Genomic DNA, 57,671 nt, shown 5'->3' with positions numbered 1-57,671 from the left:
CTCCATTTTGTTTCAGGGTTGAGCTTTTGGCAGTTAGTTGGTCTGATTCATCTAAAGTATAGCTAGCTCTATCATTCCTCAGAGCCAAGCTATAGCGGCCTGTATCTCCAGGATCTTGACTAGTAACAGCAATCTTATAAATGCCATTCTTAGGCAGTCGCGCAAAAATAAATGCATCATCGCCACCACTGCTTTTATCCAAAGCGCCTTTTTTAACGATGATATTGTTATCAGGATCGTGCAGAAACAACAAGGGTTTTAAACTCAAGTTATTGGATCTACGTGTATCATTACTGCCAATCAGTCTAATTTGAACTAATTGATTTTCTCTGCCCTCAAACTCATAAAAATGAAAATATCTACCTTCAGATTGAAAATCATTCTTACTTAAAATCCCTAATGCAACATCTACAAAGTTAATCTCTTTGTAAGTTGGTGTTGCAGGTGAAGAAATCGCTGAATTATCGAGATTTTGGTTCCCAGTTGTAGCTACATTAGAACTTGGCTTGCGAACTCTCCTGGAACCACCATTAGAACGATTGGCGTTTGAATTTGCAGTTCTAGTTCCAGATGATCTAGATGCACCACCACCATTGGAACGATTAGAATTGGAGTTATAAGTCCTACGTCTAGACGATCTAGGAGTAGAGCTATTATCTGAAACGCTGGAAGCTCGCTGAGAATTTTCTGTATTAGACGATACGCGAGGAGTTTGCTGTACTGGTGACTCAATAGATATCTTCCGTCTTGGAGATATTGATGCCTGAGAAGGAGGAATTTGCTCAATTCCTTTTTTTACTGCTTCTGGTTGTCTCTCATCTGGTGATTTAGCAATTATGAAGTCTTGAGAACTTTGAGATTTCACCAAAGCACTTATAGGCAGCACATTACTTGTGATTAACAAACTACTACTCACGCAACCAATAAAAACATGACTTAATTTGCGACGATAGTTTTTGTTGTCTAATAGCATAATTACGCTCCTAATTTTGCTGATAATTTTGTCTATTATTGAAAGACAAAATTAATACTAGTTGCTGTTTTAACCGCAGCAGTTATTTAAATTGAAAGGGGAATTTAGCGTATATACCTTAGCGGCTTGCTAAAGGCATAGCCTGTAATCAAATGAATTCGTATATCCTACATACCCAAATGTTTGCCACAATCAAATCGGAAAAATTATATTTTCAATTTAGACTACTAAAGGAAATCTCAATTTCGTAAGTATATACTGAGCTACAAACTTAGATTGCTGCTTTTCGGATTTTTGCCCAGATATTTTTGAAAACCTGACTAAATGGCTCACACAGATGTAATACACAAGCAAACCTGACGCCCATCAACTAATCAAAAGGCATCGCTCAAACACAATTTTTTGCAAGTTATCTAAATTGTTCAATACCTGATGAGGTAAGGAAATTGGGGATTTGTATGGTGTATCAGTGATATTTACTAACAAGAGAGATTATACTGCATGACTTAAGATGAATATATACCCCAACTGAAATGGATTCCCAGTATGCTCTGTTGTGTGAATCCCGATTGCGAAAAACCCTTAAATCCTGATAAAAACAACTATTGCCACAGTTGTAGAGCGGAATTGATACCCCTGCTAGGAGGTCGCTATCGTCCTACTCAGGTTTTATCAGACGAAGGTGGATTTGGTAGAACCTATCTAGCCAAAGATGTACACAAACTGAATGAATGCTGTGTTGTTAAGCAATTCGCGCCAAAACTTCAAGGAACTGGGCCGCTAACCAAGGCCGTTGAACTATTTAAACAAGAAGCAAGCCGACTGCAAGAACTGGCAGAACATCCGCAAATTCCAACTTTATTGGCTTATTTTGAGCAAAATAGCTATCTCTTTTTGGTGCAGCAGTTTATCGATGGGCAAAACTTGCTCAAAGAATCGGAAACGCGGGCAAACTATAACGAAACGGAGATTCGCCAACTTTTGCTAGATTTACTGCCTGTACTGAAGTTTATCCATGTGCGGGGAGTGATTCATCGGGATATCAAGCCACAGAATATTATTCGTCGTCAAAGTGATGGGCGATTAATCCTCATTGATTTTGGAGCTTCCAAGCTGCTGACAGCAACAGTACAGACTAAAATGGGCACTGTTATTGGCTCACATGGTTACACTGCACTTGAACAGATGCAAGATGGAAAAGCTTACCCAGGCAGTGATTTATTCAGTTTGGGGGCTACTTGTTTTCATCTCCTGACTGGGGTTCGCCCATCTCAACTGTGGATACACCAGGGTTATGGTTGGGTTGCATCTTGGCGGCAACATTTAACCAGTTCAGGTAGAGACGGAATTTCAATATCTGTAGAGTTGGGTGAAGTTTTGGATAAGCTGTTGCAACTAGACATCCAAAAGCGTTATCAATCGGCCGATGAAGTCATCAATGACTTGAGACCTCAACTACCACCATTGTCATCAGTACCCCCAACTATACTGACACCAACATTTGCAGCTACCCCAGCAAACAAGGTGCCAGTTTCACCAAAATCAAATAACAATCTGAAAAGTCAACTGCTATTAGGTTCTAGCATTTTGGTCTTAGGATTAGGGGGAGTTTGGTATTTTCAGTCTCGTCCCCAGACAGTCAGCGAGGTTCCTGAACCTATTTCTCAGCCTATTTCTCAGCCTATTCAGCCCCAAAAAAACGTCTCAGAAAATTCTTATCTACCCAAACCCTTCAAGGGGCATTCTAGTGACGTGAATTCCGTAGCTTTCAGTCCTGATGGTACAACCCTTGGCAGTGCCAGTGATGATAAGACAATCAAGCTATGGAATCTGACGGGTGGACAAGAAATCCGCACTTTAGAAGGACATTCCAATTGGATTTGGACTATAGCTTTCAGTCCTGATAGCAAAATCCTCGCTAGTGGCAGTGCGGACAAGACAATCAAACTGTGGAATCTGGAGACAGGAAAGTTAATCCGTACCTTGGAGGGAAATAGCGACGGAGTTACTTCTGTAGCTTTCAGTCCTGATGGCAAAACCCTTGCGAGTGGCTGTGCTAGTAAGGATATGAAAATCAAACTATGGAATCTGGAGACAGGAAAGTTAATCCGCACCTTAGAGGGACATACGAGTGGTGTTGCATCTGTAGTTTTCAGTCCTGATGGTAAAACCCTTGCCAGTGGTAGTTGGGATAAAACAATTAAATTGTGGAATCTGGGAACAGGAAAGTTAATCCGCACCTTAGAGGGAAATCCAGAATCGATTCTTTCAGTCGCTTTTGCTCCCGATGGCGTCATCCTTGCCAGTGGTAGTAAAGACAAGACAATTAAATTGTGGAATTTGAAAACAGGAAAGTTAATCCACACCTTAAAAGGACATAATGATAAGGTTAATTCTGTCGCCTTTTTGCCAAGCGTAGGTTCAAATGGTATCACCCTTGTAAGTGGCAGTAGTGACAAGACAATCAAACTTTGGAACCCAGTCACAGGAAAGGAAATCCGCACTTTGGAGACAGGTTCTGGATATATTTATGCCGTTGCCATTAGCCCAGATGGACAAACCATTGCCGGTGGTGGAAGTGGTGAGAACATTCTCAAAATTTGGCAGATGATTAATTAAAAATATCTGATAATGTACATTCGGAATAGATTGCGACTTTTTCGGGTTCTACTCAGAAAGAATATTTAGCTGTGCAAAAATCTCAAATTAATCCTAGCTTAAAAAGATGATATTGGCGAAGACTGTATTATGCTAATATTCTCTACGTACTCAGGATTATAACTTGAAGAAAAATATCAAAATCTATCCCTAAACCTGCAAAATTAGGTTTATATAGGTTTTCTTTTGTCAAAAAAATATCAAATATCTTTAAACAAAAGTTTATGATTAATATATTTTTTCTGCTTATATTATTTTCTTCACTTTTAGGGCGAATTAAATTTCCAGGAATAAATATTGGCATTCATTATTTATTACTTCCTGCATTTAGTTTTGGGATCATTAGTTTATCTTTCAAATCTCTACCAGAAGTTGTTAAGAAGCATAAAATAATTTTGATATCTATAAGTCTCATGTATTTGTGGATGTGGCTGTCCTCATTAATGAGCGAGTTTCCAAATATTGCTATTACTTATAGTCTAAAATACTCAACTTATTACATATTATTTTTTGCTTTTTTAGTATTAACCTTTAAAAATATAACAACACTATCTCTAACATTCTATTATCGTTGCATATTATACTTGCTACAGATAATTGCAGGTTTGGGTTTTTTAGAGGTTTTACTTCCCAACAACTGGATTTTTAAATCATTAAAGTTCCCCAGCTTTTATCCTGAGATTGGTTCAATTATGCAAAACCCTAATCAGTTTGGGGTCATAGTCGCCATTGGATTATGTTTAAGCCTGATTTTAGAAAAACAGAATAAGATTTCTAAAATTGAATTACATATAAGCGAATTAATTTTTGTAATTCCCTTAGCTTTATCTGCCAGCGGGAATGGCTGGGTAATTTTCATAATTGGTATGTTTCTTTTGTTGATATATAAAATTATTAGTTTTAGAAAAATGATTTATCTAATCAGCTTGTTGTTTTTATGCATTGTAACTGTACCTGTTTCTACACGGCGAATTGGTTTGGCAGATAGTAAAATATTTCCATTAACTAATGTATTTACAGAAAATTCAAATTTATTAAATCCACATGGGAAAAAGATTATTACTCTTGTAGGAACAGGTATTACAAGGTTTGAAATGTGGCAGGCAGCTATTAATGAAACTATTAAAAGACCATTTACTGGTATAGGCATAGGAGTTTTTCCAGACCAGATAGGAGTGAAAGTTTGGGGAAAGAAAAGTTATCACGCACATAATATATTTTTAAATGTGTCAGCAGAACAAGTAATTCCTGGATTATTGCTATTTACTAATTTTTTAGCGAAAATAGCATTGAAAGTTAAGTATGCTAATCCTTTAATTACTGTTCCAATTATTATGTTTTTAGTGTCTCAAATTCCAGATGTTTTTACTGAAGACTATACTTTTACAACTATTGAGTTTTATTTTATAGCAGCGGCTATCAATTCTCGAAAAGATGTTGTCACCCAATTAAAACCTGAAATTATTGAAAATGCCAAAAAACTATGAGTGCTAAACCTCGTCTTTACTTAATATTTCCGAATATATTTGATTTTAAGGGAGGTATTCAAGTTTACTCAAAATTTTTGCTGCAAGCTTTACAAGATATATATCCTGAAGCCGATTATGATGTGTTTCTCAAATATGATAAGTATAATTTAAAGCAGCCAGATAAATTGCAGTTTTTAAGTTCAACAATATTTCATTATTTTGGAGATTTACCAAAGTTACTACAACCAATTTTATTTGCCACAAAAATAATTATTTTAGCTATTATTCAACATCCTATTATAGTCATTTCCACTCATGTTAACTATGCTATCGTTTGTTATATTTTAAAATTTTTTACTGGAATTCCTTACTGGGTAGTTGCTCATGGATTAGAAGTTTGGGATATCGAAAACAAGGCAACAAAATTAGCTTTAGAAAAAGCAGATAAAATCATTAGTGTTAGTAATTATACTCGCCAGCGATTGCTTCAAGATACAAATATTGATTCCGAAAAAATAGTTATTTTACCTAATACATTTGATGCGAGTAATTTTTCAATCAATTCTAAACCTAGCTACTTACTGAAGCGATATAATTTAACAGATGAACAGCCTGTAATTTTAACAGTAACACGGTTGGGAAGTACGGCAAAATACAAGGGTTATGACCAAATGCTTCATGCTTTAGTTAAGGTGCGGTTGTATCTCCCTAATGTTCACTTCATTCTTGCAGGGAAAGGAGATGATATACCTCGAATTAAAACTTTAGTTACCAACTTAAATCTACAAGATTGTGTGACAATTGCCGGATTTGTTCCAGATAAAGAATTGTGCGATCATTACAATCTCTGCGATGTTTTTGCTCTGCCTAGTAAAGGAGAAGGATTTGGGATTGTTTTTCTAGAAGCTTTAGCTTGTGGTAAACCTGTATTGGCGGGTAATCAAGATGGTTCTATAGATCCCTTAGCTGACGGGAAGTTGGGATGTTTGGTCGATCCTGATAATGTTGAAGAAATTGCCGATAATCTAATTCAAATCCTGCAAGGTAATTGCTCTAATCCAGTAATTTACCAACCCAAATATTTACAAAAAAAAACTATTGAAGCTTTTGATTTTAGCCAGTTTTGTGCAAGTTTAGCAAAGTTATTTAGTGGAAATTAGTTACAATTTAAGAAAATTTGGTAAAAATCATGGACGATTCAGTATTTGTTATATTTCTTGCCTTTGGGTTTCTTTGGGTTTTGATGGGAGTTGTAGGTTGGATTGCGTTTCTAAAATCTGAGGGTGAGGAAATTAAGTTTGGTAAGTGGGGACTTATAGTTGCTATTCCAATCTTAATACCAATAATTTTTACTCTGATTATTGGCGTATTTTACCATTAATAAAATCACTAAAATCTATGTTGTTTACTTTTGAATCGCACCCCTAACTAAAATAACTGTACTTTCTACACCAGAGGCGATCGCTTCGGGAATATTACCTTGAATTGCTTGCTGTAGCAATCCCTCGCGGGAAGCTCCCAAAACTACAACGTCGTAACCTTCGGTTTGCACTAGCTTAATCACACCTTCAGCGACTGAATTAGCTTGTATGGGGAGAGCAACTACAGTACTCGACAATTTGCGGCGACGCATCAAATGGCGGATGGCTTGTTCTGAAATTGACATATCTGGCTTGAGTTCAGATGGGTTAAACACCTGTGTCAGGCGAATTTTCGGATCGTTTCCCAATGTAATTAGAGCTGGTAGCAATTTAATTGCCAGTGGGGAATTGGGGCCACCAGCCACTGGGACTAGCCAACTGTTAAATGAGTGCTGAGTGGGGAGTGCTGAGTGGGGAGTAGTGCCTAATTTGACTAATACAACTTCACAGGTAGCTTGGCGAATTATGGTGTCAACAACGCTGCCAAAAATCCGACCAGGGGTAGATGTGTTACCTTTCCATCCCATTAAAATTAGGTCGATGTGTTGTTCGTTGATTGTCTCCAAAATTGCCTGCGCCACATCGTGGGTAACTCGAATCTGCGTGTGCAAGGGAATTTTCCACTTTTTTGCTAAGACTTCTGCCTGTCTTAGCAAGCGGCGACTTTTTGCTGTTCTTACCTGTGTTTCTGATGGGGAACTGTGGCGGGGTATCAGCATCACTTGCACGCAATCTATTTCATAATGGCGATCGCGGGCAATAGCTGCTGCCATCAGTAATAAAACACCTGCTGTTTCGGGATTTGCTACGGGTACTAATAATCTACCTCTACCAATGCTGGGCGATCGCGTTTGGTAAACTATGTATGAAGGTTCTGGTCGCAGTTTCGGTGTCGCATTTTCACCATTGAGATGATCTGCTTCTGCCCGAATAATATCTGCACGGGTAATAATCCCAATCAGTTTTCGTCTATCTACCACCGGTAAGCGACTGATTTGATAGCGATCGAGTAAATATAGTACATTACTGAGGGTATGAATTGGTGATACTGTCATCGGGACAGATGTCATAATTTCTTTTAAGAAAATATCGGCTAGATTGCGATCGCGAAGTGTGTGGTTTGTACTCTCGCGGATTTTTAACAAGTCTGATTGCGTTACAATCCCCACTAACTTGCTATCTTCTACCACAGGGAAACCGCGATGATGGGAATGAGCAAAAGCTTGCATTGCTTCTTCCAAACTCATCTCTGCATCTAGAGTTTCTACCCGTTCTTGCATCACATCTTTTGCGGTTAACTTGCTTAATGCTCCTTCCATCGCAACTTCTTTGGTGAGAGTAATACCTTTTAACTCCAAAAGTTTCTCATAAAGCGAACCAGGCACTACCTTATCCGCAACCAGGTAAGCTGCAACAGAAACAATCATCAAAGGTAGCACCAGGTTGAAATCTGTAGTCATCTCAAAGACAATCACAATGGCTGTGATTGGCACTTTGGAAACAGCGCTAAAAAATCCACCCATACCCGCTAGGGCGTAAGTCGTAGGAGAACCAACTCCGGTGATATATAACTCAGATACACCGATGATGTGTCCTAAACAAGAACCCAAAATCAGACTGGGAGCGAATAATCCCCCCGGCGCTCCCGAACCAAATGCAATCAGTGTGAGGATGAACTGGGCCGCAAAGGCGATCGCTGCGACGCTAGGATGGGAACCTCCAGTAATTAATGACTCCCGCAATCCCGTATTGTCACGGAAAGATGGAGGGAGCATGGCCACGACAACACCAGAGATAAATCCAGCTAAAGCCACCCGCAACGGTAAGCTGATGTGTAATCTTCTATAAAATTTAATACTAAATATTAAGCCGCGATTAAACAATGCACCAAACAAACCAGCCAAAATCCCTAACAGGATGAAAAAGGGAATTTCTGGGATGGAGAATTGGCTGGAAGATTTTACCAATTGCAAGTTAAGGTCAAGAGAGCCACCACCCAAAAGTCGGGAGATCACGCCACCAATAAAGGAGGCGATAATGGCAGTTCCCAGAGTCAATCCTGATAAATCTTGAAGTAATTCTTCAACGATAAATAATACACCTGCGATCGGGGCATTGAAAGCAGCAGCCAAACCGGCACCCGCACCAGCGGCAATCATCTGCCGTCGATGATCTGGGGAAGTGGGAACCCAACGACTCATTCCTGCTGCCAAACCAGCCCCTACTTGGACAGTAGGGCCTTGCCGTCCCAGAGTCATGCCAGAACCGATGGCGATGATGGCACTGAATAACTTCACACCTGCTACCCGCCAAGATAAATTCACAGGCACATTAGCCAGAGAAGCTTTGACTTGCGGAATACCACTACCAGAAGCCTCTGGTGCTAATCTATCCACCAACCATCCAGCCAGAAATCCCAGGATAAGACCAATTGCAGGTAGTACCAGCCATGCCGGCAAAAGGTGGGTAGTATGCACTCGCCATGTCCCCAGCCATCCCGATCCTACTTTCAGGAAAACCGCAGAGAGGGCAGCAACCAGACCGATAATACAGGCTTCGGCGATCGCTAAACCTCTTCTAGGCTGCCACCAGGTGCGAAAACGCTGATTCATACCAATTTTGGATTTTAGATTTTGGATTTTTTATTACAAATCTTTACTAAAAAGCTGTTCGGTGGAATCTTCAGAGGATCTTTTAAAAGTCGTTGGCAAAATACAGCCGAATTCAGAATTGGCTGCGCCCCGCTGCGCTAACAGAATTCAGAAGTAAAACAGGCTTTATACCTGGCTTTGAGACGAATCGTTGTGTACTTCGCTAACTTAAAATATTTTTGTATAATTCGTTACTACACAATTCCTGTCTCCAATTACGAATTACGAATTATTTAATTGCTTCTTCCCGTGGTGGATAGCCCTTCTACTATCAGAGACGGAGTATAACAAGAACCATTCCAATCAACATCGTTGCCTAGTGTAACCAATTGCTTCAGGGCTGTGTAAACATTACCTGCAACCATCGTATCCTTAACGCGCCCAATTACTTGACCATTTTGGACGCGGTAGCCTAAATCGATGTTGATCGAAAAATCTCCAGAAATACTGCCGCCACCACCCAACATTTGATCGACAATCAAGCCATTATCTAATTGTTGAATCAAATCTGGTAGCGATGCCGAACCTGGCTGGATGAGAAAATTAAATAAACCAGGGGTGGGATAGCTACCTAAACCAGGGCGAAAACCATTTCCAGTCGTGTTAGTACCCAGTTGGGAGCCGGTGGTGCGATCGCCATAGAAATGCTGTAAAGTTCCATTTTGGATAAATACTAGAGATTGAGTAGGAGTGCCTTCATCATCAAAAGGGCAACTGTAAGGGCCAGCTTCTGGATCTTGGTAAATGGTGAGACTGGGTGCCACTACTTCCTTACCCAAACGTTCTGCCCAAGGTGAAGCTACTTCTAAAACTCGCTTGCCATTTAAAGCGGCTTGCACAGTACCCCAAAGCATATCGGCGGCTTTAGAAGTGAACAAAATCGGCACACGACCAGTAGGAGGTGAGATATTTTCTCTAGCCCAAATTAACCGTTGTAAAATTTGGTTAGCTAATCTCTCTGGGTCGAGTTCCCCACGCTTAGTTTGACCATCAGCAACACTTAAAAAATCATCACCGCGTACCAATTCTGCTGATACATAGCAGCTAAGTGTCGTATCAGTGTAGTGACAATCTAAACCCTTGGTATTGACTAGTCTGGTAGTTTCAATATCACATTCCCAGTCACCATTGCATACAACATCGGGATAGGCATCACGGATGAGTGCGATCGCTTCTTTGCCCCAGTCCACCAAAACTTCTATCGGTAAACTTTCTCCTAAATCGGGGTAGGAAGGCTGAAAGTTAGAGCCTAATTCTACAGTTTCCGGTTGATTTAGTTGACTTAGAGCCAGAGCTTTTTCCACCATTACTTCGGCTAAGACAGAACCGTAAGCCACCGTCAGTCCCGGACGCCCGTTTCGCCAAAGCCGTAATGCTGTACCTTCAGATTGGTTAGTTTCTAGCTGTTTGAGTCGGTTTGCCTCAAAAAACACTGGGCGAGAAAGCGATCGCGACTGATACACCTCAGCAGCTTCTGCTCCAGATTTTATAGCTAGTTCCAGCAACTGTTCGGCTAGTGTATCTTGTGACAAATTTTCAGAATCCATGACCCTTAGTGAATTGTGGATTTTGAACCGCATATCAACGCTGTCTCTTGAGAAGTGCGATGTCTACGACGGGCTACGCCTACGCACTTTCCAGTGATGAACGCAGATAACTATCCAAAAATCATCAGTGTTTCTTTACAGTTACGATTTGAAACCGCAGATCAACACTGATGGACGCAGTTAATTATCCCAAATCATTGTCATGTCTCAACGGATCTAGTCATTTATCATTGGTCATTAGTCATTAGTCGTTTGTAAATGCCCAATGCCCAATGCCCCATGACCCATCCCCAATTTTCAAAGATTAACCTCTTGCAACAGCCAAAAACCAGCAAAAGATTCTGCTTTAGGATCGGACTGTACACCGATAAAATGTACTCCATTCGCTTTTTGCTTGGCTTCTTCAAAACCTTTAGCTTCTGCTAAGATTTGAGGTTTTTTAATATTTGCCACAATCCAGCTTTCAGTTACACCAGTTTCTAAAACCAATCTTGCCTCTTCGCTGCTGTCAAATCTTAGAAAAGCTAACTCCAAACCAGACATCCAGCCAGCCAAGGGCAACGCTCTCGATGAGAAAATCAAAATACCAGGAATACGGGCTTCGGGTGAAACTTTCGCCAACTCTAAAGGAAAAGCTTCACCAAAGCCAATTTCCCACTCTGGCATATCAGCAAAATCCGCAGCATCTAAAGTAACAAATACCCACTGCTGTCCTTCCAAGGCATCTGGTAAACGTTGCGGCAAAGGTTTCTCCAAGCGGACTGAGGGATTAGTCCCCCCTTGATACCCTGCCTCTTGAGGATACACTTCTTCCATCCGCTGTTCTAACCATTGGTTGAGAACCAAAGTACGGCGGCTAGGCTGGGCGGGAATACCCAAATCTTGGCAAGCTTTAGTAATCATATTGTTCATTTGGCGGCGGAAAAAGCGGATTTTAATTGGTGCTTTTCCAGCTTGGTCAATAGCCTCCTGCAATGCTGTCCGCAACCAGCCCGAATTTACCTGGGTACTGGGACAATATTGAGCATAGCGAAACAAAGAGTCTACTTTTGCGCCAATATCCAAGGGGCTTTCGCAGACTAAGACTTCCCAAACTTTTTTTTGATTAGCGTCCAAAATCGGACGAGAGTAAAAATCGATTTCCCAAATACTGCCCATGTTTTGCGGTAAAAATCTGGCTGTTATGTTTTCCTGATATGTTGATCATACGAGTGTTGGGGCAGCATTAAGCATTGAGAATGGGGCATGGGGCATTGGGCATTGGGCATTGGGAATTGGGAATTGGGATGAACGGAGTTCTGAGGAGGAACAAAACCCAACATTTAATCCTTGTCCATGTTGGGTTTAACCCTGTTAGTTTTATAATCGGCGTGAACTGAAACCATTATTTTCCCGAAGGTTTATGAAAGTTTGCGATCTAGTCACGATTGATCCAAACGCCTCTGAGTCCAGCTGCCTTAGCTGCATAATAGTCTTCTACAATGCTATCGCCGATATGCCACGCCGCCTCTGGGGAACATTTATGTTTGTCTAAGGCAATGGCAAAAATTTGCGGGTCGGGTTTAGCTGCACGTACCTGCGTAGAAATGGTGACGGAGGTAAAAAACTCTCTCAATCCCAAACTTTGCAATACTGAGTAAATCCGAGAATCAAAATTGGACAGCACTCCCAAAGTAACTCCCAACCGCCGCCAGTTGATTAAAGCTGGCAAGACATCGGGATAGACAAACCACGGTTCGCCAGTGCCAAAGTGAATGTAAAGTTCGCTAAAAAAAGCCGAAAAGTCAGAAAATTCCTTAAGAACACCTGCACTTTCAAAAGTGTTCAGGGCAATTATCCGCCACCAATCAAACTCGCGCTGGGGAATATCTTGCAGTTCTGCATCTGGAAATATTGGTGGCGGCGCAGCTTTAAAGCTTTTAATGAAGGCTGTATTCAATGTTTCGGCTGAAACTGTAACGTCAAATTCCTGAGCTATCTGACTATAAACTTTGCCCACACCACCTTTGACATCGAAGAGTGTACCCACAGCATCTAAAAAAATAACTTTCGGTTGTTCCATCAAACTTTGAAAATTTTGAATGTTGAATTTTAGATTTTGGCTTGTTAAGAGCTTCTGTGGGTAGAGTCTAGCATCTGCTAAGTAGATTGGCGGAAATAAAACAAATCATCGTAAACATCTTGGTTTTTACCAATGCCCAATTCCCAATTCCCAATGCCCAACTTTGAAAGTTATCGAGAAAGTATTTCTATAATCGGACGGACTAGCCAATTAAAACCAACTTTCAGCTGATGGTCTAAAGTTGGCAATCTATATAAATAAGCAGCACGGCGAGCGACGTATGCCAAGGGACCATCTAGTTTAATTCCCAAACCAGTGAGAGTGGCGTTGTCTATTCCTAGTGCCATCATTTCTCCTAACTGTTGGTAGTGGAAGGGAAGGAGAGGGCGATTAGTCAGAGTTGCCCAGATATTCCAAGCAGTATAATCAGCTTGTTGAAAAGCTGCTTGTGCAGTAGCGGGGACTTGCTGTCCTTCAGCATCATGACAGTCTGCTAAATCTCCCAAGGCAAAGATTTCTGGATGGTCGAGGACTTGCAGATTGGATGTAGTGGTGATTTGACCACGCTGATTTTGCTTGAGAGCAAGAGATTTAACTACAGGTGCAACCCTAGTTCCTACAGTCCAAATTACCAAATCCACAGGAATCGTATCTAACTGGTTTTTGTACTCTAGGGAAATGCTATTTTGTTCGATTGATTCTACTTTGGTTTCTAAGTCAAGAAATACACCACGGGCATCTATAGCTTTCTTTGCTGCTTCCCGATTAAACTCTGGGGAAGTTCGCAAAATTTGGTCGGCAATTTCAACGATCCGAAAGCGTCCTCTTTCGCCTAGTCTGTCGGCTAATTTACAGGCTAACTCTACACCGCTGTAGCCAGCCCCAACGATCGCTACCCGAATTTTATCAGCATCCGATTCTTCTAAAAATCGCAGGCGTTCTTCTAAACGATAGGCATCAGAGATTGTGCGGAATGTGTAGGCATAGGCTGCTGCACCAGGGACTAAATCTAGCGGTGTCTCACCTCCTAGCGCCAGCACTAATCGATCGTAAGGGATTTCCGGGCCTTCTTGGATATTTACCCGTTGCTGGTCGATGTCAATTCCAGACACAACCCCTTGATAAAAACGCACCCCTGTTCCTTGTAAAAGTTCTTCAAAGGGTGGGGCAATTTCCCAGGTTTGCAGTTCGCCAGTGAGTAATTCGTAAAGTAAAGGAGAGAATAGGAAGCGATCGCTTTGATCTACCAGAACAATTTCTGGTTTTTGCGTAGATTCCCAAGGTAATTGGCTTAACCGTAGGGCTGTGTAGAGACCACCAAAGCCTCCGCCAAGGATACAAATTCTAGAAGTTTGTTCAGTCATCTATTCTATGCTATGCAACAATCAATATTAATTAGGCAACTAACTTCAGGGTAACTGAAAGTTTAGGGTTCAAAACCCTCCATTTGGATGAAGGGTTTTGGCATCAGGTCACGGGAATCACTTTACAGAATTCTTGAAACAGTAGGTTAACTACCTTGCTCATCAGTTTTCCCTGAATATGCTTACCACCTAGCAACTTCTCACCTTGCTCAGTGACGTTAGCTTTGAGTGAATCGCGGTAGTTAATTAACTCCTTAGTCAGGTCATTGCTTGGAAGCCTTCCAGTTTCTACACCAGTTAGCACGTATCACTGGAGCGACCTCAACCCATTGTGCTTACTGGGCGTGAAAACGCTAGTGAGAGACAAATGGAGAAACGTCTATGGGACGAAGAATGGAAACGAACCCAAGCCGAACGAACGGCACGAAAAAATGCTGAGAAGTCTGTCAGATTGATGAAATTCTCTTGTGCTTCTGGAAACGCTAAACCAGCTATTACCAAGGCGACTATGACAGAAATTGCTAACGAAATTAAAACCACTTTTTTATCAAGTACCAGAGGAATAACTTACACAACAGGGAATAAATCAGCTAGTTACACCGACCCTGATAATGGATTTCCCAAAGGGAATTATTTACTGGTAAATTCCAGAACTGACGCAGTAGAAATTTATCAAAAAATTTGTAACGTGATTGACGTACCCTTTCAAGCAGAAAGGGAGACAAACGCCTTGACATTCACCTACAAGACTACGTTAATTACAAGGATGCAAATTTATGAGCCACAACGGCTTCGGTGATCTGAGCGAGCATAAGTGGCAGCGATCTGAGAGCGAATTTAATGCCATCAGGCAGAGTATCAAAGAACTTCAGGGCTTTTTGAATAGAACAAACGACTTTAAGGTTCGGGAATAACTCTCTGGGGATTCTCATTAGTAATATTTGTCGTGAAAACCAGTTCATCTATTTCCTAGAACACATCAGCTTCTACTTGCAAAAAAAAATCATAGTCTGACTTGCCAATTAATTCTTCTCGGCTATGACCGACGAAATCACAGTAGCGATGTTGCCAACGCATTCATCAACGGTGATGCGGCTTTTTTGAGTAGCATAATTGATACGAAACCTTAAAGTACTTACGGTATCGTCAAATTCGTAGATTAGACTAGAACCACAGGGTAACAATCAAAGGAAGATTATGATGAGCGATCGCGACTATACATTAATCATTGACAAAAGCGGTAGTATGTCTACACCCGACCAAGTGGGTGGTAGAAGTAGATGGGAAATCGCTCAAGAGTCTACTCTGGCTTTGGCCAGAAAAGCCGAACAGTTCGACCCGGATGGCATCACCGTTTACGTGTTTTCTGGGAGATTTAAACGCTACGATGATGTCACTTCAGCCAAAGTCGCCCAGATATTTCTCGAAAATGACCCTTCTGGCACAACGAACTTAGCAGGTGTACTCCAGGATGCCCTCAATAACTACTTTCAACGCAAAGCAGCCGGTAAAACCAAGCCAAACGGAGAGACAATTTTAGTCATCACCGATGGTGAACCAGACGATCGCAAGGCTGTATTTGAAGTGATCATTCATGCTACTCGCCAGATGGAACGTGATGAAGAATTAGGAATTTCGATTATTCAAGTAGGTTCAGATGCTCAAGCAACTAAGTTCCTCAAAGCCTTGGATGACCAGTTACAAAGTGTTGGCGCTAAATTTGATATTTGCGATACCGTCACTTTAGATGACTTAGAAGAAATGAGTCTTGTAGATGTATTGACGAACGCAATAACTGACTAATACAGCAGAATTCAGGATTCAGAATGGGCTACGCCCCGCTACGCTAACAGAAGTAAAACACGCTTTATACTTGGGTAACAGACTTCGCTTGTATACCTCACCAACTTTAAATCTGCTGTATGTTTGGCGATCGCCCATAGTTCAGTAACTGTTAATTCTAGATTGGAGAATTGAATAATGCTAGAAAATCGTGACTATACCTTGATTATTGACAAAAGCGGTAGCATGGCAACCCAAGATCAAAAGGGTGGTAGAACTAGATGGCTTGCAGCCCAGGAATCTACTTTAGCTTTAGCTAGTAAGTGTGAGCAATTTGACCCAGATGGCATCACTATCTATGTATTTTCTGGTAAATTTAAACGATACGAAAACGTCACATCCAGCAAGGTATCACAAATTTTTCGAGAGAACGATCCCTCTGGTACAACTGACTTGGCAAGTGTGTTAAAACATGCAACTGATGATTACCTTCAACGCAAAGCAGCCGGTCAAACCAAGCCAAATGGTGAAACAATTTTAGTAGTTACTGATGGTGAGCCGGACGATCGCAAAGCAGTAATGAGGGTAATTATTGAAGCTTCTCGTCGCATCGATCGAGATGAAGAATTAGCTATTTCTTTTATTCAAGTTGGTACAGATCAACAAGCTACCCGCTTTCTGAAAGTCTTAGATGATGAACTCCAAAGTGCTGGTGCTAAGTTTGATATCTGTGACACCATTACTATGGAAGATATGGAAGATTTGAGTCTATCGGAAGTGCTACTCAATGCTATTAATGACTAGCTATATTATTTATTAGGAATTGCAAAAATGGATTCCATTGATAAGCTATTAGCTGAACTCCAAACTGAATGTAAAGAAGTACAACCACAACAGCAGCAACCAAAATCAGCCACAGCCAAATCGTTTATGCCATCATCGCCAAAGTCAGCATCTTTTATGGATAAGCTTTTGGCAGATGTTAAGGCTGATTTTGCCGAAGAGGATGCTGCTATTGAATTAAAAAGACAGCAAGAACTAGAACAGGAACGAATTCGACAAGAAAAAATCAAAGCCAAACAAATAGAAGGTTTAAAAGTGCAGGCGAAAGAATGGTTAGCCAAAGTAGATCCACTTTCGTCTGAAGGACTTTGGTTTGAAAGGTTTGCTGAAAGTTACCCTTCAAAATTAGAGGCAGCGATTGAATATTTAAGAAGCAATGAATGAATTCAAAACTCAATATCTGGCTCATGAATCTGCTTGCTTGAATTGAAAATTAGCAATTATTATTTAAGTTAAGTAAGCGCCAATAATTAAAAGATAGTGTAGAGTGTGTTACCGCGTTAGCGTAACGCACCGAAAACCTCAATTTTTACGTTACAGAAGCCGTAACACTACAGTTGTCATTTATTATTTATAATCAATATTAATGATGACTTGTTTGAGCTAAATGTTGCACAGCCCATTCGTGCATAGCATAGAGAATTGGTTGCAAAGTTTCTCCTAAAGGTGTCAGTGAATATTCTACCTTGGGTGGAATCTGGGGATAAACTTCTCGATGAATAATTCCATCTTCCTCCATTTCTCTGAGTTGCTGGGTTAGCATCTTTTGCGTAACTCCAGGTAAAGCTCGTTGCAACTCACCAAAGCGTTTGACACCTGTCATTAATTCTCTAATAATCAAAACTTTCCAGCGTCCGCCAATCACTTTTAGGGTAGTTTCTACTTCACAAGTCAGCCTGAAATGGTTTTCTGCTTCAGCTTTCATAGTTTTTTTTGTAGGAATAACCCGGCTCAGGTTTGCTGAATATACCGCTAGTTATCTGTTACTTGTTCATAACTAGTGTAGCAGCTGCGGGAATATGACAATACAGTAGATGCTTGCTGTCTTTTGCAGTCCACTGAACGCGGATGTTTGATTGTTACTGTTACAGAAGCAATCAAAGTGCGATCGCTTGTTTTATAATCGGAGAGGATGTCTAAGAAGCTTTAGATAATGAGTCCCAATCTCTAACAGAATACGCCGATAAACTAGTAGTATACAGCAACAAAAATCTCAGGTTAAGAAACCCCTGGCTAAGGAAAGTTTGAGCCAAGGGTAGTTCATCATTAGTTACTCAAGATATCTATAGGACTCATATCTGATTTTTGAACAAGATTTCAGATAAAACCCTTACAAAACAGGCTTTTCAGTCTCAGTATGTTTTCAGAAATCAAATCGGAGTCCTATATAATTACGTAGCTATCAACTCAGAATCGATTTCCGACGGCGCACTATCCTGGACTAGCGATCGCGTTTCGCCATTACGCTGGAGGATACCACCAACCATTGCCAACAAGGCGTTCACCTTGCGAGTTCGCCACATATCTACAAGGTTTTGCACTTTAGCCGCAGACATCCGTCGCATCATTGCTTCATAGAGATAAGCAGCATGTCCAGTTTCATCTTGGGCAATACTTAGCATTCCTAACTTCAAGTTACGAGCGGTTGGCTCGTTATCAGGTAATACTTTCGCCATTCGCGCAAAGTCTTTGCTAGCATCTAACTCCAGAATGTATGTGCTAGCCATAAACACATCCCAGTCAATTACAGATGGTTTTAGCTGTTCTTGAGTGTAACCTTCAAAGAATGCTGCGAAAAAAGGACTACGTTGTTGTGATTTTTTTGTCGATGTAGTTGGGGGTTGACGCTTGAAATCTATAACTTGTTTATTCAGCTGTTGTAAGGCGTGGGCAAAAATTTGACCATGCTTAGTTTCATCTGATGCATGTTTTGCTAGTTTTTCGGCTAGCCATGTATCGCCTTCTGCTGCGGCGCGATCGCTAAGTGCAGATAAAAATGGCACGGAGCCAGATTCCGCCAACTGAAACCCCGCAAGGATGTTGGGGCGGGTTTTAGAGTCACGAATTTGAGCAGCAGAGTAATAGGCAAAGACACTTGAACCAGCTAGATGCAGAAGGTTAGTCAAGAAGTTCATCAGAAATTCCCACTGACAATTGGAAGGTTACAATTCTTATACTAATCCGCATTTTCTATTCGTTGCTGCCAGAGGGTCTTACCATTTGGAATTTTTAATTGTCTATGGAACTATATGTCAACAGTTAACAAATATATCTTTGTATTTTGCTAATATCATCCCACAGAGGTAATGCAGGTAAGTTTGGATGGAAAAATTAACTAAACCAGTGCGATTTTGGCTTTGTACAACTATTATAATTTTGGGTTTGCTCGGCTGCGATCGCTTTATCGGTACTTCTGGAGAACCAGTTGAGCGAGTCAGTGATGGTGATACATTAGTAGTGAAAGATACTAATGGTAAAAACTTTACCGTGCGCTTTGCTTGTGTAGATGCGCCAGAGATAGCCCATACTAACAAAGAAAAGCAGAGTAAACGTACTAGCGATCGCAATCAATTTACTTGGGGTGTAAAAGCCCAAGAACGGGTGCAACAACTGGTGCAGCAAGGAGGCGATCGCGTGACTTTGAATATTACGGATAGCGATCGCTATGGGCGTAAAATTGCTGAAGTCCGTTTAAAAAATGGCACTTTTGTACAACAGGTATTGTTGCAAGAAGGTCTAGCAAAAGTGTATCGTCCCTATTTAAACAAGTGTCCTAGTAAAGATTTAGTTCAACAAGCCGAAGCCAAAGCGAAGGAACAACGGCTCGGCGTTTGGAGCGATACTAAATTTGTGAATCCTTGGGAATATCGCAGCTTATATAAAAAGTAAAAACTTTAGCTGTTTCTAATTCAATACACTAAATTTTTTGGCATTGCACATTTGCGGTATTATCTTAGCAACTTCCAAAATCCCCCCTGCCCCCTGCCCCCTGCCCCCTGCTCCCCTGCCTCCCCTACTCCTCTCCCCAAGTTTGCAGTTGCCAATAAACTAGTACCAACGTTACTGCTAGTAATACAGTCGCTCCTGCTGCTGCATAGCCAAAATCAAATTGACCAAATGCCTCTTGATAAATGTAGTAAACCAGCAGATTAGTCGAATTCAGTGGCCCACCGCCAGTCATCACATAAACTTGCTCAAAACTCCGCAATGTAAAAATTGCGGTAGTAATGATTGCAAATATCACAGTCGGGCGCAATCCGGGCAAAGTAATATACCAAAATTGTTGCCAAGCATTCGCTCCATCTAAGTCTGCTGCTTCATAACGACTGGAAGGAATTGCTTGCAACCCTGCTAAAAAAACTACCATATTAAAACCGAGTTGTTTCCAAATACTCATTAAAATAATTACTGGCATTGCCCAAAATGTGTCTCCTAGCCAGGGAATTTCTGAAATCCCAAAAAAATTTAAAAGTCCGTTAACTGGCCCTGATGTTTGAAAAAGCCAGCGAAATCCCAAACCGGCTGCCACAAGTGAGATAATTGAAGGTAGAAAATAGGCACTCCGCAGGATACCCCGCAAGGGAATGGAACGGTTTAATAGTACTGCTAATCCCAAGGAAATAACTAAACTGGGAATGATGGTGGCAACAGTAAAATAAAAGGTGTTACCCAGAACTTGCCAGAAATCGGGGTCGAGTAGCAAGCGCCAATAGTTTTTTAAGCCTATCCAATAAATACCTTTTAAGGTGAAACTACCACCAGTGAAACTGAGATAGAACAAATAAGCCATCGGCCAAATGATAAAAATACCCAGCAAAATTAATGCTGGTGCGAGAAAAATCCACGCGGCTACTGTATCATTATCCAACCACGACTTAGTATATGTTTTTGGCATTCTATAATTAACCCTCTTAGCTGTTATGACTCTCCGCCTTGATTCTACCCTGAGCTTAATTTCTCCCAACATTAGCGATGATTGCCAACAATTGGCTCCTTTAAAACTGGGAATTATGGCTTCTGGGAATGGCAGCAATTTTGATGTAGTTGCCCAAGCTATCCAAGATGGACGGCTAAATGCCCAAATTCAAGTTTTAATTTACAATAACCCCTCGGCGAAAGCAGCCGTCAGAGCAGCTAATAGAGGTGTAGAAACTGTCTTATTAAATCACCGCAACTATCAAAGTCGAGAAGAGTTTGATGAAAAAATTGTGCAGACATTGCGGCACTACGATGTAGAATGGGTGATTTTGGCAGGGTGGATGCGACTATTAACGTCAGTTTTTATTGATGCCTTTCCTGAGAAGATTATTAATATCCATCCTAGTTTGTTACCTAGTTTCAAGGGAATCCATGCTGTAGAACAAGCCTTGGCATCTGGGGTAAAAATCACTGGTTGTACAGTGCATATAGCTTGTTTAGAAATGGATAGCGGGCCAATATTAATGCAAGCCGCAGTACCAGTACTGCCGGATGATACAGCAGAAACACTCCACGCCAGGATTCAAATTCAGGAACATCGAATTTTACCATTAGCGATCGCTCTGGCAGCTTCTTCGTCAAAAGTTACACCAAGCGTAACGTAAAAATACATGTATCAATTAGGGGCGCACATCTGCGCGCTCCTGCTATTCATCAGAGTTAGCTTCAGCAGTTTGATACGCTTGTAGGAGCCTAGCATGATCGAGAGTAAATCCTACTTGCATCGCTATTTGGGCAAATAAATCAATCTCAGATTGTTGCCAATCACGGGGTTCAGAACATTGGTGTGCAATTAACAACCCAAATAGCTGCTCATCTTTAATAATTGGTGCTACTAAATTTGCTTTCACACCAAAAGATTCGAGCAGGTTAATGTGACAATCAGCCAAACTAGACTCATAAATGTTGTTGATTGCGACAACGCGACCAGACTGGTACTTTTCTACATAGCCTTGAGTGAAACAGGGGTCATGAATTTTAGACCGCAAAACTTTGGGATAACCTGGAAGCACTGATTCAGCAATGATAATTCCAAACCAATTAGCGTAAAAGCTATAAACTAACACTCGGTCAGTACTCAGTGCTTTACGAACCTCTTCCACAGTAGTTTTGATGATATCCTCTTCCTTAAGAGATTGGCGAATGCTGCGGATAATATCCACTAGTAACTGACTTCGCATCCTTTCAGCTTCGATTCGTTGCAGGAGTCTTGCATGGTCGAGAGCAAATCCCACTTGCATCGCCATCTGTCCAAATAAATCAATCTCAGCTTGTTGCCAATCACGGGGTCTGGAGCATTGATGTGCAATTAACAAGCCAAATAGCTGTTTATCTTTAATAATGGGGGCGACCAGATTTGCTTTGACAGCAAAGGATTCGAGCAAATTAATATGGCAGTCAGCCAAACCAGCTTCATAAATGTTGTTAATTGCGAGAACGCGACCAGACTGATACTCTTCTACATAGCCTTGACCAAAACATGGGTCTTGGATTTCAGCTCGCAAAACTTTTGGGTAAGTGAGAACAACTGATTCAGCAATTACTGTTCCAGACCAATTAGCATCAAAGCTATAAACCATCACTCGGTCGGTACTCAGAGCTTTGCGAACCTCTTCCACAGTGGTTTTGAGGACATCCTCTTCGTTGAGTGATTGGCGAATAATGCCGATAGTATCTGCTAACAACTGACTTTGCACACCCTCAGCCTCGATTCGTTGCAGGAGCCTTGCATGGTCGAGAGCAAACCCGACTTGCATCGCTATCTGGGCAAATAAATCAATCTCAGATTGTTGCCAATCACGGGGTCTGGAACATTGATGTGCAATTAATAAGCCAAATAATTGTTCATCTTTGAGAATGGGGGCGACCAGATTTGCTTTGACAGCAAAGGATTCGAGTAAGTTAATATGGCAGTCAGCCAAACCCGCTTGGTAAATGTTGTTTGTGGCTACAACGCGACCAGACTGATACTTTTCTACATAACCCTGACCGAAACAGATGTCTTGAATTTCAGACCGCAAAACTTTGGGATAACCTGGAATAACTGATTCGGCAATTATAATTCCAGACCAATTAGGGTAAAAGCTATAAACCAGTACTCGGTCAGTACTCAATGCTTTACGAACCTCTTCCACCGTCGTTTTGAGGACATCTTCTTCGTTGAGCGATTGGCGAATGCTGCGGGTAATTTCGATAAAGACCTGAGCGTTATCTGCCTTGGTATCTACTTGTTGTAGAAGGTTGGCGTAATCAAGGGCAAATCCTACTTGCATGGCTATCTGAGAGAACAAATCAATCTCAGATTGTTGCCAAAAGCGAAGTCTAGAACATTGATGTGCAATCAATAAACCGAATAGCCGTTTGCCTTTGAGAATAGGTGCTATTAAACTAGATTTGACAGCAAATTGCTCCAGCAACTCAATATCAGCATCACTGAGATCGCCTTGATGGATATTATCAATAGCATGGATACTACCATTTTGATATTTTTCTATATACCCTGCCTCAAATCTAGGCTCAGAGACTGTAACCCCTAATATTTTAGGTAAACCGGGTGCTACTGATTCGGCGATAAAGGTTCCATTATAGTTGGAGTCAAAGCAAAAGATGGTGACGCGATCGATGCTTAAAGCTTTACGAATTTCTTCTGACGTAGTTTTGAGAACATCTTCTTCATTGAATGATTCTCGAACCCAACGGGTAATTTTGGTTAATAGTTGGGAGTAATCAGCTTCGGCTTCTTTCTCCTGTACCAAAACCGAAAGCAGGTCTGTGAATAAGGTGATGTTTCTCTCTAACATTACTAATTCATCTTGGCTAGCGATGAAGACTTGAGTAAACTCACTGTCTGGACGTAGCCTCTTTTTAATATTATTAGAGATTGCAGCAACGTCGCTGACTCGACTCATAACTCGATTCGTCACAAAAACAGCGATCGCACCTGCTAAAATTGCTGTCACTCCCATACCAGTTAACAAGAGTGACAATTGTCTTTGTAGAGCAACTTCAGTTTCTGTTGAACTTTGTTGACTCTCTTGTCCGACTTGCGGAATTTGTGTGTTAATTAAATTAATGCCATATTTATAAGTAGCTGTTCCAATTGCAACCACAGGAAGGACACTTATACTTAGTGCCCAAACTATTGCTTTAGTTTTTAAACTCCATTGTTTTTGCCAGAGTCTCTGTTGACGATTTCGTCTTGTTTGGTTTTGAGAAAAAGACTGACTCATAAATGAAACCTGGATTGGTACAATTGAGAATCAAGTAAATAACCTCACCATCAAATTCTACACAAAACTTATTAAATAAGGACTGGCTTTTGGGAGTATTTTGAGGCACTAATCTTCTACGTTATCTCCCATAGCGCTTTGGTTGCCTTTCAACTCAAAAAAATTGGGTCTGATTAACAGGCTTGTTAACAATCTTATGGCGATCGCTTGCTTGGAATGTCTTATTTTCTCATTAGGAGTTGTGGTTTTTTGGCAAGGCAGCCAAACAATCTTTATTTTTTAACAAGGTTTTACAGACTTGTTTTCACAGTTACCCTTACCCGTAATCTCATGTCCGTTTGATTACTGACATTATTTTTCAAGTATATGAGGGACAAAATGCAGGATTCATGAATCACACACAAAAAGTTTGTACTGACTGCCCTCTACTCCCCTGCTCCCCTGCCCCCTGCCTCCATAGCCTAATCTGCAATCAACTCTACTGCATCTCGTCCATCACAATTTTGTAAGTAAACTTTGACAATTTCTTCTTTAGCTGTAGGCAACTTCTTGCCAATAAAATCTGGGTGAATTGGTAATTCTCGATGGCCCCTGTCTACTAACACAGCTAAACGAATCACCTCTGGTCTACCGTAATCGTTGACTGCGTTCAAAGCAGCGCGAATCGTCCGTCCTTTGAAAATCACATCATCCACGAGTACAACTGTTTTCCCCGTAAGGTCAAAAGGAATTTCGCTTTTCGTTGGAGTCCGCAATCCAATTTTGTCAAGGTCATCTCGATAAAATGTAATATCCAAAGCACCGACTGAGACTGCTACACCTTCGAGCGTCTCAATCTGACGCGCCAATAATTCGGCTAATAACGCACCCCTGGTATAAATACCAAGAAGCACCAGTTGAGACAAATCACGCGTCCTTTCGACAATTTGAGATGCAAGGCGAGTCAAGGTACGACGGATTTCTTCGGATGAGAGAATTTCAACTACTTTGGCAGACATAGCGAGTGATAAGTTAGGAGTGATAAGTTAAGAGTTAGGAGTTTTTATTCTTAACTCCTAACTCCTAACTCCTAACTTTATATTTATCATTACCTATTTGGGAGCATTAAGAATATTGCGATCGCTATCCCTAACCATAGCAAAAAACAATATCGAGTCAGCTGTAAAGCATTCTGAATAGAAGTTGCAGTAATGGCATAAATAGCATCTCCTAGCAGTGGTTTGGACTTAGCTACCCCCCGATACCAATTTGTACCCCCCATCTGCACACCTAAAAATGCAGCATAGGCGCACTCACTCCAGCCAGAATTGGGACTAGGATCGTTAATTGCATCCCGACGACAAATTTGCCAAATATGCATCGGTTTACCCGATAGCAGCGCCAGAGTCACAACTGTTAACCGACAAGGTAGCCAAGTCAAACAATCTTCTAACCGCGCACAAAACCATCCTAAATAAGTATAGGGTGCTTCTCGATAGCCCACCATTGAATCAAGAGTACTGCTGGCTTTATATGCTAAAGCTAAAGGAGTTGGCCCCACAACTGGTATAAAGACACCAACAATTGCATAAAAAAGCGGAGCCATCACCCCATCTGTGGCATTTTCTGCAACCGTTTCTAAAACAGCTCGGTAAATTTCTGCTTGTGAGAGGTTTTGGGTATCTCGACCAACGTAATTACTTAAAATCTTTCGAGCCTTCTCTAAATCTCCGACTGTTAAAGGTTGTAAAACAGCCTCCGCTGCTACTCGCAAACTTTTGCCAGCAAAACAACTAGCTAAAAGAATGCTATCTATTGCCATTCCTAAAAGCGGATGAACCCATCTGGCAATTTGAATCATCAAAAAGCCAACAAGACCGCTACCAATTATCAAGATAATGCCTAATACAATTCCAGCTAGGCGTTGTGTTAGAGAATTTTGACACAAGTGGAGAAAAAACTTGGTCAGGCGAGAAATTACCCACCCCATAATTTGTACTGGATGAGGCCAATCCCAAGGATCGCCAATTAAATAATCTAAAAATGCTGCAATTATTAAGATATAGATATTATTAGTCATAAGTCACAAGTCTTGGCTTAAAAGTCAAGGGTCAATATTTCGATTATTGACTCTTGACTAAACCACAAAACTAGCTTCTTCTCCAAGAGAAGCTTGCCGGCTGCGAGCATCGTAATAAAGGTCTGCCAGGGTAATACTGTATAAAGCTTCTTTAAGCTTTTGGTTGAGTCTCTGCCAGAGGCTAAAAGTTACCCAATCTTCAGCTTGTGTCGGTGCTGGGGTGTGATGAGGTAAATGGCTAGTCTCGCCAACAGCTTCTAAAATTTCTCCTATAGATATTTGTGCAGGCTCTCTTGCCAATTGATATCCGCCGATGCTACCACGTATTGATTTCACTAAAGAAGCACGACGCATTTCTATTAGTAGTTTTTCGAGGTAAGGAGCTGGGATATCTTGGCGTTTAGCGATCGCTCTCACAGATGCAGGCCCATATCTTGGCTGTAAACTTAAATCTAGCAACGCCTTTACACTATAGTGTCCTCTGGTAGTTAATTTCATTTTGGCAAGCTTTGTTGTTTGTCCTTTGTCTTCGCTAGCACTGCATCTCCCTGAAAATAAATTCTGATGGTCGGCTTCCGACTCTGAGACTTCTTTAGTTTGTCCTTTCTAAATAACCAATGACTAATTACCAATGACCAATGACTAAGGATCAGTTTTGCTTATCATTCTGTGACTCAGTTCTCATCCTTAAGAAATAGACAACCTTTAGAGCGTTAGTTTAGAAAACTTAAAACTTATATAGTCTAGCAGGAATTCACAAACTATATATATAGTTATCAGCATTGCCAGCATTTTCTAAAATAGATTGTCTTGCCAATATTGGTAATGGCATAACAATTGTGCATCTGAGTGTAATATACTTGGCTAGGTTGAGATAAAAACTAAAGGATTATGTTCCTGTTAGCTCAACCTCAGCTAAAATAAAATCGATTCAAACACTTCAAACATTCATTTTCGACCTAAGTTGATGCCTAAACAGAAAAAAATTGAACCCTTACTCGGCGAAGAACTGCTCAAAAAAGTCAAAGAGCTAGAGAACGAGAGCAAAGAAGACAAAGCTAAGAAGTGCGGCTACTATACCGTTACCAAAAATGGTATAGAGCGCGTCAATATGATGAAGTTCTTAAATGCCCTAATTGATGCTGAAGGCATTCAGTTAGACAGTACACCCAGTGCTAATGGGCGTGGTGGACGTAGTGCTAGCTATAGAATTAGTGTGCAATCGAATGGTAACTTACTGATAGGTTCAGCTTATACAAAACAGATGAATCTGAAACCAGGAGATGAGTTTCTGATCACTTTAGGCAAAAAGCACATTCGTCTGAGACAGGTAGATCCAGAAGATCGCGAAGATGATGAAGCCATAGAAGCCACGGCTTAATAAATAAATAGTCATTAGTCAATTCTCCGTTGTCATTTGTCCTTTGTCGTTAGTGAAAAACAATGACTATAAACAGTCATTAGTCAAGTGTCCTTTGTGAAAATAATGACTAATGACTAATGACTATATCTGTAGTAGATAAAATCGGTAAATAGTGGCGAAGTGCCTTGCGCGTAACTGCTAAATTACAGGTTAATGCAATTTGCTCTTTTTCTAATAAACCCAAAATGCGATCGGGTTTATCTCGTGCTACCACTGGTAATTGATGTAAACCTCGAAGACTCATCCGGTCTAAAGCCTCAGATAAAAGTTCATCTTGCCATGCATAGAGAATTTCAGTAGTACAAATGTCTATGAGGGTTTGACTGGATAAATTATCGGGAATTTCAGTTAGAGAATTTGGGTATGTTTGCCAAATAGCAAGGGCACGATTAATATCTTCCAAAGAAAGTATACCAACTAATTGCTCTGCTTCATCAATTACTAAAGCACTACGGACGCGATCGCGGGTCATTTCTACAGCGGCATCTAATACTCCCAAAGTTGCAGGTAACTTTTTGGGACAGGGATACATGGCATCTTCTACCAAAATTTGCTGCACAATTTCCGCTTGTTCATCTTTCAATTCCGAAAGACCAATTTGTTGTAAATTAGAGTTAGAGTTAAAAGTTGGTTTAATCCTTTCTACTAGCCAAACACTCAAACCCACTGCTGCCATCAACGGTAAAACAATTCGATAGTCGCGGGTTAATTCAAACAGCATTAAAATAGCCGTTAACGGCGCTCTCACACTAGCAGCTAATACTGCTGCCATTCCCACCATCGCGTAAGCTGGGGGAGCCGCCATTTGATCGCAAATTGTCGGGAATGCTACAGCCAACATTTTGGCGTAAGCTGATCCAAAAGAAGCACCTAAAAACATTGCTGGCGCGAACAAACCACCGATGAAACCACTACCTGCACTAATTGCAGTCATCAATAATTTCACCACCAACAACACCACCAATAAGTAGAGTGGAAACTCCACATCTTGAAGCATTGCTTCTACAGTTTCGTAACCGACGCCCAGAATTTGCGGGAACTGCAAAGCAACTGCGCCAATAATTGCACCGCCAATAATTGGATGAATCGGCTCAGGAATTCGTCCCAAAAAGGCAAAACCTGGAACTTTCCCAGCAAAGCAAGCTTTTGCTCCCCGAATTGATTGAGTATAAGCCAGAGAAACGAGACTGGCCCCTAAACCCAAGCCAAGGTAAAGGGGTAATTCCAAAGGACTGCGAACTTGGTAAACAGGTAAATCAAAAGCAGGTTGTGCCCCCAAACCAATTTGGGCAATTAATGCTGCTACCACCGCTGCTAACAGCACCACACTGACAGCAGAAGTAGCGAAAGATGTAGCTCCCATCACCACCTCTAGAGCAAAAAATACTCCAGCGATGGGAGCATTAAATCCCGCCGCCAGTCCTGCCGCCGCGCCAGCACCCAACAGCAAACGTTGTCGTTCTTGAGATACATTCAGGATTACAGAGAACAACATCCCAAAATTTGCGCCAATTTCGACACTTGGCCCCTCTGGCCCCAAAGAAGCACCGCTCCCTAAAGAAACAGATGCGGCCAGCATTTTGCTAACTGGTCTTAGTGGTCGCCTAATCTCTGTTCCCTGAGAGGCGGCGATAAGAGATGAAAGTCCAGGGCCAAAGTCTTGAGTGCGCCAGCGCATCAAGCCAACAATTAATCCGCCAAGGGTGGGAACGCAGGCTAAAGTCCAAGCACCCCAGGCGCCAATTTGACCCATTAAATTTTCCAGCATCAGCTGGTGTACCAACTGGATTAAATAGTGAAAGGTGACTACACCCATACCAGTACCACCGCCAATGAGCATGGCTAAAAACAGCACAACTGTTTCTGGGGATGGTTGAAAACGATTAATTAGGTGAGCTAAACGAGCGGAAGGTGTAGGAAAGGCAGGTTGTTCCGTTACCTTCCTCAGTTGAGTGGGAGGCAAGAGAGTCATTGAAAGGCGGGGTAAATGTAAGAAAAAATTTAAATTTTTATCTGTTACTTATCATTGTGAGCCATTATTTAGCAACCGGACAAGTAGACTTTATTTGCTTAACTTTGTGCAAAATTTGTGTGGGGAGAATGGTTAAATGAGAGACAATTATTATTTAAGGGTCAGCGATGCCTAAGCTAAGTTGGGTGTAGCTGCGGCTAGTGGGGTGCGAGTGGGCACCAACACTATTTTTTCTAGAGACAACAAAGTTTTTTGGCTGGGTGGACGCACCCGTAAACATTAACTATGAGTCATCCTTGTTTAAATCTAGTTATACTCGTGTTGCGACTATTGAGGCATCCTTGGTAGTAATAGAATGTATGTATGATTGATGCCTGATGTCAGATCGTACATTGATTGACCCCAATTCAATATAGCTATTGTTATAGAGCGAGTAAGTGGACTAGGCGGACGAGGTAAATGAATATACACACTTTTGATAATCATTATGTTACTTGCCCAATTTGCCAAAGAAATGCTACGCCTAAACCAGTTAAAACACGCATGGGCTTGTTTTGCTGTCCCTATTGCCAGGAAAGGCTAGTAGTTTGCCAAAGTGGTCATTATGTCCGCGATCCGTTTACTTGGAGACAGTTGATGATGTCTTCTTCGCTACGTCGTCAAAGCCGACCTTTAGCGAGGATTCTCAGAGATTTTGTCCTACTCAAGCGTCCGATGGTAGCCTTGGCTGTAGGAAGTGCGATTTTCTTTGGTGCGATCGCTCTTACCCAAGAAAAGACAGGTTACGATCGCCAAGTTCTTCCCACAACAGAGAAAGTTAATGACCCAGGAAACAAATCTCAGTAAATGGATTACTTTTGTATAAATCAAATTCTACTTTGATTTTTGTAATATTATAACTAAATAGTCTGATAAAACCGTGTCTTATTGCCCCGAATAGGACGCGGTTTTATATTATTCCGCAGAAAGACCGATCGCTGATTAGGTAAGTACTTTAGTACCCAAGGTAAGTATTTTCAGGACTAAAGTGCTAACTACAAACTATTGTTTATTTATGCTTATCTAATGATTACAATACATCCTTGGGTAAAGACGCGGTGAATCGCGTCTCTACAAATGGTGTATTTGTCGCATTCTTTTGTCCAATTGGTATAAATCGCAGGTTTTTTACACTTTTGGGAAGAAGGCGATCGCTACACTACACAATTATCATTACCTTTTGGGCAATGATCTAATTTTTTCCTGCCAAGGGGACAAGGGGACAAGGGGACAAGGAGAATAGCCATGCCCTATGCCCCATATTTATAGCCGATTAGTATCTTTTGTGACTAACTTCCAACCTTCAGCTTGGTCAACTAACTTCATCGACTCTAGTTGAAGATTGTTGAAATCAGATACATTAAGCAGGAAGTAGGGTTGGCCGTTGTAGTGCCAATAATATTCCAGTTCACCAACAGAAGCGGGAATGATGGTGCGATCGCTATAATAATCCAACGAGGGACGATGGTAAGGAAAAGATGTGTAAATCTTCCTCGTAGCTGGATTTGCCCGCACAATCATGGCGGCAACTGGTTTAACTGGATAAGCTTCAGATAATTCCCAAACCCAGTAGTTAGATTTCATTAACAGCAGCAGCGAAATATAACTTCCCCAAAACAAAATCTTCAGGAATTGCCCGTCGCCTCGTTCTGCCAAAATAGCTGCTAAGGACATAGTTAAAGCTACGGCGGCAAAAATCAGTTGTAAGTCTGTTGTGGGTGTTGTACCCGAACTGAAATAAATGCTACCAGCAGAAGCAGCTATAGCAAGTATTGCCAAACCAGCAACCCAAGCACGGGGATAAGATGAGAGTAAAGGCGAATTTTCCGTTTCTGATAATTGGATACCAAAAGCTAAAGCTAAACTAGGGTAAATCGGGAATAGATACCAGGGAACTTTGGTAATCATAAAGGAAATTACCAGCAGATAAACCCCACTCCACGCCATTACTAGTTTTGCCCAACTAAGGTTGCGATTTTCCCAGGTTAAGCGGACAGTTTGTGGTAAGAATAATAACCACGGCCATGTGTATTTGAGAAGTTCAATCACATAGTACCAAGGTGGTTCAGAATTTCCTTCTCCAATTGAGCCAATTCGGCCTAGTGATGGGTTTGCAATACCAATTTGGGCGAAAGTATAACCATAGTGAATTAGTTGGGCACCATACCAACCAGCTACAGGTAGAATGCCAATTAAGATTGCTATCCAGAAATAGTAACAAGTGAGCAATCGTGGCGTATCCCAAAATAGAAATATAAGTGCGATCGCACCTAGTAATACGCCTAAAAATCCTTGAGTTAAACAAATAAACCCAAAGCTAACGCCAACACCAAGACAATAACGTAAATCTCGGCGCGATCGCAACACGCACAACATCATCACCATCAAAAAACTTACCATCGCCCCATCTAACATTGCCAGCCGCCCATGACGTACCACGGGTAGCATTGTTAGGTAAATCAAGGCGCTATAAATGGCAGCCCAACGTTGGCGAAATATCTCTCGAGCAATGCAATACAGTAAAGGTACAGATGTTGCTGTTAAAATTGCTCCAGGCAGGCGCGTTGTCAACTCATTTTCGCCTCCTAGAGAATAAGCCCAAGCTATTAGCAAATGCATCAAAGGTGGCTTGTCATGATATGGTTCGCCTCCTAATGTTGGGTAAAGCCAAGGCATTGAACCTGCTGGGGCGTGCCAAATTTCACGAGCAACCTGTGCCACAGTACCTTCATCCCAATCTCGCAGCGGCAACCCTCCCAGATTGATGCTAAACAGTAATACTGCTGCCAACAGCAATACTATTAGCCATACCCAATCAATCCATTTTCCAACCGTGCGATGCTGTTTTTCCAGATGACTCCAAATAAAGCTTCCTTCTTGCATATTCTCTGGTAATCATTTTACATGCTGGTTTGATTACATAGAGACATCTAGCGAATCTCCAATGTTGCCACCCAGTAACAACGTATGTTCTTAACAATTGCTAGTTTCCAAGATTAACTCAAATTTTTATATTTAGCCCTATTTTTTGAAAAAATTATATTGGTTATTTAAATAACATTTTATCTAATAAATGATAAAAATAATACAAGTGATAAATTATTTACTACCTGTTAAATAGTCCGTAAATAAACTTGTACTTTCTTTTTAAGGTGATGCTTAGTTAAAATTTTGTCTAATTAGTTTTTATCTTTCTGTCTGGTTGATTGCAGAAAATCGGCAAGTATCAAATACAATACATTAAATATTTAAAAGAATTGATTGTAACCTTTTTAAATATTAACAATGCCAAAAAGATAATTATTTCTATATAAAAATATATTTTTGAATAAATTTATCTAAATAAACGAATTTATTTTTTTAAATTTAATTAAGTAACTATTTAATTGCAATATCTATGCTATACAATTTTTTTAGAATTAGAAGAATAAACAGCTAAAAAATTATTGGAGACTGTTAATGAATTTACCTGTAGTTGTAGATATTACTCTGGGATTAGTTTTTATTTACTTGATTTTGAGCTTGCTAGCTTCGGAAATCCAGGAAATAATCGCCACATTATTACAATGGAGAGCTAAACATTTAAGAACTTCAATTGAATTACTTTTATCAGGTGGTAGTGAAAGTGAAAAATCAGATATTATCAATGCAATCCATTTGGTACAGAAACTTTATAACGATCCTTTGATTAATACATTGAATCACCAAGCCAAGGGTAAAGTAGAAAAACATTTTCAGGGAATTACTAAAAACCCTGATAAAAAAGTAATAGAAAAACAAAGTGGCCCTTCTTATCTTCCTTCTGAAACATTTTCAATTACTTTATTAGACACCTTAAAAATTCCCGAGCTAATTAATCATGTTAAACATCCTAGTAAAGAAGCAAAAACTAACTTACAGATGATATTAGCCTCTTATAAAGAACTTAAAAAAGGTATTAATAATCCAACTAGTGCAAGTTACACAAAAATTCAAGAAATTTATGGAGATATTGACCAGAAATTTATAGATTTTGTTAATAACGAGTTACCTGATGAAGTCCCTGATAGTTTAATCAGGAGCCTTAGTGTAATTGCTCAACGTAGCAGGATAAAGATTGGCGATCTCACAGAGGAAGTGAATCAATTTAAAAATGAAGTAGAAACATGGTTTGATCGCTCGATGGATCGAGCAAGCGGTGTTTATAAGCGAAATGCCAAAGGAGTTGCTATTTTAATTGGAATACTAGTTGCCTTTTTAACTAATACTGATACATTTCACTTGGTTAAAAGACTGTCGCAGGATTCGGTTATCCGCTCTACTATTACTCAAAGTGCAAGTCAAAGAATCGATTATATTAACGATCAAGAAGCCAGAAAGGAGATTGAAAAGCTATTAGGAAATGCTTCTATCCCCATTGGATGGCAAAATATTAATCAACAGTTTGAGTTATTAGATACAACGAAATCGAATATAGTTTACATCAGAATTTCTCAGGTTTTTAAATTAATTTGTGGTTGGATAGTGAGTGGTTTTGCTATTGCTATGGGTGCGCCTTTTTGGTTTGATATCCTCAATAAAGTTATCAATGTGCGGAATGCAGGGCCAAAACCTGTTGCGTATACTAAGGATCAACCGTCTCAAAAATAGCGTTTTAATTAAATCAAAAAATAAAAATAACTTGGAGTTTTAATTCTTTATTCTGACAAACAATCTCAATTTGTCTAATAAATTCTCGAAAGTAAAATCTTCGTTCTGTTTCCGACAAATCTAACCAAAATTGTGGTATAGAAACAGCTTGAGCAACAGAACGCAAGTTAACTGGAGGGAGAATCGCCAACTTTGCTTCGAGTGCAGAAATTTCTGTGCGGAGTTTGTAAGCCCTTAACTTTGCTGTTTCGGTATCTAAAATTCCAGTTTCAATTAAAGCAGGTAACTGAGCAAGTATTTCTTGCTGACGAGCGATCGCTTGTCCTAAACTGTTCTTGAATGCATCCAACTGAGGAAAATTCATCCCAGCTACCGCCAGAGGTAAATCACGGCAAACGGTTTCAATGGTATGTTCCAACACTTCCTGATATGGAATAGCCTTACACTTGGGGCTTTGGGGACAGCTAGTAGAACGTAAATAAAGATACTCTTTATCTTGGTTGCGTTGGGTAACACGGGTAACTGTCATATGTGACTGACACTCGCCACAGATAACCAACCCAGCTAAAGAACGCGGTGCGCTAGCAGTTCGGGATGGTAAACGACTGTTACGGCGTAAAAGTCGGTCAACTTGGGCTGCTTCTTCCTTAGAAATTATCGGAATATGGGTATTGGAGATAATTTCCCCATTTTGGTAGGCTGTATTGCCGCGATAGACTGGATTAGTTAGCCAGCGTCTTCCTGTGGTAACGGAGATTTTCTTGCCGTATTTTTTTGCCAAGTAACGCACTGAACCTCGCAGGGAACCATAGAGTAAAAAATGTTCAAAAAAATCTTTGACTACTGGTGAAGTACTGCGGTCAATGGTATATTTTCCCTTACCTCTGCGATAGCCGTAGGGAACTTTGCCGGGTGGCGGTGCAATCTCAAGGCGATTACGGGCGTGTCCTTGGCGGATGCGGCGACTACGTTGCTGACGTTGGATTGCGTGTAGCAAATTCAGCAAGTCAGCGCCCAGAGGGTAATTTTCGGAAGTGTAGGGCTGTTCAGTGGCGATTACTGATATTCCCATTACTTCGAGTTGATTGAGCCGATGGCTAATTTCCTCTACAGTATCTCCCAATTCTTCCAACCGACGAATCAGGAGATAATCTGCTGGTTCAGTTTGGCAATCTATGAATAATTGTTGTAATTGCGATCGTTCCGAAGAGTCTGGCTTGCCCAAATCTTCATAAACCCGATCCACCTCCCATCCCCAATCGGCTCGATCGGGAGAAGATTCTAAGAGCGGATCGGTGTAAGAGTAGGCAATTATTTTCAAAGGTTTAGTGCAGCTTTACAAAGAAATGGTATAAGAATTTGAATGCTAAAGGAAGTTTTTTTTAAAGTGAGATAGACTTTCTGGGTGTTGTTTGGTGCTTTGAGGACGAGGCACTTTTAACTTCGCACCCAAACGGTTGTGAACAACTTTATAGACCGTTTTGTAGGCAATCGAAAGTCCTAATTCGCTTTTGAGCCATTGTTGAATTTGGCCATAGCTTTGAAACCCAGATGATTCTTGCAACTGCTTTTTCAAGCGTTCTAAGTCTGAACCACTGACGATCGGAACTTTTTGTGACTTTACCCATAAGTTTGCCGCACCTGGAAGCATAACTTTGCCGCCAACAATGTAACTTAAAGGATAAAGTGACCGTTTTTAAACCATTAAGTGGCCGCAGAGCAGAACCTAAAGCGGAAGCGTATTTGAAAGGATTGAATGTAATCGCTTGCAAAGTATGGCAACGGAAAAATAAGCATTCTGGCTTGATTGGGGCGGCCACTTTATCCTTTAAAAGCGGCCATCTTATCCTTTAAACTACAAACAAGATTATAACCCTCATCCTTGCGTCAGCTAATTTTGGATGAAACTGACAGTTTGGAACCATAAGTTTGCCGTTAGTCCGAATTGGAAGGATAAGCTTGCCGTGAGTCCAATCAAGCATAGAAAGCAGAAAAGTGTATAAATAAAAAAGTTGTACAATTTTCTAAAAATTTGTCATATTGATAAATAAAAAAGTTGTACAATTCCTCAAACTTTAGCCTTGTAAAGGTTTGGAACTATTTACTATAAGACTCAATAGCGATCGCATTCCGTGCAAACTCAAGCTGTTGATTCAGCTTTGTATTTAGAATGCGTAGGCGTAGCCCGTCGTAGACATCGTTCTCCAGACAAAGCCCAGATGAATTAACAAGCCAAGGCGCAGACAGCAATTCTCAATCGAAAATGGTATTACTTCGACAAAATCATGCTTTGGCGCTGCGATCGCTTTCTATTAAATAAAAGTGTTCCCTGAGCGAAGTCGTTCGCGTAGCGTCCCGCAGGGAAGGGAACACTCTCATGCTGAATTTTCATAATTCTTATAAAATTTGAACAGCAGTTAATGTTTAGATCGGCAAATACCAGTGAAGCGATGCTTGGGTTGGGCTGCGCCTACGCGTATTTTAATCAGTGCATTGTTTGAGTTTTAGAAGCGATCGCACTTTCGGGGCGATCGCAGTACCAGTAATTGATTTCCCTAAGCAAAACGTTCCCTGAGCGGAGTCGAACGGAACATTCTAATTGCTCTTAGTACTAATGCCATCGCAGAGAGTGCGATCGCTCACATTGGGATTGTATTTTAAATAACCACCTAGCCTAGCGCAACTGTAGACGATTAAATCATTTAGATTATTTGGGTACACTTTCCAGAGTTTGACGGTGTTGTCAGAACTTGCAGAAGCGATGGTCTTGCCATCGGGGCTAAATGCGACGCTATTGACCGCATCGCTATGCCCTTCCAAGCGGTTTCGTTCTGGCCAATTGTAAATTGCACGCTTGAGTGCCACTACAGCTTGCTGGTTAGCCGTTTCTTCTAAATTGGCATTTTTAATTGGTCTACCTGAAATTTGTCTACCTGACTGTACAGCTGCAACCGCAGCCTCAAGTTGCCTGTCGGATAGTAGAGACGTTTGAGCCAGAGCAACGGCACTTTGTTGTGTTGCTTCCTTGGCTTTGTTTTGGGCATCATACCATTGATAACCCGCAAAGATAGCCACTCCAGCTAACCCCATACTAAATAATGTAACAACTCGGTTTTGCCGTCGTGCTGCTAAGAGTTTTTCCTGGTGGCGTTCTTTCTCTTCTCGCTCAAGGCGATTTCGCAATTCTTGACTCTGTTGAATGTACACCTCGGCTATCCCATTCAGCATTTGCCAATCGCCAAATCTCGTTAAATATGCTTCTGCTACTGCTAGCCTGTCATCTTTTCTCAAAAACCCTGGCTTTTTCTCATTCTTCTCCCAGTCTTGGGCTTCGGCTTCAATCTGTCGTTCAATGGCTATTCCCAACTTATATTCATCTTTCCACTCCCGCAACATTTGCCAGTGGCGGATTAAAGCTTCGTGGACAACATCTAAAATTACATCCTGGGAATCCGGCTCATCTGTCTTGGTAATTAATCGCGCATCTTTATCCGCTAACTTCTCGCTCACCTGTTGCAAAAGTTCCAAAGAATGATGAGAATTAACCAACTCGCGTAAACGCACACGCCGCCGTACATCTGTGGTTTCTCCCATTTGCGTCAATTCCAGAAAAATCCGCCGCGCCACAGTTTTTTCTGTTGCTGAAAGACTTTCATAAACTGCATCAGCGCGTTTTTGTAGCGTTCCTTCCACCCCGCCTAAATCCTGATAAGTTTTCAGCCTGAGATCCTCATCACCTTGATTTCTCGACTCACGCCACAATTCTGTTAGGGTATATTGCAGCAACGGCAAACTTCCGGGGTAATCCTCAACATCATTAATTAATTGCTGTTTTAACCTGTCCTCTATGCCTAATCCTACCCAATCAGCCGGTTTAGTAATCGCTTCTTCAATTTCCTCACGGCTTAAGTGTTTGACGTTGATGTAAGGTTTATGAATTCTCTCGGCAAATTTGGGATATTCTCGCCATCTCCCCCGAAAATCCGATCGCATCCCAATGAAAATATAAAGGTTATCTGTAAACTCAATTAATTCTCGCAAACAGTCAAAGAATTCTTGACGCTGGCTGTCATCGCACATAGTAAAGCATTCTTCAAACTGGTCGATAATCAAAATGACTGGTGTGTTTAATGCTTTTAACTGTTCACTGAGGATATATGCAATATTTTCCGTTGTCTTGCCTAACTTTTTAGATCCCCCTAAATCCCCCTTCAAAAGGGGGACTTTAAGAGATTCTTCGCCCCCCTTTTTTAAGGGGGGTTGGGGGGATCTAAGACTTTGAAAGCACACCCCAGGCAAGGAAAGTGCAAAAGCCGACTGTAAACTGTTAACAGGAGATTCTTTAGGCGTAAACGGTGTAATATAAGTCCCCCGCCCGTAACATAGATGATTTTCCACTACCGGAAGCACCTAATACAGCAATTAGGCGATGCTTATCTCTTACCTGTTGAATCAACTGCTGAGTCAGCGCACTCCGCCCATAAAAAACCTCAGCATCTTCCTTTGTCTCGGTAAAATACGACAGAGAACGATAAGGACACTTATCCTGAAAGCTTTTTTGAGAAAACTTAGTTGTCAGCAGAATTGCTCGTGTAGAATTCTCAATTAACGGACGCTGGACTGTATTTGGCATTCGGCTGATAATGAAATCTGCCAACTTATGGCTATTGATGATCCCATCTGCGTCATTTTCCGGGTTCAATCCTGCAAGTAACGCCTGTGTCAACAACCCCTGCGTGTGGGGAATTTCTAATCCAGTTTCGTAAGAACGGGTTGCAGTAATGAAACAGTAGTCTTTATCTGTGGGAATAAATTTTAGTAACTCACCGCTATAGCAGCAATCAAGCCAAACAACAACTCGTTTAGCCTGACTTATTTGCAACTGCTCACCCAACCAACTTAAGGGTATACCATAAATTTCTGCGTCAGGTAGAGCATCACTGGTAGCTAGAAATACTTCTTCTTTGCCCGCTACAGTTTTGCACCACCCATGTCCTGAAAAGAAGAATAACGCTGTCTCTGGGATGGGGTTAGGAGGAGGAGGATTGAAAAGATTAGCGATTGCTTCTCTCAATTCTTGCACCTTTACCGCCCCTTGGCGGTCAATTGTACTTTCTCCCTTGGGGTTTAAAGTTCTAGGTAAACACTGAGCGCGAAAAGGTCTATAACCGTATTGTTCTAATTGTTCGGCAATTTTCTCTGTATCCTCTGCTGCTGCTGTTAGCGGCTTTAGAGTAGTGTACTCTGGGTAATAATTAATTCCAATAACAATAGCCGCCCATTCCGATGCCATTTTTATTACCTGACTGACTCTGATAACTTTTTGCTTAAACTGTAGACAGATTTTGCCTACAGCATTCGTTTAGGTTGTATGAAAAATTACTATAATCCAGTGCAATAAACTAAATTGATTTACATAATCAAAGGTATAATAAATAACATTTTATTTAGTGAATTATTCTTTTTAGACAGATAAAATAAAAACTGAACATCAAATATATGCTGTAATTATCTCATTGAAATCATGTTTATACTAGTCGTAGTGAGTTTGGTATAAAAACGGATGAATACAAAGGCTGACAATACTATCATCGCTTTTCTCTTGGCGTTTCAAGACTTAAAAACCGCCCTTGGAGAACAAGAAAAACAGAATTTAAAAGAAGTTGCCAAGCAATTAGATACCCAACCCAAAGCTTGGGAAGACTATATTAAAGGACGTTTATTAGAAATAATTATCCCTAATCCTGACTTAAATAAGTCTTATCAATTGTATAAATCTCAATTAGATAATCTAGAAGAGATTCCTGATGATTTACTTCCTAGTGAAGCAGAAATTAGTAGACTAAATACTCTTGAAAAGTCTCCAATAACTAGAGGCTTTAAACCAAAAAATGAAGCTACAGGCTACGAAAGCCAACTTAATAATGTTGTAGTCATTGTTGGTAGTTCTTCTCAACCAGAAGAAACAGTTAAACAAGCGACATTTTTAGAAAAATGGAAACAATTTTTATCTCAATCCAATCAATCAAATTAGTTTTGTCCTTGTGATGAGCGATTTAATATATCCTACACTTGACTTGTTTTTATATGCGTTAAAAACTTCTTTAAACACAACCGATGCAGAAACGCAAAAAAACCAAGCAGCTTTTTTAGAACAATTACCCTCTGATACTAAATTCTACGAGCCTGATATTGAAACCGAGTATTTAGAGATTACCCATCCTACTCAAATTAACTTTATTTCCTCCGATAAGATTTTAGAAGGATACTATTATCCTGTTAGATTAAATGACACTTATGGCTTACAAATTGATTGTTCTATTAATAATCAAACCGAAACTCAATCAGCTAAGTCTTTTACAATCTTAAAAACTGAAATAGAACAAAAAATCAATCAAGAACTAGCAATAATTGGAAAAACCTGGTTGCTTTCTGGTTGGCTCCCAGAAAACTCGTCTCAAAACCCTGAAGATATTGCCAAAGATTGCTATTCTGCTTTACTTCAAGATAATTATTGGGAGCCAGAAAAAGGGACTTTTTTAGGTGGAAAAGTTTTTGAAATATGGCGATCGCAAAATATAAATCAGAGTCGAGAAAAAGTAACCATTCATTCAAATAATCACGAACATCATGTGATTATTGCTATTTATCCTCATCGAGAGAGCGCAGAAAAAGCTGCGGAATTTTATAAAGATTGGATGGGATTATTTTGTTATCGAAGTAAGATTTCGTGGGCTTATTGGCAAAGTCGTTTAGTCACAGAATCTCTGCTCAATCATTATAAACAGATTGAAGAAAATAGAAAAATTACCAATCAAAGTAATTCTCGGCAAGAAAAACAGAATATTACAACTTCTCGCAAGATTTTAAATAATATTGATAAGATTCTCCAGCAATATACAATCGACTTACTTAACCTTTCTTTCCAAAAACAAATTATTGAAATTAATTTGTCTAATTATCAACTTCGCTTGGCGTTAATTAAAGAAAAAGCAGGTCAAAATAATCAGTTAGATTTTTTAGAAAAATTTAGCGAGCTAGCCGATAAAAAATATTTACCACAAATTATTAAAGATATCGAAAATATGCAGCTTGGCTTGCAACTTTTAGAAGATACAATTAACGCTACTCGCAGTCGCATAGAAGTCGAAAAATCTGAAAGAGAGGGTAACTTCCAAGAACTTGTAGCTGTTGCTGGTGCTGGTATAGCAACTGTATCTCTGGTAAGAGAGACAGCAAAAGACTGTAAAGATATTTTTAAGAAAGTTGACTTCTTTTGCAACTATACTTTAAGTGCCAGTCTAATACTTGGAATCATTGTTGGTTTTATGGTTTGGTGGCTGAGAAAACGATTGCGATAAGCGTTCGCGTTCGCGTTGGCGTTCGCGAAGCGTCTCCGACAGGAGAAGCCTCTCGTTGGCGGAGCCTCTCGTAGCGAAGAGAAGCTCAAGCCTTCTCCTTTGGAGACGCTAGCGCGAACAGTGATCGTGACAAGATGTAATATTTTCGGTATTAGATTCCTGTTGTATTGCTCTCAGAAAAATTCCTGTAGATGCTTGCATATGCACCTACAAAATAAGTTGTATAAGTATCTTATGTGTTATACGACTTTTTTATTGTTGTACAAAAAGCATCGAATTTTTTTATAATGGAGCAGAAGCGGTTCATGCTGGTATAGGATAGGAACTTTTGGCTATCCATCTGTTCTGAGTAACTACTGGAGTATTAGAAGATCCTCTTAACCAGTAAGAATATTGCGAACAATAGCCTAAAGTGGATTCCCACTCTAACCAAAATAGTCGGCGATGACAATGAGGACAATTTTGCACAAGAGGATGTTGATGTATTAAACAAACTCTGACATCTCAAAATTTCCATCTATGGCAGTCATATTAATTCACAGTGAGGAATTGTAGACTTAACGTTTAAGCTCAGAGGCGCACCGATTCCTCTTGATAATGGTTATGTTATCTACAGTGCTTTGTCCAGAATTTGTCCTAGCCTTCACGAATTAAAGTCTATTGGTATTCATCCGATTGCTGGAATACCGACAAGGAACAATTTGCTTGAACTCACTGCTCAATCTCGCCTCAAAATTCGGATTCATCATCAACAGATTCCTTGAATTTATCCTTATTTAGCGGGTCAAGCTTTTCACATAGGTCAAAATTCTTATCAACTAGATATTCCCGAATACAAACCGTTAATTTCTTCAAAAAGTGTCTATTTCAGATTAGTGATAATTACAGGCTTTCAAGAACCTATTAACTTTATTGAAGCTGTGCAACGGAAACTGGATAATAAAGGAATACAAGGAAAAATTGAACTTCTGACCCGACAAGATGGAACACCTCAAAAAAGACAATTAACCATCAATCAAAAAGGAAAACAGTTTAAAGTTAGAGGATTTGGCGTAAAAATTAGCGAACTCAACCCAGAAGATTCCTTAACCTTGCAAGAACAAGGAATTAGTGGGAAACGAAAAATGATGTGTGGAATATTTGTCCCAGCGACTCGCAGCAAGGAAGAAGAGGAAACCTGATCATGGTTGCTACCCAACCCAAAAATTCCCTATCTCTTGATGCTGCGGATACGACAATCATGCACCGCGTCGGAATGACCGGACTTTACATGACTTTAAAGCGATTAGCAAAGCAATATCCCTCATCTCGTCAACGCGGAGGACATATATCATGGTCTTTGACTGCTGATACTATTGAATTATCCTGGGAAGGAAGTGATTTCATAGCCCTATCTTGGTTAATTAATGAGTCTTTTCAATTAGATGATACAGGTTTAATTAATTTAGTAGGATTAGACAATGATGCAATAGATTTAAGTCAGAAAATCCACATTCATGAGGGAATGTGTGCTGTTTTTCTGCGTCATAATCAGTTTTATCAAGCGGCAGAGCTAGTTAACACTGAACTAGAGGTTGAAGAAAAAAAAGTCGAGTATCAATACAAATCCCTAACTTGGTACGCACATCAAACTTTTGCAGAGAAGTTATGCGAGGCAGATACCCAACAACTTAGACATGATTATGTTCAAATAACCAGTTGGTTATATTTAGGGGGAATTGTTCGCCATGCTAGGACGCAGAATACTACAAAACTAGAAGAGAAACCTGAATACGCCTTAGCACTATTATTTGTACCAGTAGTTTGTCATTATTGCTTACTTCATATTCCATCAGAAAATTTAAAAGAAAGGAAACCCCTTGGTGGTGATTCCAGAAATCAAGAATTTTGAAGACGCTTCTCAAAGGAGATGGGGATTACAGCAATTAGAAACTAAACAGTTTCATGTTAGTAGCCTTGGGGAAGCAGGATTACTTTATTACAGCTTAGACGATATTCAGCCTGAAGTGGGCTACTATCAAGCTTGTCAAGTTTGGTTATATGAAAAAACAAATAAAGCTTCTCGTCAACGGACATTGATGAGTATAGAAGAAATTAAAATTGATAAGAATATTTTAATCACTTATCAACAGGTGCAAAAATACTTTAAAACTAATTATCAGATAATTAAATATAAGCAAATTTTTATTAAGGTCAATCCGATTCGCTCCCTGATTGCTGATAATTTAGTGAAAGGAATCCATTGGTGGTCTAATTTTTGGGAAAAATTGGTGATAGAGGATTCAAAAGTATATTTATTTAACTAGTTATTTTCCAATCGAGAAGGATTCATAATAATGGCAGAGAATAGTGAACAAGACAAGCAGTATATTATTTTTATTAAGGTACTTCAACAAGCTATGAAGGGCAACTTTGCTAAAATGTATGCCAAAGCAGAGGAAGGAAAAGATCCTCCAATTAAGAAGAAAGTTGAACGATTAAGGGCAGAGCTAAACTATTGTTATGATGAATTGTCATTCAAGGAATATTTGTCCGACTTTTTAGTAAGAGGGGGATTAAATAAGTATTTTAATGAGCATCAAGAAGAAATTTCACTACTAATTAAAAAAACACCTTGGCAAGAACTAAGAATTTGGTCATTGTTAGCGATCGCTTGTGACCTTGTAGAAACAGTTCGCTGCAAAATTATTATCGACTGGACACATAAAGCGTCAAACCACATTTCCGCCCATTAGTCAAGCTTCTACTTCGGAAATACGACATCCACCTGAAAAGCAGGAGAAAGCGATGGTGAAAGTGCTGCAACAGGCAGAGTTACTGTAAAGATTGGGCTGAGTGAGGAGGTAAGAGTGCGATCGCGTCAGTAAAAATAAAGGATGTCAACACACGAGAAATCGTTGGTGTTTATATTGGCGATCGCAGTTGTGAAGGAGCAAAAGGTACTTATCCAAATTTAACTGCTAACTTATGATAAATCTCGTATAAGCATATAAAAATCACAGACTGAACCGATCTAGGAAAGCAATTGTCTCTTCCCTTCCAAACTCCTTTAAGCATAAATCTTTATTTATACTAAACTTCTACAACTTTAATTCCAGACTAAAATTCCCGAACAATATCTTGCCCAATTCCTTAAAATCTGACCCAAACAACTGGAATACACTAATCTTCGCCTTCTCGCACACAGGAATAATCAACTTTACCAAATGATAAGGTTGACTTTGATTTGTTCTTGAGGCTATCCTCAACGATTCCATGATTCCTCCTAAATCTCCCAATAACTTCACATCCTTTCCAATTGCTTGTTCAAAGACTAACAAAATCAATTGTAATTTTCGGGTTAACTCGATCGGGATGGGTTTATAACCTAATTGGGGAGTAAGTGCAATTAATTCGCTAATTCCTTGAATATTAACTCGATATTTCTCTATTTCTTCTTCGCCTTTAATTTCCTGTCCTAACCACCCGTAACAACGAGAACAAAATCCCGCAGGTGAAAACCTAGCCATCACAAGTAAACGGGAACCACAATGAGGACATTCTTCTATTAATCGCTGTTTGTGAATTAAACAAAATTCTACATCCTTAAATGACCATGATAATAGTTCATAAATAGTTTTGTTCTCCTGCTTCCACTCTTCCCAACAACAAGGACACCAAGCGCGATAGTTCCGAAATAACCCCTTGTCATAAATCATTCCTTTCCAGCTTAAAAGGGTCAAAAAGCGTAAATCCTGACGCATTCTTAACTCTTCTAAGACAGTAACTAACTTTCCTGTCATTTCTCGCATTCCGTTGATAGCCGGTTTAGCATCGCTATTTCCCAATAGGTGACTCAGATTTTTTGCTAATAGCTCAGATTTATCCTCATCTTTGAGGATAAGTGGCGCAATTTCTCCCATAACGAGCTTTTGAGAGGTTAAACAGTGCGCCTGTGCCAAACGATGGAGATAGCTACTAAGACTTTCTGCGTAGGGAGTTCCCAGCGCTATAGGTTCAAGAGAGAATAACCGACTCCGTTGCGGGATTTCTAGAGGTTTTAGGCTCCAATGTTCTAAGTAAATAGTCATCCCTCTGGGATTAACCTAAACGCTGGTACTTTAGTTTTAACAGCTAAATTTTAGGAATTAGTTTCCGATTCACTCTTAACCTCGATGCCGTAATTAACAAAGAGGTCGGAGACAGATATCTCCAAAGCTGCGGCTAACTTAACAATATTTTTTAACGAAGGGTTACGCTCTCCGGTTTCGATTCCTGAGATGTAGTTGCGATGAAGTCCTGACTTTTCAGCCAGTTCTTCTTGGGATAAATCTAGCTCTCGCCTTCGCCGCCTAATGGCTTTGCCAAAGCGGTACTCAATACTGGGGTGTTTTTGCGTCACAAAACAATACTGAACCAGTATCACCATTAAATCTATCTACTATCAGTGGACTTTTGCACAATATAAGTGTTATAAAGTTAAGTAGTATAGCATCAGGCAAGCAAGTTCCTAACTTTATGGTCTTATTTTGATAGATTCATAAAATAAAGCGCTTTGCGCTTACTAAGGAGTATATGAAAGAGCAATTTGAACAATGGGTTGCTCGCCTTCAAATATCCGAGGCAGGGCAAAAAATTATTGAGAAAGTTCGCTCATCTGAGCCATCCCGTCGCGTTGGTGGCGGTAGCAAGAATGTTTCGGGACGCTACCCTAGCCGCAAGATGGGAGTCACGATTCAATTTGAGTCTCATCGGGTTGAACTGCCAATTATCTATCAGTTAGAACACGATGAAGATGTTCTAGAATTCTACGATCAACCACCACAAATTAAACTTGACTATCAAGCAAGTAACGGACGTAGATTAGGCATCTTACACACCCCAGATTTATTTGTCATCCGAACCAATTCGGCTGGTTGGGAAGAATGTAAAACTGAGCATGATTTGAAAAAACTAGCAGAGAAAAACCCCAATCGTTACTTTTACTCTCAAGAAGATAATCAATGGCATTGTCCGCCAGGAGAAGACTATGCTAACCAGTTTGGGCTTTATTACCGCATTCGCTCAGATCGGGAAATCAATTGGATTCTGCAACGTAATCTGCAATTTTTAGAAGATTATTATCGCTCAGAATCTCTAGTAGTGGAAGAAGCGATCGCTCAATCATTACTTGCAGTTGTGTCATCTCAACCAGGAATCACTTTAGCAGAATTACTCAATCGGTCAACAGGAGCTAAATCTGACGATATCTACACCTTAATTATTCAAGAGCAAATCTATATTGATTTAAATGCTACACCACTAGCTGAACCAGAAAGATGTCTAATCTTCCGTGACGAACAAACTAAACTGCTGGTGCTTATAGATTAATGGTTGAACAGCCAAGTGTAAGTCTTCCGGCTATCTCTCCTGTAGTCAATATTGTTACTGGAGCAACTGTTAGTTGGGACGGCAAAGGTTTAAATATCATCCATGTTGGGGAAACAGAGGTTATACTTGGCGCAGAAAATAATCAGTTAATTGAACTCAAAAAAGCTATATTTGAGAATCTGGTTCGCCAAGGAAAAATCACAAGTCTCCAAACACCAGAAAAAACAGCTATTAGCACAAAATCTTGGCAGCGATTTTATCAAGCTAGTCCTGAAGACCAAGCAGAAGCTCTTGAACGCTACAGAACTATCGAACCTTACTTAAACGGACATCCCCCAGAAAACGAAATAATACCAGCCCGTACCATTCGTCACTGGAAAGCTAAATATCTAACTGCAATTCAAAAATACGGTTGCGGCTACATTGGGCTTTTGTCCCATCGCAGTGTCAAAGGTAATCGTCAGCGCAAGCTGCCCGAAGACACCTTAGCAATTATGGAGAAGTTTATTTTAGAAGACTATGAAACTCTTAAACAAAAAAGAATGTGGGAGGTTCACGCGGCTTTAGTTCGAGCTTGCGAACAATCTGGTGTAATTGCTCCGAGCTATAAAGCATTTACCAAAGAAGTACAACGCCGGACTGGTTACGAACAGACTAAAAAACGCCAAGGTCGTCGTGCCGCTTATCAGCATGAATCCTTCTATTGGGAGCTTGCTATAACTACCCCAAGACACGGCGATCGCCCTTTTGAAATTGGGCATATAGATCATACTGAGTTAGATGTAGAGCTAGTTTGCTCTGATACAGGTCGCAATCTTGGCAGACCTTGGGCAACATTTCTCGTAGATGCTTACTCACGGCGATTGCTGGCAGCTTACCTAACGTTTGACTCACCCTCATATCGTTCTTGCTTAATGGTGCTAAGAATTTGTGTCAAGCGTCACGGCAGGCTTCCCCAAATTGTAGTGGTAGATAACGGTGCAGAGTTTCACAGCGTTTATTTTGAAACACTACTAGCTACTTTTGAATGTACAAAAAAGCAAAGACCCCCAGCCAAAGCTCGTTTTGGTTCGGTTTGCGAACGCCTATTTGGAACTTCCAATACTCAATTTGTCCATAACTTACTCGGTAATACACAAATAACTCGTAATGTCCGCCAAGTCACCAAGTCAGTTAACCCTAAAAATCTAGCTGTATGGACACTTGGTTTACTTTATGAATATCTTTGTGCTTGGGCTTACGAAGTTTACGATACAGACGAACATCCGGCACTTTTCCAGAGTCCGAGGGATGCGTTTGCTACGGGTATGGCGATTGGTGGCAGTCGGGTTCACCGCATGATTTCTTACGATGAAAACTTCCAGATTCTTACCCTACCAACGACCTCAGAGGGGAAAGCAAAAGTTCAAGTTGGACGTGGTGTAAAAATTAACTCAATCTACTACTGGTCTAATAGTTTCCGCGACCCCCAAATTGAAAATACCTCTGTGCAGATAAGATACAACCCGTTTAATATTGGTGTCGCTTACACCTTTGTTCGAGGACAGTGGGTACAGTGTATCTCTCAATATTATGCAGAACTCCAAGGTCGTTCAGAAAAAGAATTGAAGTTAGCTAGTATCGAATTACGCAAACGCTCTTCAAATCATGCACAACAATCTAAAGTTTCGGCTAAGAATTTAGCAGAATTTTTAGCATCGGTAGAAGCTCAAGAAGCTCTATTAGAACAGCGTTCCTATGATGCAGAAGTTAAGGAAGTCTTTAGAGTAATTGAGGGTGGAAAAGCGACAACAAGCCGTAACGAACAACCAAAACTTATTCAAGTTACTTTTGCTAATACCGATTCTCAAGCGGATGAAGACGAAGCGATCGTCCCAGAAACACTTGTAGTGTATGAGGAGTTTTAACTATGACAAAATCTACTGGATTTCCTCTTGAACTCCTCACACGGCCTGTTACAGAAAAACTTGCTTACTTTGAAAATTACACCGTAGCGCATCCTCGACTTAAAGAAGTCTATGAAATTCTCATGCGAACGATTGCCGAACCCGCAGGAGCTTCATTTATCTTTGTTTACGGTGCCAGTGGTGTTGGTAAAACAACTTTGCGACTCCGCGTTGAGCAGAAATTAACAGAACTAGCATTATCTAAATTGGAAAGCGATCGCAGTCGTGTTCCTGTTGTTGGTGTTGAAGCTGTAGCCCCAGAATCGAGAAGCTTCAACTGGAAAGATTACTACACACGCGCCTTAATCGCCTTAGAAGAACCCTTAATCGATCACAAGTTTGATTATGGCGTGCGTGGTATCTCTCGCGATAATTTTGGAAAAATTAATGTTGAGTCGAAAGTAGTTGCACCTGCTTTACGCAGAGCTTTAGAAAATGCTCTTATCCACCGTAATCCAGACGTATTTTTTGTAGATGAAGCACAACATTTTGGCAAGATGGCAAGCGGATACAAACTACAAGATCAATTAGACTGCCTTAAATCTGTGGCAAATATGACAGGTATCTTGCATTGTCTATTAGGAACTTACGAATTACTGACATTCCGTAATTTAAGCGGTCAACTCTCACGCCGTAGCGTCGATATTCATTTCCGCCGTTATTGTGCTGACAACCCAGAAGACGTACAGGCTTTTAAAAGTGTATTGTTGCTTTTCAACAGCAGATGCCACTTTCAGAGTATCCAGATTTAGTTACTCATTGGGAATATTTTTATGAACGTACATTAGGATGTGTTGGCATACTGAAAAATTGGCTAACACGCGCTCTTAAAGATGCTCTGGATCGAGATGCAACAACAGTCACTCTCAAAGACTTACAAAAACGTGCTTGGTCAGTTGCTCAGTGTCAGAGAATGTTCAAGGAAATTCAAGAGGGCGAACGACAATTATCTGAAACGGAAACAGAGGTACAAAACTTACGCTCTGCTCTAGGACTTGGAGCAAAGACAATTGCACAGCCAGAAGAAGCTCCAAAAAACACTCGTCCACCAGGAAAAGTTGGCAAACGCAATCCCAAAAGAGATCCTATTGGAGTGCAACAAGATGTTAGCTAATCGATTAGTAACATACGAATGTTGGGATTTAAAAAAGCTTTCTATTCCATCTCGTAGTCGGTTGTATCAATTAGAGCCTGTTGGCATTAGAACACCAATGGTGGAAAGCCTTACAGGATACATAGAAAGATTAGCAGAGGCTCATTGTGTAACTCCAGATGTATTAATTTCACGAACAATTACACCACTGCTAAAACAAATATTTTTGAAATCCCGATCTAGTAGAGATTTACGTTCTCTTTTCGACCGTGCTACAGCTATAAATGGTACAGGAAATATAGTAATAGATTTAGTACAAGCACTTCAGAAGCTAACGCTTATAGAAGATTTGCACTTGCTGACCCTGCTATTTTGGTCTGAAATTATTCCCACGCGCAATTTGTTTCGTACCCAAAGCGCTTGGTGTACTGTATGTTACGAAGAATGGCGTTTAGCTAAACAAGTAATTTATAAACCACTACTTTGGACTATAAATTCAGTAAAAGTATGTCCTTTACACAAAATATATCTATGTTTGCAATGTCCTCACTGTCAGCAGGAGTTGCCACTACTAAGTTGGCGATCGCGACCTGGTTACTGTTCCAAGTGTGGTGGTTGGCTAGGTATGAATCTTCCTGTCAAGTCCTCCTCAGAACTTACGGATTACTCAACTTTATCTAAAGAAGAATTACATTCGCAAACTTGGATAGTAGAGGTTATTGGAGAATTAATTTCTTCCACCCCATCTTTTAACTCCCCACCAGCAAAAGAAGAAATTGCCAAATCTTTGAGTCTAGTCATAAATGCAGTGACTAATGGCAATATAGCTGAGTTTGCCCGTTTAATGGGAATACCGAAGAATACTTTATGGATGTGGCAGACTGGTAAAGCTTTACCAGTGCTTGATATACTTCTCAAAATTTGTTATCGCTTAGAAATATCTCCACTAGATTTACTAAAACCAGAACAACTTGCTGCTAAATCTTTTACGAAAATCTCACACAAAACCATTCGGCGATCGCCCACACTAAGAGCATCTCCAAAACTTTTCGACGCTAATCAAGTACAAGATACCTTGCTAGCAATCCTTGCAAGCGACAACCAGCCACCACTGACAATGGAAGAAGTAGCTACAGGTTTAGGATATAATAGGCGGACAATTTTCAGCCACTTTCCAGATTTATGCCGTGCCATTTCTGCCAAATACCGTAGTTATGGTAAAGCATGTCACACAGAAAAGATACAGCAGTCTTGCAGAGAAGTTAAGCAGATTGTACTTAAGTTGCATAATCAAGGAGAATACCCTTCAGAAGCTCGTGTGTCTGAAATAATGACTCATCCTGGATATCTCCGTTACAAACAGGTTCGTGCTGCTTTAAATGAAACACGACGTGAAATTGGAGTGTAAAGCTATTAAACTTAAAAGGGCAGAGTAAGTTGGCTTCTTTCTCTACACCTGGAAAATTGGAAGCATAACCTTGCCGCCCTTTATTGGAAGCATAAGCTTGCCGTTGCGGCAAAGTTATGGGTAAAGTCACAAAGCCTTTGAATTTGGATTTCAACTTGTCTATGGACGTAACTGGATTCGAACCAGTGACCTCTACGATGTCAACGTAGCGCTCTAACCAACTGAGCTATACGTCCTTAACCACACAATTATCAATAGTAGCATATACTTCTCTGATAAGGCAAGATAAAAGACCAAATCAGGCGAACTCTATCACTCACTAAGTAATCAAGCGCAGATGATGTGAAGTATTTGTTTGATTTGTAAAAAAGGTTGCACCACTTGCTACAAATCAAACAAATAAGTCAAATCCTTTTTCCTTTTGCCTCCAGCAAGACTGCCTGATTTCCTGCAAGCGTCTTTAAGTTTCTCGAATCCAAAATGCCAATCCTCCCCCACGACCGCGAGCTGCAATGAAATCTTCTGTTACTAAAAAGAAGCCAAAGAAGGGTAGCTTCGCTATAGGTTGGTTGTAGAAATCTTCTGTTTGAACTTTACCAGCACGGATTGCTCTGTTGTAAATAATACGACCAAACAAACTGATAATCATCTGGTTAAAATCAAAGGCCAATAAATTTTTCTTCCCGAAATATTGCACTGGTCCCGTGAGCTTCAGTGAAACTGGGTTAAGCTCAACCTGATTAGCAATTTCGCCTCTGCCTGAATCCTGTTCCAAAGTGGCATTAAAGGAAACATGGATTGTTATAAATTTAGGTACATAGAAACCGTTGCCTAATACAATTCCCCCGCTACCTCTGTTTTTCTTAGTGCCAGTAACAAAGCAAAGTTGCCATTTACCGAGAAGAAACTCAAACGGATAAGTCAACTTTTGTTGCTTGGCAGTTTTTTCGGCTTGTAGCAACGCCTTTACTAATATTTCAGCATTAGGGCGTATACTTTTTGGTTCTCTATACTTAGCCGCAGCCTGAGATAGCACGTTAACAAAGTCAAATGTCGCTTTAGGTGTTAAATTAGCCGTCATGAAGCCACTCTGGATTTAACTATTTCTTTAATTTTCTGATAGATTGTAGCGTTCATCTGCAAGAAGACACATCTTTCATCCGTAGTATCCGCTAGAAGTATGTCGCTCGATTTAAGTTATTAGTAATACTAATTCTGCGTCGAACTTACGTTAGGTTAATAGCAACAAGAAAAATCTCTTTCTCCCCCTAGCTCTCGGACTCCATATTCCCTACCTTCACCAAGGATTACCAACCATTGTAAATCCAGCCCAATAATAAGGATGCATAAGTGATTCATCAGCACTGTCAGCAGGTAAAGGCAAATTCCCAACTACTCCTAAACCTTGCACTTGTCCATCCTTTACATAAATTTGCCCTTTAACCATAGCTACTTGAGCCTGTCTAAGAGCCTCTGCCTTAATTGGAGCTGTCTTTAAATTCTCATAAAATTTTGTCATCAACGCTGCTGTGCCAGCATCATTAACCGACCAAAGACTAGCAACACTAGTTTTCACACCTGCCAGCACTGCTAAACCTGCAAATCCCAGTTCTGATTCTTCATCCCCTAAAGCTGTTCTACAAGCACTTAGCACCAGCATTTCAACTTCAGGTTCATTCAAGCGCAATTGTCGTAATTGGTTCAAGCGCAACTTGTCTTCCCACAGTTGAATATAGGAATTACTCAAAGCACCGGTAGCAAAATCGGCATGGGTTGCCATGTGAATAATTCCAAAAGGTTGTTGGCGGCGGATAGTTTTGAGATTTTCTAAAGTGGCTTGCTTGTCTAACAATAATTTGCCTTGCCAGAGTTTAGATACTAGTGTTGATAACTCCAGGGGGACTGCTGGTAAAGGCTCTTGTCCCTGAGTACTCTGAGAAACCCCCAATGCTAAAATTTGAGATTTTTTGATGTCTTTATAGAGGGTATTAGTCAAACTAAGACTAGGCATTAAGCCAATACTGTATTTTTCTACTAGAAACCTCTTTCCATCGTGAAGTGCTGCCATTGGGGTTGAACGTAACCCAATGTCTGGTAAAAAGACCAGATTGTTGATTCCTCTCGCCTGTAAATCTGCCTCTAATGGTGCAATAATCCAGCGATAAAGTTGTTGGGATGAACGCAAATAACCAGTGCGGCGACGGTTTTGTGGACTTACGATTTGGTCACGAAATTCTTGAGCTACTTGGAGAACTTTGGCTTTAGTTGTTTCTGGGATGCGCTTGCGGATAGGATTGCTTTTTCCGGTTACTACTACTACTTCTAGTTGATCGCTATCCTTTTCTGTTATGGTATTTAACTGTTTCGTAAATTTTTGATCTTTACCTAAATTTCCCTCTGGTATAATTTCCACAGGGACAAAACTGATGTAGATAAATGCAGGTTTCGCACCAGTAGCTTCTTCAATTTTGCGAGCAATTTCTTTGGCATCATCTAGGGTTTTGATTCTAGGGGTGGGTATGCCTAAATGGTCGGCAAAATCATCTGTGAAATTGTCTTCAGGAGTGGGGTCGGTATTAAGAACGGGGTTATCAATATTAGGATTATTGGGGACAGGGTTATTCGGTTTAACTGGTGGATTGCACTGGAATGTGCAGGGGTTAGGATTCGGAGTAGGAGTCTGACTGACGTTGATTCCTACCTGTACAGATGCAGAAGAGGAAACGCCGTCATTTGCACTAATCACAAAGGCATTTAGTGACCCATTGGTATCTGCCGGAGGTGTGTACACCAAAGTATCACCGTTAGATAAGGTAGTAATACCAGGGATGACAGGAAGTCCATTCACAGTCAGACTTCCTGTATTCACGACATCAACCTTGATGGAGGTGATGTCATTATTAGTATCGAGAACCAGTGAAGCCAAACTAGAGAACGTTAAGGTAACAGGTTGATTGGTCTGGGTATCCGGTAGCGATGAGTTTGCCGTTAATGTCGGCGGGGTGTTAACGGAAGTAATGGTGATGTCGGTTGGTGTACTGCTAGCATCTCCACCATTTGGCAAGACTGGAAAGCTATTTGAAGCGATTATTGAATTGTTACCTGTATTAATTGACCCTGCTGTACCATTAACACTTGCATCACCGACGATAAAATCTACGTTGTTTGGGCCACCATCATGGCGAATGCTAATAGTACCTCCTGCTAAAGGTTGAACATTAGTAACTCCTTCGCTTGTAAAGAATCCACCAGTTGTGATCGCTTCACCGGTTCCTATTCCTTGAATCAGTCCGTTGGTTAGGACTTGCACATTGCCACCTTTAACGGTATTTCCATCAACAAAATCGTCTGCTATGGACTGGGTGTTGATGTTGGTAAAACGAATATTGCTGCCAGCATTATTAGTAGTCTGTAAAGTAACGTTGCCACTTGTAACATTTGCAGTACCATCGACTCCGGTGGCGATCGCTGAGGCATCAATGACGCCATTAACGCTGATATTATCTGTGGCAGTGAAGCTGACCGCGCCACCCGTGCCGATAAAATCGCCACCTCCATCCTTAATTAAAGACGAGTTAATTGCCCCTGTGGTAATACTGCCGCCTGTGGTTGTTGCGACTACATCGCCAGCCTTACCTGAGCTATTAGCATCATTTGAAGAGGAATTAATAGCACCTGTGAAGATGTTGCCTGCGGCAGTCAAATTTACTGTTCCTGCATCCGTAATAATAATGCCACCATATCCAAATCCAGAAAACCCTTGAATATTGCTAGTGTCTAGGTTATTTAGGGTAATTACACCACTTGTGCTTTGGACTGTAATATTACCTGCCGACGAGTAGCCCTGACCACTGGCAATAATATTGCCCGCAGTAATGTCGCCAGTTGCAGACAAGGTTACATTGCCGCTATTCCCATTAGTTCCACTTGTATTTAGATTTCCCAGCGATAAGCTAGCTCCTGAAATGTTAATGGCTCCTCCGGTTGTCTGGATTGTGTTGGTGGGATCAACAAAGTTTACAGAACCGCTTTGTGAGATCAGGCTGAAGCTACCACCGCCTAAATTTAATGAAGCCACACCAGCGGCGGTAGTTATTCCGGGTGTAGCTCCGGTGATGTCATTGATGGTAATATTGCCTGTGGACTGTAAGTTGATATTTGCACCCGAAGCTGCGATCGCACCCCATGAAATTGTATTAGCCCCAATATCTGCATCGCCAAAGGCAATATTGCCTGCTGTGGCATCAAAATCACCTGTCCCACCATCGATAATGGTCAATGTGCTGGGGTCTAGCAATAAAGTGCCAAAGTTGCCATTGACGGCTGAAGTATCTACCAAACCGTTGAAAGTCAAGAAATTTTTGCCTGATACTTCTACAAAACCACCATTCCCCACATTTGCTCCTCCACGAGCCGAAATGTTACCAAAAAACTGGGTTGTGTCGTTACCCCAAACAATTACCTGTCCGCCATTTCCATTCAAATGACTATCAGCATTAATGAGGGATTTTGAGTCCACATAAGTCCGATGTGCGTTGGGTAAAGTCCCCTTACCTTGATAATCTCCACCAATTAACACAGTACCGCCGCCATTATTTCCAGAGGCGTTAATATTGGCATCAATCACCGCGACTTTTTTACCCAAAGCAGTTATAGTACCGCCTGTTTGACTCGATGTATTCACTGTCCCAGATACAATCGTTGTACCTGGAGTTGTGGGAATTGTGACATTGGAGTTTGTTAATTTTACGGTTCCATCAGGATTGGCAGTTAAGCCTGTGTTACCAACTGTGAGTAATTCTGGTAAAGAGGCGATGGGAATTGTCCAGTTATTGGGTTGGGTGCTACTAGAGGCGAGGGGCTGAATTTCTAGACTCAGCAGATTTCCTGGCTGACTGAGACGCACCCAATTTTGTCCTGGTACTGATGTAACGTTAATTTGCCCTCCCGGTGCTGAAAGTTGCCCGGTGTTGACTACAGTACCGCCTAAGAAATTCAAATTTTGCCCAGTACCTACTACCAAATTGCCAGCATTTGCGATCGCTCCTGGCTGGTTTGTACTAAAGGCCAATCCATTAGGGTTTCCAACTAAAGTGTTGTAGTCATTCACACCGATAGCGTTGAACCAACTACTGCCAAAGCCAATGCCGTTGGCTGTTGTCACCGTGAAAGCACCAGGCACATTTAAACTGGCGTTTGCTCCAAAAATAAATCCGGCTGGATTCATCAAGAAAAGGTTAGGATTGCCACCTGTCACCTGAATTAAACCGTTGATAACCGAGGCATTCCCGCCTGTAATTCGACCAAGGATATTTTGCAGCGCTGGACTAGCTTGAAAGTTGGCGATTTGTTCTGGTGAAATCCCAAACTGTTGAAAGCTGTGAAAGAGGTTTGCATTATCACCAGAGGTTGTGCCGCCGGTGATATCAAGTCGATTGCCCTTATGAGTCACAATCGTACCTGTACCATCGTTAGCAGGAACTATTTGTTGTGCTTGGGCTAATCTGGAACTTACCAGCGAGGCAATAACTAGGACTGAAGCGGCGATACTAGACAATAAAGGTTTTTTGCGCCGCAATCTGAAGCGACCTGTGGGTAATTCTACATCGATTTGTAACTTGTCTGCTAATCCGCGTCGCCAAAGTGCTTGAGCGATCGCCCGCTTAGACCAAAGCATTTGTTCTCTTCTGGTAGTAGAGATGCTTTGAGAATGAATCCGGTAGAGGTAAAGTGGCTCTGGAACGCGACGCACTTGAGCTACCTCTGAAAGTCGCAAACAGAGATCGTAATCTTGGGCACAGGGAAACGACTGGTTAATACCTCCCACCCGGTCGTAAACCGACCGCCGAATCAGGCGGAAGTGAAACGTCATGAAGTTTACTAAAAGACCTGCTTGAGAGTAGGGAATACTACAGCGATGACCGTAGCCGATAACAAAGTTATCTTGGTCAATATTTAAGTAATCGGTATAAACAAATCCCGTTTCTGGATGGCAATTGAGGACTTTAGCAGTTTGGGCAAGGGCAGTAGGGGCTAAGATATCATCACTGTCTACCAAACCGATGTAAGTGCCGTTGGTTAGGTTGATTGCTGCTGTAAGTGCCGCTGTATATCCTTGATGGTGTGCTTCTACCAGCCGCACTCGCCTATCTTGTTGAGCATATTTGTTTGCGATCGCCACCGATCTATCTGTAGAACCATCATCCCAAATTAGTAGCTCAAAGTCTTGCCATGTCTGCGTTAAGACGCTAGCGATCGCTTCTTGAAGGTAAGACTCCCGGTTGTAATTGACGATGACAATGGAGATCAGTGGCGGCATCGAAGTTTTCCCAAGTTTTCTACCTGTTACCACAATATAACCCACATTCCGCAGGGCGTGTTAAAAAAGAAGATAATATTTTCGACAAGGGGCAC

General features: G+C 40.7%; 48 protein-coding genes, 1 tRNA gene and 2 pseudogenes (1 of these 51 running past the window's edge). 24 read left to right on the top strand and 27 right to left on the bottom strand.

All coding sequences use genetic code 11. From position 1 onward, the window contains the following. On the bottom strand, positions 1 to 973 hold the 5' portion of the coding sequence (locus tag HWQ43_RS03170) for a peptidase (protein WP_292730134.1). 266 nt of this gene lie to the left of the window's left edge; the window shows 973 of its 1,239 coding nt (coding positions 1-973); it begins with the start codon at positions 971 to 973; its stop codon lies off the left edge, out of view. Positions 974 to 1,519: 546 nt separating this feature from the next. Here HWQ43_RS03170 and HWQ43_RS03165 point away from each other — a divergent pair. The 4 genes from HWQ43_RS03165 (at position 1,520) to HWQ43_RS03150 (ending at position 6,481) form a co-directional block, all read left to right on the top strand. Further along, positions 1,520 to 3,592 carry a serine/threonine-protein kinase gene (locus tag HWQ43_RS03165; protein WP_292730132.1) on the top strand — a complete coding sequence of 691 codons (2,073 nt, stop codon included), beginning with the start codon at positions 1,520 to 1,522 and terminating at the stop codon, positions 3,590 to 3,592. Between the two features lie 263 nt (positions 3,593 to 3,855). Beyond that, on the top strand, positions 3,856 to 5,118 hold the full coding sequence (locus HWQ43_RS03160; protein ID WP_292730130.1) for an O-antigen ligase family protein: 1,263 nt from the start codon (positions 3,856 to 3,858) through the stop codon (positions 5,116 to 5,118). After that, positions 5,115 to 6,260, top strand: coding sequence for a glycosyltransferase family 4 protein (locus tag HWQ43_RS03155; RefSeq protein WP_292730129.1), 1,146 nt, complete (start codon positions 5,115 to 5,117; stop codon positions 6,258 to 6,260). Before HWQ43_RS03160 ends, HWQ43_RS03155 begins: the two co-directional genes overlap by 4 nt. 29 nt (positions 6,261 to 6,289) lie before the next feature. Beyond that, positions 6,290 to 6,481 (top strand): hypothetical protein, encoded by a 192-nt coding sequence (locus tag HWQ43_RS03150; protein WP_292730127.1) that lies wholly within the window; start codon positions 6,290 to 6,292, stop codon positions 6,479 to 6,481. 24 nt (positions 6,482 to 6,505) lie between these two features. Here the strand turns inward: HWQ43_RS03150 and HWQ43_RS03145 are convergent, their stop codons facing one another. The 6 genes from HWQ43_RS03145 to HWQ43_RS03120 all read right to left on the bottom strand — a co-directional run bounded on the left by HWQ43_RS03145 (position 6,506) and on the right by HWQ43_RS03120 (position 14,449). Next, the gene (locus HWQ43_RS03145) at positions 6,506 to 9,133 is read right to left on the bottom strand and encodes a chloride channel protein (protein WP_292730125.1); all 2,628 of its coding nucleotides are present in this window, start codon (positions 9,131 to 9,133) and stop codon (positions 6,506 to 6,508) included. 272 nt (positions 9,134 to 9,405) lie between these two features. Next, positions 9,406 to 10,719 carry a TldD/PmbA family protein gene (locus HWQ43_RS03140; protein WP_292730123.1) on the bottom strand — a complete coding sequence of 438 codons (1,314 nt, stop codon included), beginning with the start codon at positions 10,717 to 10,719 and terminating at the stop codon, positions 9,406 to 9,408. A gap of 297 nt (positions 10,720 to 11,016) precedes the next feature. Then, entirely contained in the window at positions 11,017 to 11,877 is an 861-nt protein-coding gene (locus HWQ43_RS03135; RefSeq protein WP_292730121.1) for a Tab2/Atab2 family RNA-binding protein, read from the bottom strand. A gap of 259 nt (positions 11,878 to 12,136) precedes the next feature. Continuing rightward, positions 12,137 to 12,781, bottom strand: a complete 645-nt coding sequence (locus HWQ43_RS03130; protein WP_292730118.1) for an HAD family hydrolase — start codon at positions 12,779 to 12,781, stop codon at positions 12,137 to 12,139. Positions 12,782 to 12,951: 170 nt separating this feature from the next. Beyond that, positions 12,952 to 14,145, bottom strand: coding sequence for an NAD(P)/FAD-dependent oxidoreductase (locus HWQ43_RS03125; RefSeq protein ID WP_292730115.1), 1,194 nt, complete (start codon positions 14,143 to 14,145; stop codon positions 12,952 to 12,954). Between the two features lie 103 nt (positions 14,146 to 14,248). Then, positions 14,249 to 14,449 (bottom strand): hypothetical protein, encoded by a 201-nt coding sequence (locus HWQ43_RS03120; protein WP_292730113.1) that lies wholly within the window; start codon positions 14,447 to 14,449, stop codon positions 14,249 to 14,251. A 63-nt stretch (positions 14,450 to 14,512) separates the two neighbouring features. Between HWQ43_RS03120 and HWQ43_RS03115 the strand changes: the two genes are divergently transcribed. From HWQ43_RS03115 to HWQ43_RS03100, 4 genes are all read left to right on the top strand, one after another. Continuing rightward, entirely contained in the window at positions 14,513 to 14,944 is a 432-nt protein-coding gene (locus tag HWQ43_RS03115) for a hypothetical protein (RefSeq protein ID WP_292730110.1), read from the top strand. 398 nt (positions 14,945 to 15,342) lie between these two features. Then, entirely contained in the window at positions 15,343 to 15,948 is a 606-nt protein-coding gene (locus HWQ43_RS03110; protein ID WP_104910068.1) for a VWA domain-containing protein, read from the top strand. 177 nt (positions 15,949 to 16,125) lie between these two features. After that, positions 16,126 to 16,731: a VWA domain-containing protein gene (locus HWQ43_RS03105; protein WP_292730107.1), complete on the top strand. Its 606-nt coding sequence runs from the start codon at positions 16,126 to 16,128 to the stop codon at positions 16,729 to 16,731. A gap of 27 nt (positions 16,732 to 16,758) precedes the next feature. Next, positions 16,759 to 17,154 (top strand): hypothetical protein, encoded by a 396-nt coding sequence (locus HWQ43_RS03100; protein ID WP_292730104.1) that lies wholly within the window; start codon positions 16,759 to 16,761, stop codon positions 17,152 to 17,154. A gap of 199 nt (positions 17,155 to 17,353) precedes the next feature. Here HWQ43_RS03100 and HWQ43_RS03095 read toward each other — a convergent pair whose 3' ends face one another. Both HWQ43_RS03095 and HWQ43_RS03090 read right to left on the bottom strand, forming a co-directional pair. Further along, positions 17,354 to 17,695 carry a helix-turn-helix domain-containing protein gene (locus tag HWQ43_RS03095; RefSeq protein ID WP_292730101.1) on the bottom strand — a complete coding sequence of 114 codons (342 nt, stop codon included), beginning with the start codon at positions 17,693 to 17,695 and terminating at the stop codon, positions 17,354 to 17,356. Between the two features lie 466 nt (positions 17,696 to 18,161). After that, on the bottom strand, positions 18,162 to 18,905 hold the full coding sequence (locus HWQ43_RS03090; protein ID WP_292730098.1) for a ferritin-like domain-containing protein: 744 nt from the start codon (positions 18,903 to 18,905) through the stop codon (positions 18,162 to 18,164). 187 nt (positions 18,906 to 19,092) lie between these two features. On the opposite strand from HWQ43_RS03090, the gene HWQ43_RS03085 reads away from it, so the two are divergent. Continuing rightward, positions 19,093 to 19,659 carry a thermonuclease family protein gene (locus tag HWQ43_RS03085; protein ID WP_292730095.1) on the top strand — a complete coding sequence of 189 codons (567 nt, stop codon included), beginning with the start codon at positions 19,093 to 19,095 and terminating at the stop codon, positions 19,657 to 19,659. 124 nt (positions 19,660 to 19,783) lie between these two features. Here the strand turns inward: HWQ43_RS03085 and HWQ43_RS03080 are convergent, their stop codons facing one another. Then, entirely contained in the window at positions 19,784 to 20,665 is an 882-nt protein-coding gene (locus HWQ43_RS03080; RefSeq protein WP_292730093.1) for a carbohydrate ABC transporter permease, read from the bottom strand. Positions 20,666 to 20,690: 25 nt separating this feature from the next. Here HWQ43_RS03080 and purN point away from each other — a divergent pair, with 25 nt between their 5' ends. Then, a complete protein-coding gene (purN, locus tag HWQ43_RS03075) occupies positions 20,691 to 21,353 on the top strand; it encodes a phosphoribosylglycinamide formyltransferase (RefSeq protein ID WP_292730091.1) in 663 nt (220 codons plus the stop codon). Between the two features lie 42 nt (positions 21,354 to 21,395). Here purN and HWQ43_RS03070 read toward each other — a convergent pair whose 3' ends face one another. From HWQ43_RS03070 to HWQ43_RS03055, 4 genes are all read right to left on the bottom strand, one after another. After that, entirely contained in the window at positions 21,396 to 23,978 is a 2,583-nt protein-coding gene (locus tag HWQ43_RS03070; protein ID WP_292730090.1) for a GAF domain-containing protein, read from the bottom strand. A 461-nt stretch (positions 23,979 to 24,439) separates the two neighbouring features. Further along, entirely contained in the window at positions 24,440 to 24,976 is a 537-nt protein-coding gene (pyrR, locus tag HWQ43_RS03065) for a bifunctional pyr operon transcriptional regulator/uracil phosphoribosyltransferase PyrR (RefSeq protein WP_094353001.1), read from the bottom strand. A gap of 89 nt (positions 24,977 to 25,065) precedes the next feature. Then, on the bottom strand, positions 25,066 to 26,037 hold the full coding sequence (gene cbiB, locus HWQ43_RS03060) for an adenosylcobinamide-phosphate synthase CbiB (RefSeq protein WP_292730086.1): 972 nt from the start codon (positions 26,035 to 26,037) through the stop codon (positions 25,066 to 25,068). A gap of 57 nt (positions 26,038 to 26,094) precedes the next feature. Continuing rightward, positions 26,095 to 26,535: an Rrf2 family transcriptional regulator gene (locus tag HWQ43_RS03055; RefSeq protein WP_094353003.1), complete on the bottom strand. Its 441-nt coding sequence runs from the start codon at positions 26,533 to 26,535 to the stop codon at positions 26,095 to 26,097. A gap of 469 nt (positions 26,536 to 27,004) precedes the next feature. Here HWQ43_RS03055 and HWQ43_RS03050 point away from each other — a divergent pair, with 469 nt between their 5' ends. Then, the gene (locus tag HWQ43_RS03050) at positions 27,005 to 27,418 is read left to right on the top strand and encodes an AbrB family transcriptional regulator (protein WP_104909531.1); all 414 of its coding nucleotides are present in this window, start codon (positions 27,005 to 27,007) and stop codon (positions 27,416 to 27,418) included. A gap of 109 nt (positions 27,419 to 27,527) precedes the next feature. On the opposite strand, the gene HWQ43_RS03045 is transcribed toward HWQ43_RS03050, so the two are convergent. After that, positions 27,528 to 29,432, bottom strand: coding sequence for a chloride channel protein (locus HWQ43_RS03045; protein WP_292730082.1), 1,905 nt, complete (start codon positions 29,430 to 29,432; stop codon positions 27,528 to 27,530). A gap of 459 nt (positions 29,433 to 29,891) precedes the next feature. Between HWQ43_RS03045 and HWQ43_RS03040 the strand changes: the two genes are divergently transcribed. Next, positions 29,892 to 30,278, top strand: a complete 387-nt coding sequence (locus HWQ43_RS03040) for a hypothetical protein (protein WP_292730079.1) — start codon at positions 29,892 to 29,894, stop codon at positions 30,276 to 30,278. 456 nt (positions 30,279 to 30,734) lie between these two features. On the opposite strand, the gene HWQ43_RS03035 is transcribed toward HWQ43_RS03040, so the two are convergent. After that, positions 30,735 to 32,354, bottom strand: a complete 1,620-nt coding sequence (locus HWQ43_RS03035; protein WP_292730077.1) for a glycosyltransferase family 39 protein — start codon at positions 32,352 to 32,354, stop codon at positions 30,735 to 30,737. A gap of 576 nt (positions 32,355 to 32,930) precedes the next feature. On the opposite strand from HWQ43_RS03035, the gene HWQ43_RS03030 reads away from it, so the two are divergent. Next, positions 32,931 to 34,100: a hypothetical protein gene (locus HWQ43_RS03030; protein ID WP_292730074.1), complete on the top strand. Its 1,170-nt coding sequence runs from the start codon at positions 32,931 to 32,933 to the stop codon at positions 34,098 to 34,100. A 13-nt stretch (positions 34,101 to 34,113) separates the two neighbouring features. Here the strand turns inward: HWQ43_RS03030 and HWQ43_RS03025 are convergent, their stop codons facing one another. From HWQ43_RS03025 to HWQ43_RS33690, 6 genes and pseudogenes are all read right to left on the bottom strand, one after another. After that, entirely contained in the window at positions 34,114 to 35,421 is a 1,308-nt protein-coding gene (locus tag HWQ43_RS03025; RefSeq protein ID WP_292730072.1) for a recombinase family protein, read from the bottom strand. 45 nt (positions 35,422 to 35,466) lie between these two features. After that, the gene (locus tag HWQ43_RS03020) at positions 35,467 to 35,751 is read right to left on the bottom strand and encodes a winged helix-turn-helix domain-containing protein (RefSeq protein ID WP_292730071.1); all 285 of its coding nucleotides are present in this window, start codon (positions 35,749 to 35,751) and stop codon (positions 35,467 to 35,469) included. A 446-nt stretch (positions 35,752 to 36,197) separates the two neighbouring features. Beyond that, positions 36,198 to 36,350: a hypothetical protein gene (locus HWQ43_RS03015; RefSeq protein ID WP_292730069.1), complete on the bottom strand. Its 153-nt coding sequence runs from the start codon at positions 36,348 to 36,350 to the stop codon at positions 36,198 to 36,200. Positions 36,351 to 36,369: 19 nt separating this feature from the next. Then, positions 36,370 to 36,492 (bottom strand): hypothetical protein, encoded by a 123-nt coding sequence (locus HWQ43_RS03010; RefSeq protein WP_292730066.1) that lies wholly within the window; start codon positions 36,490 to 36,492, stop codon positions 36,370 to 36,372. Positions 36,493 to 36,695: 203 nt separating this feature from the next. Beyond that, entirely contained in the window at positions 36,696 to 37,190 is a 495-nt protein-coding gene (locus HWQ43_RS33695) for a WD40 repeat domain-containing protein (protein ID WP_366932773.1), read from the bottom strand. 267 nt (positions 37,191 to 37,457) lie between these two features. Continuing rightward, positions 37,458 to 39,393 (bottom strand): annotated as a pseudogene (locus HWQ43_RS33690) (caspase family protein); the annotation flags it as partial. A 270-nt stretch (positions 39,394 to 39,663) separates the two neighbouring features. Between HWQ43_RS33690 and HWQ43_RS02995 the strand changes: the two are divergent. From HWQ43_RS02995 to HWQ43_RS02970, 6 genes and pseudogenes are all read left to right on the top strand, one after another. Further along, on the top strand, positions 39,664 to 40,134 hold the full coding sequence (locus HWQ43_RS02995) for a hypothetical protein (protein ID WP_292730042.1): 471 nt from the start codon (positions 39,664 to 39,666) through the stop codon (positions 40,132 to 40,134). Between the two features lie 13 nt (positions 40,135 to 40,147). Next, positions 40,148 to 41,461 (top strand): hypothetical protein, encoded by a 1,314-nt coding sequence (locus tag HWQ43_RS02990; RefSeq protein WP_292730040.1) that lies wholly within the window; start codon positions 40,148 to 40,150, stop codon positions 41,459 to 41,461. A gap of 548 nt (positions 41,462 to 42,009) precedes the next feature. Continuing rightward, positions 42,010 to 42,642 (top strand): annotated as a pseudogene (cas6, locus tag HWQ43_RS02985) (type I-MYXAN CRISPR-associated protein Cas6/Cmx6). A 2-nt stretch (positions 42,643 to 42,644) separates the two neighbouring features. After that, entirely contained in the window at positions 42,645 to 43,352 is a 708-nt protein-coding gene (gene cas8a1 / locus HWQ43_RS02980; protein ID WP_292730037.1) for a type I-MYXAN CRISPR-associated Cas8a1/Cmx1, read from the top strand. Beyond that, positions 43,324 to 43,767, top strand: coding sequence for a hypothetical protein (locus HWQ43_RS02975; protein WP_292730034.1), 444 nt, complete (start codon positions 43,324 to 43,326; stop codon positions 43,765 to 43,767). Before cas8a1 ends, HWQ43_RS02975 begins: the two co-directional genes overlap by 29 nt. Before the next feature lie 30 nt (positions 43,768 to 43,797). Beyond that, a complete protein-coding gene (locus tag HWQ43_RS02970; RefSeq protein WP_292730031.1) occupies positions 43,798 to 44,196 on the top strand; it encodes a hypothetical protein in 399 nt (132 codons plus the stop codon). 345 nt (positions 44,197 to 44,541) lie between these two features. Here the strand turns inward: HWQ43_RS02970 and HWQ43_RS02965 are convergent, their stop codons facing one another. Together HWQ43_RS02965 and HWQ43_RS02960 are read right to left on the bottom strand one after the other, a co-directional pair. After that, complete coding sequence (locus HWQ43_RS02965; protein WP_292730028.1) at positions 44,542 to 45,531, bottom strand: TniQ family protein; 990 nt, start codon at positions 45,529 to 45,531, stop codon at positions 44,542 to 44,544. 50 nt (positions 45,532 to 45,581) lie between these two features. After that, positions 45,582 to 45,842: a helix-turn-helix transcriptional regulator gene (locus HWQ43_RS02960; protein WP_292730027.1), complete on the bottom strand. Its 261-nt coding sequence runs from the start codon at positions 45,840 to 45,842 to the stop codon at positions 45,582 to 45,584. A gap of 173 nt (positions 45,843 to 46,015) precedes the next feature. Between HWQ43_RS02960 and HWQ43_RS02955 the strand changes: the two genes are divergently transcribed. From HWQ43_RS02955 to HWQ43_RS02935, 5 genes are read left to right on the top strand one after another with little or no spacing between them, the layout of a single operon-like run. Beyond that, on the top strand, positions 46,016 to 46,810 hold the full coding sequence (locus tag HWQ43_RS02955; protein WP_292730026.1) for a heteromeric transposase endonuclease subunit TnsA: 795 nt from the start codon (positions 46,016 to 46,018) through the stop codon (positions 46,808 to 46,810). Beyond that, a complete protein-coding gene (locus tag HWQ43_RS02950) occupies positions 46,810 to 48,717 on the top strand; it encodes a transposase family protein (RefSeq protein ID WP_292730024.1) in 1,908 nt (635 codons plus the stop codon). The genes HWQ43_RS02955 and HWQ43_RS02950 overlap by 1 nt, the downstream gene beginning before the upstream one ends. Before the next feature lie 2 nt (positions 48,718 to 48,719). Then, a complete protein-coding gene (locus HWQ43_RS02945) occupies positions 48,720 to 49,508 on the top strand; it encodes an ATP-binding protein (protein WP_292730023.1) in 789 nt (262 codons plus the stop codon). Then, positions 49,481 to 49,870: a hypothetical protein gene (locus HWQ43_RS02940; protein WP_292730020.1), complete on the top strand. Its 390-nt coding sequence runs from the start codon at positions 49,481 to 49,483 to the stop codon at positions 49,868 to 49,870. The genes HWQ43_RS02945 and HWQ43_RS02940 overlap by 28 nt, the downstream gene beginning before the upstream one ends. After that, entirely contained in the window at positions 49,860 to 51,257 is a 1,398-nt protein-coding gene (locus tag HWQ43_RS02935) for a helix-turn-helix domain-containing protein (protein ID WP_292730017.1), read from the top strand. Before HWQ43_RS02940 ends, HWQ43_RS02935 begins: the two co-directional genes overlap by 11 nt. A gap of 162 nt (positions 51,258 to 51,419) precedes the next feature. Here the strand turns inward: HWQ43_RS02935 and HWQ43_RS02930 are convergent. The 3 genes from HWQ43_RS02930 to HWQ43_RS02920 form a co-directional block, all read right to left on the bottom strand. Further along, positions 51,420 to 51,493, bottom strand: a tRNA-Val gene (locus tag HWQ43_RS02930). Between the two features lie 224 nt (positions 51,494 to 51,717). Beyond that, positions 51,718 to 52,338: a hypothetical protein gene (locus tag HWQ43_RS02925; protein ID WP_292730014.1), complete on the bottom strand. Its 621-nt coding sequence runs from the start codon at positions 52,336 to 52,338 to the stop codon at positions 51,718 to 51,720. A 216-nt stretch (positions 52,339 to 52,554) separates the two neighbouring features. Further along, positions 52,555 to 57,576: a CHAT domain-containing protein gene (locus HWQ43_RS02920; RefSeq protein ID WP_292730012.1), complete on the bottom strand. Its 5,022-nt coding sequence runs from the start codon at positions 57,574 to 57,576 to the stop codon at positions 52,555 to 52,557. Positions 57,577 to 57,671: the final 95 nt, after the last annotated feature.

It is taken from the genome of Nostoc sp. JL31 (assembly GCF_017114965.1).
Taxonomy (GTDB): Bacteria; Cyanobacteriota; Cyanobacteriia; order Cyanobacteriales; family Nostocaceae; genus Nostoc; species Nostoc punctiforme_A.
Note: the sequence above shows the minus strand (reverse complement) of the source record. Positions and strands in the feature narration are given on the sequence as shown.

What these genes read in the sequence shown, in the direction of transcription:
- purN (WP_292730091.1), top strand. Translation starts at nt 20,691, where the DNA reads ATGACTCTCCGCCTTGATTCTACCCTGAGCTTAATTTCTCCCAACATT.
- HWQ43_RS03165 (WP_292730132.1), top strand. Translation starts at nt 1,520, where the DNA reads ATGCTCTGTTGTGTGAATCCCGATTGCGAAAAACCCTTAAATCCTGAT.
- HWQ43_RS03020 (WP_292730071.1), bottom strand. Translation starts at nt 35,751, where the DNA reads ATGCTTCCAGGTGCGGCAAACTTATGGGTAAAGTCACAAAAAGTTCCG.
- HWQ43_RS02990 (WP_292730040.1), top strand. Translation starts at nt 40,148, where the DNA reads ATGAGCGATTTAATATATCCTACACTTGACTTGTTTTTATATGCGTTA.
- HWQ43_RS02935 (WP_292730017.1), top strand. Translation starts at nt 49,860, where the DNA reads ATGTTAGCTAATCGATTAGTAACATACGAATGTTGGGATTTAAAAAAG.
- HWQ43_RS02950 (WP_292730024.1), top strand. Translation starts at nt 46,810, where the DNA reads ATGGTTGAACAGCCAAGTGTAAGTCTTCCGGCTATCTCTCCTGTAGTC.
- HWQ43_RS03130 (WP_292730118.1), bottom strand. Translation starts at nt 12,781, where the DNA reads ATGGAACAACCGAAAGTTATTTTTTTAGATGCTGTGGGTACACTCTTC.
- HWQ43_RS03095 (WP_292730101.1), bottom strand. Translation starts at nt 17,695, where the DNA reads ATGAAAGCTGAAGCAGAAAACCATTTCAGGCTGACTTGTGAAGTAGAA.
- HWQ43_RS03135 (WP_292730121.1), bottom strand. Translation starts at nt 11,877, where the DNA reads ATGGGCAGTATTTGGGAAATCGATTTTTACTCTCGTCCGATTTTGGAC.
- HWQ43_RS02940 (WP_292730020.1), top strand. Translation starts at nt 49,481, where the DNA reads ATGCCACTTTCAGAGTATCCAGATTTAGTTACTCATTGGGAATATTTT.
- cbiB (WP_292730086.1), bottom strand. Translation starts at nt 26,037, where the DNA reads ATGACTAATAATATCTATATCTTAATAATTGCAGCATTTTTAGATTAT.
- HWQ43_RS03105 (WP_292730107.1), top strand. Translation starts at nt 16,126, where the DNA reads ATGCTAGAAAATCGTGACTATACCTTGATTATTGACAAAAGCGGTAGC.
- HWQ43_RS03145 (WP_292730125.1), bottom strand. Translation starts at nt 9,133, where the DNA reads ATGAATCAGCGTTTTCGCACCTGGTGGCAGCCTAGAAGAGGTTTAGCG.
- HWQ43_RS03150 (WP_292730127.1), top strand. Translation starts at nt 6,290, where the DNA reads ATGGACGATTCAGTATTTGTTATATTTCTTGCCTTTGGGTTTCTTTGG.
- HWQ43_RS02995 (WP_292730042.1), top strand. Translation starts at nt 39,664, where the DNA reads ATGAATACAAAGGCTGACAATACTATCATCGCTTTTCTCTTGGCGTTT.
- HWQ43_RS03055 (WP_094353003.1), bottom strand. Translation starts at nt 26,535, where the DNA reads ATGAAATTAACTACCAGAGGACACTATAGTGTAAAGGCGTTGCTAGAT.
- HWQ43_RS03100 (WP_292730104.1), top strand. Translation starts at nt 16,759, where the DNA reads ATGGATTCCATTGATAAGCTATTAGCTGAACTCCAAACTGAATGTAAA.
- HWQ43_RS03090 (WP_292730098.1), bottom strand. Translation starts at nt 18,905, where the DNA reads ATGAACTTCTTGACTAACCTTCTGCATCTAGCTGGTTCAAGTGTCTTT.
- pyrR (WP_094353001.1), bottom strand. Translation starts at nt 24,976, where the DNA reads ATGTCTGCCAAAGTAGTTGAAATTCTCTCATCCGAAGAAATCCGTCGT.
- HWQ43_RS03125 (WP_292730115.1), bottom strand. Translation starts at nt 14,145, where the DNA reads ATGACTGAACAAACTTCTAGAATTTGTATCCTTGGCGGAGGCTTTGGT.
- HWQ43_RS03010 (WP_292730066.1), bottom strand. Translation starts at nt 36,492, where the DNA reads ATGAAAATTCAGCATGAGAGTGTTCCCTTCCCTGCGGGACGCTACGCG.
- HWQ43_RS02970 (WP_292730031.1), top strand. Translation starts at nt 43,798, where the DNA reads ATGGCAGAGAATAGTGAACAAGACAAGCAGTATATTATTTTTATTAAG.
- HWQ43_RS33695 (WP_366932773.1), bottom strand. Translation starts at nt 37,190, where the DNA reads ATGGGGTTAGCTGGAGTGGCTATCTTTGCGGGTTATCAATGGTATGAT.
- HWQ43_RS03085 (WP_292730095.1), top strand. Translation starts at nt 19,093, where the DNA reads ATGGAAAAATTAACTAAACCAGTGCGATTTTGGCTTTGTACAACTATT.
- HWQ43_RS03035 (WP_292730077.1), bottom strand. Translation starts at nt 32,354, where the DNA reads ATGCAAGAAGGAAGCTTTATTTGGAGTCATCTGGAAAAACAGCATCGC.
- HWQ43_RS02925 (WP_292730014.1), bottom strand. Translation starts at nt 52,338, where the DNA reads ATGACGGCTAATTTAACACCTAAAGCGACATTTGACTTTGTTAACGTG.
- HWQ43_RS03045 (WP_292730082.1), bottom strand. Translation starts at nt 29,432, where the DNA reads ATGACTCTCTTGCCTCCCACTCAACTGAGGAAGGTAACGGAACAACCT.
- cas8a1 (WP_292730037.1), top strand. Translation starts at nt 42,645, where the DNA reads ATGGTTGCTACCCAACCCAAAAATTCCCTATCTCTTGATGCTGCGGAT.
- HWQ43_RS03160 (WP_292730130.1), top strand. Translation starts at nt 3,856, where the DNA reads ATGATTAATATATTTTTTCTGCTTATATTATTTTCTTCACTTTTAGGG.
- HWQ43_RS03040 (WP_292730079.1), top strand. Translation starts at nt 29,892, where the DNA reads ATGAATATACACACTTTTGATAATCATTATGTTACTTGCCCAATTTGC.
- HWQ43_RS03080 (WP_292730093.1), bottom strand. Translation starts at nt 20,665, where the DNA reads ATGCCAAAAACATATACTAAGTCGTGGTTGGATAATGATACAGTAGCC.
- HWQ43_RS03030 (WP_292730074.1), top strand. Translation starts at nt 32,931, where the DNA reads ATGAATTTACCTGTAGTTGTAGATATTACTCTGGGATTAGTTTTTATT.
- HWQ43_RS03155 (WP_292730129.1), top strand. Translation starts at nt 5,115, where the DNA reads ATGAGTGCTAAACCTCGTCTTTACTTAATATTTCCGAATATATTTGAT.
- HWQ43_RS02965 (WP_292730028.1), bottom strand. Translation starts at nt 45,531, where the DNA reads ATGACTATTTACTTAGAACATTGGAGCCTAAAACCTCTAGAAATCCCG.
- HWQ43_RS03115 (WP_292730110.1), top strand. Translation starts at nt 14,513, where the DNA reads ATGGAGAAACGTCTATGGGACGAAGAATGGAAACGAACCCAAGCCGAA.
- HWQ43_RS02955 (WP_292730026.1), top strand. Translation starts at nt 46,016, where the DNA reads ATGAAAGAGCAATTTGAACAATGGGTTGCTCGCCTTCAAATATCCGAG.
- HWQ43_RS03070 (WP_292730090.1), bottom strand. Translation starts at nt 23,978, where the DNA reads ATGAGTCAGTCTTTTTCTCAAAACCAAACAAGACGAAATCGTCAACAG.
- HWQ43_RS03140 (WP_292730123.1), bottom strand. Translation starts at nt 10,719, where the DNA reads ATGGATTCTGAAAATTTGTCACAAGATACACTAGCCGAACAGTTGCTG.
- HWQ43_RS03110 (WP_104910068.1), top strand. Translation starts at nt 15,343, where the DNA reads ATGATGAGCGATCGCGACTATACATTAATCATTGACAAAAGCGGTAGT.
- HWQ43_RS02920 (WP_292730012.1), bottom strand. Translation starts at nt 57,576, where the DNA reads ATGCCGCCACTGATCTCCATTGTCATCGTCAATTACAACCGGGAGTCT.
- HWQ43_RS02945 (WP_292730023.1), top strand. Translation starts at nt 48,720, where the DNA reads ATGACAAAATCTACTGGATTTCCTCTTGAACTCCTCACACGGCCTGTT.
- HWQ43_RS03050 (WP_104909531.1), top strand. Translation starts at nt 27,005, where the DNA reads ATGCCTAAACAGAAAAAAATTGAACCCTTACTCGGCGAAGAACTGCTC.